The organism is Ezakiella peruensis, assembly GCF_900215725.1.
GTDB lineage: Bacteria > Bacillota > Clostridia > Tissierellales > Peptoniphilaceae > Ezakiella > Ezakiella peruensis.
In genome coordinates this window covers 488,471-546,141 of sequence record NZ_LT962469.1, presented here as the reverse complement: position 1 = coordinate 546,141, position 57,671 = coordinate 488,471, and the positions used below count along the sequence as shown (strand labels likewise).

At 36.2% G+C, this 57,671-nt stretch carries 53 protein-coding genes and 1 other annotated feature (2 of these 54 running past the window's edge); of the genes, 8 read left to right on the top strand and 45 right to left on the bottom strand.

What is annotated here, in order from left to right; translation table 11 throughout:
- A protein-coding gene (trmB, locus tag CUU59_RS02610) for a tRNA (guanosine(46)-N7)-methyltransferase TrmB (protein ID WP_099950461.1) crosses the window boundary here: on the top strand, positions 1-138 show its end. Its footprint begins 483 nt before the window's first position; the window shows 138 of its 621 coding nt (coding positions 484-621); the start codon falls outside the window, past its left edge; the stop codon is at positions 136-138.
- On the opposite strand, the gene ymfI is transcribed toward trmB, so the two are convergent.
- From ymfI to CUU59_RS02585, 5 genes are read right to left on the bottom strand one after another with little or no spacing between them, the layout of a single operon-like run.
- Positions 135-851, bottom strand: a complete 717-nt coding sequence (gene ymfI / locus CUU59_RS02605) for an elongation factor P 5-aminopentanone reductase (protein ID WP_099950460.1) — start codon at positions 849-851, stop codon at positions 135-137. The genes trmB and ymfI overlap by 4 nt on opposite strands.
- Positions 848-1,549 (bottom strand): gamma-glutamyl-gamma-aminobutyrate hydrolase family protein, encoded by a 702-nt coding sequence (locus CUU59_RS02600; RefSeq protein WP_099950459.1) that lies wholly within the window; start codon positions 1,547-1,549, stop codon positions 848-850. The genes ymfI and CUU59_RS02600 overlap by 4 nt, the downstream gene beginning before the upstream one ends.
- Positions 1,524-2,318 carry a prolipoprotein diacylglyceryl transferase gene (locus tag CUU59_RS02595; RefSeq protein WP_099950458.1) on the bottom strand — a complete coding sequence of 265 codons (795 nt, stop codon included), beginning with the start codon at positions 2,316-2,318 and terminating at the stop codon, positions 1,524-1,526. Before CUU59_RS02595 ends, CUU59_RS02600 begins: the two co-directional genes overlap by 26 nt.
- 8 nt (positions 2,319-2,326) lie before the next feature.
- A complete protein-coding gene (locus tag CUU59_RS02590) occupies positions 2,327-2,650 on the bottom strand; it encodes a hypothetical protein (protein WP_099950457.1) in 324 nt (107 codons plus the stop codon).
- A gap of 1 nt (position 2,651) precedes the next feature.
- The gene (locus CUU59_RS02585; protein ID WP_099950456.1) at positions 2,652-3,371 is read right to left on the bottom strand and encodes a copper homeostasis protein CutC; all 720 of its coding nucleotides are present in this window, start codon (positions 3,369-3,371) and stop codon (positions 2,652-2,654) included.
- Between the two features lie 83 nt (positions 3,372-3,454).
- On the opposite strand from CUU59_RS02585, the gene CUU59_RS02580 reads away from it, so the two are divergent.
- From CUU59_RS02580 to CUU59_RS02565, 4 genes are read left to right on the top strand one after another with little or no spacing between them, the layout of a single operon-like run.
- On the top strand, positions 3,455-4,381 hold the full coding sequence (locus CUU59_RS02580; protein WP_099950455.1) for a serine aminopeptidase domain-containing protein: 927 nt from the start codon (positions 3,455-3,457) through the stop codon (positions 4,379-4,381).
- Positions 4,359-4,994, top strand: a complete 636-nt coding sequence (locus CUU59_RS02575) for a phosphatase PAP2 family protein (RefSeq protein ID WP_099950454.1) — start codon at positions 4,359-4,361, stop codon at positions 4,992-4,994. The genes CUU59_RS02580 and CUU59_RS02575 overlap by 23 nt, the downstream gene beginning before the upstream one ends.
- A complete protein-coding gene (locus CUU59_RS02570; protein ID WP_245870537.1) occupies positions 4,972-6,330 on the top strand; it encodes an alanine/glycine:cation symporter family protein in 1,359 nt (452 codons plus the stop codon). The genes CUU59_RS02575 and CUU59_RS02570 overlap by 23 nt, the downstream gene beginning before the upstream one ends.
- An 8-nt stretch (positions 6,331-6,338) precedes the next feature.
- Entirely contained in the window at positions 6,339-7,682 is a 1,344-nt protein-coding gene (locus CUU59_RS02565) for an alanine/glycine:cation symporter family protein (RefSeq protein WP_099950452.1), read from the top strand.
- Between the two features lie 145 nt (positions 7,683-7,827).
- On the opposite strand, the gene CUU59_RS02560 is transcribed toward CUU59_RS02565, so the two are convergent.
- From CUU59_RS02560 to CUU59_RS02540, 5 genes are read right to left on the bottom strand one after another with little or no spacing between them, the layout of a single operon-like run.
- Positions 7,828-8,160: a carboxymuconolactone decarboxylase family protein gene (locus CUU59_RS02560; RefSeq protein WP_099950451.1), complete on the bottom strand. Its 333-nt coding sequence runs from the start codon at positions 8,158-8,160 to the stop codon at positions 7,828-7,830.
- A gap of 10 nt (positions 8,161-8,170) precedes the next feature.
- Positions 8,171-8,638, bottom strand: a complete 468-nt coding sequence (locus CUU59_RS02555; protein ID WP_099950450.1) for a hypothetical protein — start codon at positions 8,636-8,638, stop codon at positions 8,171-8,173.
- Positions 8,617-9,783 carry a cobalamin-independent methionine synthase II family protein gene (locus CUU59_RS02550; protein WP_099950449.1) on the bottom strand — a complete coding sequence of 389 codons (1,167 nt, stop codon included), beginning with the start codon at positions 9,781-9,783 and terminating at the stop codon, positions 8,617-8,619. Before CUU59_RS02550 ends, CUU59_RS02555 begins: the two co-directional genes overlap by 22 nt.
- A complete protein-coding gene (locus tag CUU59_RS02545) occupies positions 9,783-10,583 on the bottom strand; it encodes a phosphate/phosphite/phosphonate ABC transporter substrate-binding protein (RefSeq protein WP_099950448.1) in 801 nt (266 codons plus the stop codon). Before CUU59_RS02545 ends, CUU59_RS02550 begins: the two co-directional genes overlap by 1 nt.
- 9 nt (positions 10,584-10,592) lie before the next feature.
- Positions 10,593-11,717 carry an acyl-CoA dehydrogenase family protein gene (locus tag CUU59_RS02540; RefSeq protein WP_099950447.1) on the bottom strand — a complete coding sequence of 375 codons (1,125 nt, stop codon included), beginning with the start codon at positions 11,715-11,717 and terminating at the stop codon, positions 10,593-10,595.
- A gap of 266 nt (positions 11,718-11,983) precedes the next feature.
- Between CUU59_RS02540 and CUU59_RS02535 the strand changes: the two genes are divergently transcribed.
- Complete coding sequence (locus CUU59_RS02535; RefSeq protein ID WP_099950446.1) at positions 11,984-13,621, top strand: alkaline phosphatase; 1,638 nt, start codon at positions 11,984-11,986, stop codon at positions 13,619-13,621.
- A 93-nt stretch (positions 13,622-13,714) separates the two neighbouring features.
- On the opposite strand, the gene CUU59_RS02530 is transcribed toward CUU59_RS02535, so the two are convergent.
- From CUU59_RS02530 to CUU59_RS02520, 3 genes are read right to left on the bottom strand one after another with little or no spacing between them, the layout of a single operon-like run.
- A complete protein-coding gene (locus CUU59_RS02530) occupies positions 13,715-14,500 on the bottom strand; it encodes an ABC transporter permease (RefSeq protein WP_099950445.1) in 786 nt (261 codons plus the stop codon).
- Positions 14,493-15,131 carry an ABC transporter ATP-binding protein gene (locus tag CUU59_RS02525; RefSeq protein ID WP_099950444.1) on the bottom strand — a complete coding sequence of 213 codons (639 nt, stop codon included), beginning with the start codon at positions 15,129-15,131 and terminating at the stop codon, positions 14,493-14,495. Before CUU59_RS02525 ends, CUU59_RS02530 begins: the two co-directional genes overlap by 8 nt.
- 11 nt (positions 15,132-15,142) lie before the next feature.
- Positions 15,143-15,796: a Crp/Fnr family transcriptional regulator gene (locus tag CUU59_RS02520; protein ID WP_245870536.1), complete on the bottom strand. Its 654-nt coding sequence runs from the start codon at positions 15,794-15,796 to the stop codon at positions 15,143-15,145.
- A gap of 161 nt (positions 15,797-15,957) precedes the next feature.
- Positions 15,958-16,081, top strand: a sequence feature (ribosomal protein L10 leader region).
- An 11-nt stretch (positions 16,082-16,092) separates the two neighbouring features.
- On the opposite strand from CUU59_RS02520, the gene rplJ reads away from it, so the two are divergent.
- Together rplJ and rplL are read left to right on the top strand one after the other, a co-directional pair.
- A complete protein-coding gene (gene rplJ / locus CUU59_RS02515) occupies positions 16,093-16,623 on the top strand; it encodes a 50S ribosomal protein L10 (RefSeq protein WP_099950442.1) in 531 nt (176 codons plus the stop codon).
- Positions 16,624-16,639: 16 nt separating this feature from the next.
- Positions 16,640-17,020 carry a 50S ribosomal protein L7/L12 gene (gene rplL / locus CUU59_RS02510; RefSeq protein ID WP_099950441.1) on the top strand — a complete coding sequence of 127 codons (381 nt, stop codon included), beginning with the start codon at positions 16,640-16,642 and terminating at the stop codon, positions 17,018-17,020.
- A gap of 245 nt (positions 17,021-17,265) precedes the next feature.
- Here rplL and CUU59_RS02505 read toward each other — a convergent pair whose 3' ends face one another.
- The 32 genes from CUU59_RS02505 to gatB all read right to left on the bottom strand — a co-directional run.
- Positions 17,266-18,447, bottom strand: coding sequence for an ISL3 family transposase (locus CUU59_RS02505; RefSeq protein WP_099950440.1), 1,182 nt, complete (start codon positions 18,445-18,447; stop codon positions 17,266-17,268).
- A 408-nt stretch (positions 18,448-18,855) separates the two neighbouring features.
- Positions 18,856-19,896: a M42 family metallopeptidase gene (locus CUU59_RS02500; RefSeq protein ID WP_099950439.1), complete on the bottom strand. Its 1,041-nt coding sequence runs from the start codon at positions 19,894-19,896 to the stop codon at positions 18,856-18,858.
- A 28-nt stretch (positions 19,897-19,924) separates the two neighbouring features.
- Complete coding sequence (locus CUU59_RS02495) at positions 19,925-20,353, bottom strand: type II 3-dehydroquinate dehydratase (protein ID WP_099950438.1); 429 nt, start codon at positions 20,351-20,353, stop codon at positions 19,925-19,927.
- A complete protein-coding gene (locus CUU59_RS02490; RefSeq protein WP_099950437.1) occupies positions 20,350-20,844 on the bottom strand; it encodes a shikimate kinase in 495 nt (164 codons plus the stop codon). Before CUU59_RS02490 ends, CUU59_RS02495 begins: the two co-directional genes overlap by 4 nt.
- The gene (locus CUU59_RS02485) at positions 20,841-21,764 is read right to left on the bottom strand and encodes a chorismate synthase (RefSeq protein ID WP_099950436.1); all 924 of its coding nucleotides are present in this window, start codon (positions 21,762-21,764) and stop codon (positions 20,841-20,843) included. The genes CUU59_RS02490 and CUU59_RS02485 overlap by 4 nt, the downstream gene beginning before the upstream one ends.
- Positions 21,748-22,851, bottom strand: coding sequence for a hypothetical protein (locus tag CUU59_RS02480; RefSeq protein ID WP_146036060.1), 1,104 nt, complete (start codon positions 22,849-22,851; stop codon positions 21,748-21,750). Before CUU59_RS02480 ends, CUU59_RS02485 begins: the two co-directional genes overlap by 17 nt.
- Entirely contained in the window at positions 22,844-23,806 is a 963-nt protein-coding gene (locus tag CUU59_RS02475; RefSeq protein ID WP_099950434.1) for a 3-dehydroquinate synthase, read from the bottom strand. Before CUU59_RS02475 ends, CUU59_RS02480 begins: the two co-directional genes overlap by 8 nt.
- A complete protein-coding gene (gene aroF / locus CUU59_RS02470; RefSeq protein ID WP_169922828.1) occupies positions 23,787-24,500 on the bottom strand; it encodes a 3-deoxy-7-phosphoheptulonate synthase in 714 nt (237 codons plus the stop codon). Before aroF ends, CUU59_RS02475 begins: the two co-directional genes overlap by 20 nt.
- The gene (locus CUU59_RS02465; protein WP_099950432.1) at positions 24,497-25,228 is read right to left on the bottom strand and encodes a shikimate dehydrogenase family protein; all 732 of its coding nucleotides are present in this window, start codon (positions 25,226-25,228) and stop codon (positions 24,497-24,499) included. The genes aroF and CUU59_RS02465 overlap by 4 nt, the downstream gene beginning before the upstream one ends.
- On the bottom strand, positions 25,222-26,160 hold the full coding sequence (locus CUU59_RS02460) for a gluconeogenesis factor YvcK family protein (protein WP_099950431.1): 939 nt from the start codon (positions 26,158-26,160) through the stop codon (positions 25,222-25,224). Before CUU59_RS02460 ends, CUU59_RS02465 begins: the two co-directional genes overlap by 7 nt.
- Positions 26,147-27,007, bottom strand: a complete 861-nt coding sequence (rapZ, locus tag CUU59_RS02455; RefSeq protein WP_099950430.1) for an RNase adapter RapZ — start codon at positions 27,005-27,007, stop codon at positions 26,147-26,149. The genes CUU59_RS02460 and rapZ overlap by 14 nt, the downstream gene beginning before the upstream one ends.
- On the bottom strand, positions 26,997-27,845 hold the full coding sequence (murB, locus tag CUU59_RS02450; protein WP_099950429.1) for a UDP-N-acetylmuramate dehydrogenase: 849 nt from the start codon (positions 27,843-27,845) through the stop codon (positions 26,997-26,999). Before murB ends, rapZ begins: the two co-directional genes overlap by 11 nt.
- A 115-nt stretch (positions 27,846-27,960) precedes the next feature.
- Positions 27,961-28,896: a CPBP family intramembrane glutamic endopeptidase gene (locus tag CUU59_RS02445; protein WP_169922827.1), complete on the bottom strand. Its 936-nt coding sequence runs from the start codon at positions 28,894-28,896 to the stop codon at positions 27,961-27,963.
- A complete protein-coding gene (gene hpt / locus CUU59_RS02440) occupies positions 28,889-29,419 on the bottom strand; it encodes a hypoxanthine phosphoribosyltransferase (RefSeq protein WP_099950427.1) in 531 nt (176 codons plus the stop codon). The genes CUU59_RS02445 and hpt overlap by 8 nt, the downstream gene beginning before the upstream one ends.
- Complete coding sequence (locus CUU59_RS02435; RefSeq protein ID WP_099950426.1) at positions 29,416-32,055, bottom strand: valine--tRNA ligase; 2,640 nt, start codon at positions 32,053-32,055, stop codon at positions 29,416-29,418. Before CUU59_RS02435 ends, hpt begins: the two co-directional genes overlap by 4 nt.
- Positions 32,056-32,459: 404 nt before the next feature.
- Positions 32,460-37,583 (bottom strand): Cna B-type domain-containing protein, encoded by a 5,124-nt coding sequence (locus CUU59_RS02430; RefSeq protein ID WP_099950425.1) that lies wholly within the window; start codon positions 37,581-37,583, stop codon positions 32,460-32,462.
- A gap of 294 nt (positions 37,584-37,877) precedes the next feature.
- Positions 37,878-39,554: a nuclease domain-containing protein gene (locus CUU59_RS02425; RefSeq protein ID WP_099950424.1), complete on the bottom strand. Its 1,677-nt coding sequence runs from the start codon at positions 39,552-39,554 to the stop codon at positions 37,878-37,880.
- A 23-nt stretch (positions 39,555-39,577) separates the two neighbouring features.
- Positions 39,578-42,052: a hypothetical protein gene (locus tag CUU59_RS02420; protein ID WP_099950423.1), complete on the bottom strand. Its 2,475-nt coding sequence runs from the start codon at positions 42,050-42,052 to the stop codon at positions 39,578-39,580.
- 9 nt (positions 42,053-42,061) lie between these two features.
- Entirely contained in the window at positions 42,062-42,829 is a 768-nt protein-coding gene (locus CUU59_RS02415) for a hypothetical protein (RefSeq protein ID WP_099950422.1), read from the bottom strand.
- A gap of 1 nt (position 42,830) precedes the next feature.
- Positions 42,831-43,394, bottom strand: a complete 564-nt coding sequence (locus CUU59_RS02410) for a hypothetical protein (RefSeq protein ID WP_099950421.1) — start codon at positions 43,392-43,394, stop codon at positions 42,831-42,833.
- An 85-nt stretch (positions 43,395-43,479) separates the two neighbouring features.
- Entirely contained in the window at positions 43,480-45,480 is a 2,001-nt protein-coding gene (locus CUU59_RS08300) for an ABC transporter ATP-binding protein (RefSeq protein ID WP_099950420.1), read from the bottom strand.
- A gap of 9 nt (positions 45,481-45,489) precedes the next feature.
- Positions 45,490-46,653, bottom strand: coding sequence for an ABC transporter permease (locus CUU59_RS02400; RefSeq protein WP_099950419.1), 1,164 nt, complete (start codon positions 46,651-46,653; stop codon positions 45,490-45,492).
- Complete coding sequence (locus CUU59_RS02395) at positions 46,653-47,600, bottom strand: ABC transporter permease (RefSeq protein ID WP_099950418.1); 948 nt, start codon at positions 47,598-47,600, stop codon at positions 46,653-46,655. Before CUU59_RS02395 ends, CUU59_RS02400 begins: the two co-directional genes overlap by 1 nt.
- Positions 47,601-47,685: 85 nt before the next feature.
- A complete protein-coding gene (locus CUU59_RS02390; protein WP_099950417.1) occupies positions 47,686-49,695 on the bottom strand; it encodes a peptide ABC transporter substrate-binding protein in 2,010 nt (669 codons plus the stop codon).
- Positions 49,696-49,959: 264 nt separating this feature from the next.
- Complete coding sequence (locus CUU59_RS02385) at positions 49,960-50,739, bottom strand: hypothetical protein (protein ID WP_099950416.1); 780 nt, start codon at positions 50,737-50,739, stop codon at positions 49,960-49,962.
- On the bottom strand, positions 50,739-51,443 hold the full coding sequence (locus tag CUU59_RS02380; protein ID WP_099950415.1) for an ABC transporter ATP-binding protein: 705 nt from the start codon (positions 51,441-51,443) through the stop codon (positions 50,739-50,741). The genes CUU59_RS02385 and CUU59_RS02380 overlap by 1 nt, the downstream gene beginning before the upstream one ends.
- Positions 51,418-51,792, bottom strand: a complete 375-nt coding sequence (locus CUU59_RS02375) for a GntR family transcriptional regulator (protein ID WP_099950414.1) — start codon at positions 51,790-51,792, stop codon at positions 51,418-51,420. The genes CUU59_RS02380 and CUU59_RS02375 overlap by 26 nt, the downstream gene beginning before the upstream one ends.
- Positions 51,792-52,544: a hypothetical protein gene (locus CUU59_RS02370; protein ID WP_099950413.1), complete on the bottom strand. Its 753-nt coding sequence runs from the start codon at positions 52,542-52,544 to the stop codon at positions 51,792-51,794. The genes CUU59_RS02375 and CUU59_RS02370 overlap by 1 nt, the downstream gene beginning before the upstream one ends.
- Positions 52,544-53,431: an ABC transporter ATP-binding protein gene (locus tag CUU59_RS02365; protein ID WP_099950412.1), complete on the bottom strand. Its 888-nt coding sequence runs from the start codon at positions 53,429-53,431 to the stop codon at positions 52,544-52,546. Before CUU59_RS02365 ends, CUU59_RS02370 begins: the two co-directional genes overlap by 1 nt.
- 269 nt (positions 53,432-53,700) lie before the next feature.
- A complete protein-coding gene (rdgB, locus tag CUU59_RS02360; protein ID WP_099950411.1) occupies positions 53,701-54,276 on the bottom strand; it encodes an RdgB/HAM1 family non-canonical purine NTP pyrophosphatase in 576 nt (191 codons plus the stop codon).
- A complete protein-coding gene (locus tag CUU59_RS02355; RefSeq protein WP_099950410.1) occupies positions 54,276-56,396 on the bottom strand; it encodes an N-acetylmuramoyl-L-alanine amidase in 2,121 nt (706 codons plus the stop codon). Before CUU59_RS02355 ends, rdgB begins: the two co-directional genes overlap by 1 nt.
- 126 nt (positions 56,397-56,522) lie before the next feature.
- Positions 56,523-57,671, bottom strand: partial view of an Asp-tRNA(Asn)/Glu-tRNA(Gln) amidotransferase subunit GatB gene (gene gatB, locus CUU59_RS02350; RefSeq protein ID WP_099950409.1) — the 3' portion only. Its footprint extends 270 nt past the window's final position; the window shows 1,149 of its 1,419 coding nt (coding positions 271-1,419); its start codon lies off the right edge, out of view — the gene reads right to left on this strand; its stop codon occupies positions 56,523-56,525.

Genomic DNA, 57,671 nt, shown 5'->3' with positions numbered 1-57,671 from the left:
ATTTTATATATAAAAAAAGTTGGCGGAAATATAATATCGCATAGCGATGATGCTCCACCAACCAAAGTTATCAGTCATTATGAAGAGAGATTTAAAAGTCAAGGTGTTAAGATTAAGGCCATTAATTTTAAATTCTAAATATATCCCCCATCAACTTTTATATTTGCGCCGGTTATATAGCCGGCTTTTTTATTTATCAAAAACAAGACTAAGTCCGCAATATCACTTGGCATGCCAGCCCTCATAAGTGGAATCTGGCAAATAAATTCTTCCCTTTCCTCTGCGGATAGATTGGAATTCATCTTAGTATCTATTAGACCCGGGCAAATTGTATTCACGCGGATATTTGACGGACCCAGTTCCCGTGATAAGGCTTTTGAAAATGCAATTATACCCGCCTTTGTTGCTGAGTATACAGACTCACAACTGGCCCCATCAAGGCCCCACATGGATGAGATATAAATTATAGAGCCGGATTTTTCTTTGACCATTATATCTGCAACTTGTGAGCTAAGGGCAATGGGTGCTTTTAGATTAACATTAATAATTTTATTGATGTCGTCTATGCCCGTTTTATTTATCATTTGAATTTGACTCAAGCCAGCGCAAAAAATTGCCGATTCAAGCCTATAATCTTTTATAAATTCTTTGGCGGCTTCGATTTCCTCGTCAGAATTAAAGTCGCACTTGTATTTTTGAATCCTGTTCTTGCACTCAGCTTCAAGGTCTTCAATACTTGCAAGGTTTTTATTGTACATGGCAAGGACATTAAAGTCGGTTTCCTTTAATATTTGCCTGGTAATTTCAATGCCAATATCGCCGCTTGCTCCAGTTATTAATACATATTTCATGCTATCTCAACCAGGTCTTTAAAAATATTTAAAAACTTTTCTTCGTGGTCAATCATTGATTCAGGATGGAATTGCACGCAGGAAATATATTGATCGCCTGTGTATTCCATGGCCTCTATGACCCCGTCTCTACTGTGGGCAGTGGCTACAAATCCATCTCCAAGATTTTTTACGGCTTGGTGGTGGAATTGATTGACCAAAATTTCATCGCCCAAAATTTTATTTATCTTTGAATTTTTTTCTGTGAAAATTTTCAAGATTCCCCTGGACAAATCTCTTCCCATTGAGTGGCCGGACGCCCCCTTGTATTCAGCCTGTAAGTCTTGATATAAATCTCCGCCTGACAGGGCGTTTATCATTTGCATACCCCGACATATTCCAAGCATTGGAATCTTTTTCTCAAAGGCTTTTTCATACAAATATTTTTCGAAGGCGTCTCTTTCAAAGGATACAAATTCGACTGATTGATGGAAATCTCCTCCATATAAATTTGGATCTATGTCCTCCCCACCGGTAAAAACAATCGCATCAGCTAGTTTTATATATTCATCTATGACAGATTCGTCCTCTGTAGACTGGGCTATTATTGGAAGGCCTCCAGCACGCCTGATGGCCTCGGCATAATCGTTTCTAAGCCTGATATATTTGCCGTGATCATCGGCTATTACCATCCTAGAGGTCAATAGTATTTTTTTCATGTGATTTTTCCTTTCTTAACAAAAAGAATATTCCCGCAACAAAAATCGGAAAGCTCAACCATTGTGAAGTGGAAAGCCCGTTATAGATTCCCCTGATTTCATCTCCGCGGAAAAACTCTAAAATAAATCTGCCAATGCTATACATTGTGAGATACAAGCCAAAGGTCCTACCCCTTTGTCTTTCTTTTTTATTATAGAGTAATAAGGTCATTATAATTATAAAGTTTCCGGCTACTCCAAATAATTGGGTCGGTAAAAGTGGAATGCCGGCTGGGGCAAGTCCGCTTGGAGGAAATACCACAGATATTGGCGACTCACAAGCCATACCATAGCAGCAACCGGCCATGAAACAGCCCACCCTACCAAACATTTGCAGGATTGGCATGCCGATTGCAAAAATGTCGATAGTCTTTAATGGATCTAGATGCTTATACCTTCTTAAAAACAAATACATACCAAGCACTGCACCCATCAATCCACCAATAAATACAAGTCCTCCTTGGAAGGCAATTTGAAATCTTTCTTTGAAGGCCATCGAAGAATCAAAAAGTACTAAAAAACTACTTGGATCTGTAATCCAATACAAAATCTTAGCAAAAACTCCACCCGTAATTAGAGCATACAGGAGAGCTGATAAACCCGTATCAAAATCCAGATCCTTATAAATTCTTTGCTTGTACAAAAATAATATTACAAAACATAAACCAATGGCTATTGATAATCCATAGCCAGGAATTTTAAAACCAAAAACATCAATAAATAATTTCATTCTACCACCTAATTAATATTTCTAATAGTGCATGCTGCGCATGATATGCAAGACACAAGGAAAAAAATACCAATAAAAGTACTTATACCTCCAAGTATTAATGCTATCCTAGCTAACCTACTTTTTTTGTTATATCTTAGAGCCCTTAGCGAAATCGATATACCTAATATACCAAAAAGTATGGCAGTTGGCCCACTTAATTTTGTAACTACATAAAAAATTGATAAACACGATAAAATTAATGAAACAAAGGCAAGGTCGTTCCTAGGGTTGCCTACCAAATCTTCGTCAATAATTTCCTTATCGTCTCCATAATATTCATAATCTGACATTTCATTCTCCTTTCAACTTATTAATTATATCTTTTAAATATTCATAATCTGCAAGAGTATAAACTTCATCGGTCGGATCATTGGCTTTGCCAAAATAGATTCCGCTCTTGCTGGTAGATGGATCAGTATATTCTTTACTCGATGATATATGGACATATTCCAGACCGAGCTCTTTGATTATATCCACTGTATTGTATCTAACACCACCAGAAATTATCTGCGGTCCATCTATGGCTAAAAGTTCTCTTATGATATCTTTACCCTCAATTAAAGAATTTCCACCTTTTGTTAAAATTCTGGTGATTCCAATTCCCTTTAAGGTTTGGGCTGCCGTGACTTTATCTTTGACAACTTCAAAAGCACGGTGAAAAACAACTTCCATATTACCAGCCGCCTTCACAAAGTCTGCTGTAAAATTATAATCGATAGACCCATCAAAATTTAAAGCTCCAAAAACTACTCCATGGACACCCATCTCTTTAAAGGCTTTGACATCATTTAACATAACTTCTCTATCGTATTTTGAATAACAAAAGCCAGCCACCCTTGGCCTGACCATAGCCATTGTTTTTATATTTCTATCGACTAGGGCCTTTGCAAGTCCATAAGATGGCGTAAGTCCGCCCACGCTTGTGAGGCTTACAAGTTCTACTTGGTCTGCTCCTGCATCTATAGCTGTGACTGCAGACTCCAATGAATCCACACAAACTTCTATATTCATCTTATCACATCCTTTTTTGACTGTTATTCTAATTTATATTATAATATACATAGCAAATAAAATAAAGGTAAGAAAGGTATAAAATGAAAAATCTTTTTATTGATGCCAACGATGGCCACAAAATTCCAGTTTATATAAAAGAAGCTCCAAATGAAAAAGCTGTGCTTCAATTGGTTCACGACTCAATTGATAATTCGAGTCGTTATTTTGACATTCAAGAAGAGCTTGCAAGTTTCGGAATAACAACTGTAAATTCTGATACTAGAGGACACAACAAATCCGTTTCTAGCCCTGATGAACTCTTGTATTTTGGAGAGCACAATGGATGGAACAACTGTACTGATGATATCCACGTTGTAAACGAATACATGAAGACTATCAGCGACAAGCCAAGATTTGTTTTGGGTATGGGAATTGGATCTATGCTTGTCAGAACTTTTTTGTTTAAGTACGGCGAAGATATCGATGGGGCAATTTTAATCGGCAGTCTGCCATATGTAAGCAATCTTAAAATGCAATATTTAGAAAAGATTGTGAATTTTTATCTGGGAAAATATGGGTCGCATTATAGGTCTGAAAAGTTATATAACAAAGTCCTTAAACATTTAAACAAAAAATTTAAGGACACTTCTGGTTACTCTTATATCTCTAGTGACCTCCAAGAGCAGGATAATTTTAGAAAAAATCCTTTAAATCTTGGCATCCCAACTATATCTTTGTATAAGGATATTTTAAATGGCATTCGCTTGATGCAAAATGACACTTCAATTCACTATGTGCCTGATGATCTGAAGATTTTATTTATGGCTGGATCTGATGATGCTTTTTGTGGCAGCATCTCAAAGCAAAAATCCCTGGTTAGTTTCTATGCATCTAAGGGAAAGAATGCAAGCCTGGCAATTTTTGACAAGGCTAGACACGATATTTTGCATGACTATTCTAGGCAAGAAGCAATAAAGATTATTCTTGACTTTATAGAGGGTTCAAATGCCTTTTGCCCAGTCGATTAAGGATAAAGAAAATTTCCCCTATGTAAAAAGATTTTATTTGTTTTTTATACTTTTATCTGCGTCAACAACTTATGTTGCGACAAATGTCTTGACCCCTAATGCAATTGATCCAAAGCTTTTTTTGGACGATATGATTCCCCTCATTCCATTTACGGTTATTATCTACCACCTTTGGTATCCGGGCATCATTTATTTGATTTATAAGCTTAGATTTAACAAAGACCTTGACAATATGCTTAAAGACCTGGCCCTTGCAATGAGTATTTGTATTTTTATCTACAAGCTCTTACCATTTTGTGTAAGTGTTAGGCCACAAAACCTGGGGGATGGTTTTTTTAATTGGGCATTAAAGGTAACTTATATGATGGATGCTCCCTCATCCTCAATGCCCTCATCACATGTGCTTTTATCCTGCATCTGCTATCACTATGCAAGCAAAAACGATGAAAAATATTTAGCTTTTTATAACACGCTAATACCTATAGTAACCCTAACTACAAAGCAGCATGTCATTGCAGATGTCTTTGTTGCAATTATTTTCGGATATTTTATTTTATTTAGATTTAAGAAAGATACAAAAGGAGGATTTGATGGAATTTATTATTCAAATTAAAGACTTCCTTTGGGATTATGTAATTATATTTTTATTAGTATTTACTGGAATATTTTTTAGCATCCGCTTAAAATTTCCACAAATTACTAAACTCTCATTGGCGGTTAAAGAAACTTTAGGAAATTTATTTAAAAAARATGACAGCCCTAAAGAAGAAGGAGAAGTCAGCTCTTTCCAAGCCCTATCGACAGCTGTCGCCTCTCAACTTGGCACAGGCTCTGTAGGCGGAGTTGCATCAGCAATTATGACTGGCGGACCAGGTGCAGTCTTTTGGATGTGGATATCAGGACTTCTTGGCATGAGCACTATCTTTGCAGAAGCGATTCTAGCTCAAGTTTTTAGGCAAGAAAAAGATGGCGAAATTTATGGTGGACCCGCCTACTATATCAGCCAAGGTGTAAAAAATAAAAAAATTGCAAAAGTCTTATCAGTTTTATTTGCAATATTTTTAATACTTGCCCTAGGTTTTGCAGGCAATATGGTTCAATCCAATTCAATTGCCCTTTCTATGAATGAAGCCTTTGGAATAAACCCAGCTTACACCGGAATTGTTTTGGCAGTTTTGGTCAGTATGATTGTTATGGGTGGTGTGCAAAGAATTTCTAAAATTGCAGAAATGATTGTTCCTGTAATGGCCAGTATTTTTATTTTATCCGGCCTAGTTATCTTGATTATGTTTAGGCAAAATATTTTACCAGTCTTTAAGGCGATTTTCCAAAGTGCTTTCTCTACCTCAGCTGTATTTGGTGGCGCTGTTGGAATTAGTATTCAAACAGCTATAAAGATGGGCTTATCACGTGGTTTATTTGCCAACGAAGCAGGTATGGGTTCGACTCCACATGCCCATGCAGTTGCCAATGTTGACAAGCCAGCTGACCAAGGACTCTCAGCAATTTTCGGCGTCCTTATCGGAGTTGTTATTTGTACAGTTACAGCTTTTATTATTTTACTAACAGACGCTCATATATTTTCTCACGCAAACGGCCTAGATTCAGTTGCCGTTACACAAAAGGGTTTTGAAATTGCCTTTGGTAAAGCCGGCACAATATTCCTGGCAATAAGCTTGTTCTTCTTTGCCTTCTCTACAATTGTGGGTTGGTATTATTTTGGAGAATCAAATATTGTATACTTATTTGGTAGCAAGGCTGTCTTGGTCTACAGACTTTTAGTAGTAATTGCTGTAATAGTTGGCACAGTTGTTTCCGTTGACTTTGTGTGGATCCTATCAGATACCTTTAATGCTCTGATGGTTATTCCAAATATAATCGGGCTATTATTGCTATCAAAAATTGTTGTTAAAGAAGCCGCTCGCTTGAATGAGCCCATGTTAAAGTAGGAGGAATTATGAATACGATTATAGTAATTAAAGATTTTTTATGGGATTATCTCCTAGTGTTTCTACTTGTATTTTCTGGTCTGTATTTGACAATCAAGCTTGGATTTTTGCAATTTTCAAAAATTGGACGAGCCTTTAAGGAATTAAAAAATTCAAAAGAGTTTACAGATATTCCTGGTTTAGTCAGTCCAAGAGAAGCCCTCTATACTTCCCTTGCCGCCCAAATCGGTACGGGTAATATTGCAGGCGTTGCCGCAGCAATTATGCTCGGCGGACCCGGTGCAGTTTTTTGGATGTGGATTTCAGGATTCTTAGGAATGGCAATTATGTACTCAGAAACTGTGCTCTCTGTTCTCTATAGAGAAAAGAAAGATGACGAATACTTTGGTGGCCCTGCTTATTATCTATCGAGGGGAATAAAAAATAAAAAGTTAGGAAAAATCCTTGCAACTTCATTTGCAATTTTTATTGTAGTCGCCCTGCCCTTTACAGGCAACATGGTCCAATCCAATTCAGTGGCCAGCGTTGTAAGTAGTTCTTTTAATATAGACCCCGTATACACAGGTGCTTTTATAGCGATTTTGTTGTCCTTTATTATTATTGGTGGTGCAAATAGAATTGCAAAGATTGCTGCAAAAGTTGTGCCCTTTATGATTGGAATGTTTGTAATACACGGAGCAGTTATTCTCTTAAAATTTTCGGATAATCTTGGAGAAGTTTTTGCAAGCATTTTTAAAAATGCCTTTACATTAAATGCTGCCATTGGCGGCACAGTAGGCTTTACTTTAAAGCAAGCAGTTAAACACGGACTTGCACGCGGACTTTTTTCCAATGAAGCTGGTATGGGATCAACTCCTCACGCAAATGCAATCGCAGATGTAGATCAAGCTTCAAAGCAAGGTTTAATTTCAATGATTACAGTTTTAATTGACACATTCTTGGTCTGTACTGTATCAGCTCTGATAATCCTAGTAACCAAGTCCAATGAGATGCCAGCTGACAACTATGCAGGAGTTTTGCAAAACGGTTTTGATATTGCTCTTGGCGGATCAGGATCAGTCTTCTATGCAATATCAGTATTCTTCTTTGCTTTCTCGACAATACTGGGCTGGTATTATTACGGAGAGTCGAATGTTATGTATCTATTTGGAAAGGACGCAATTAATTACTACAAGATCTTTGCAATTATTGCAGTTGTTGGCGGAACAATTGTTCAAGTCGAATCAATTTATAATATCAGCGACCTCTTGAACGGCTTTATGGTAATACCAAATATAATAGGTATCTTGCTACTTACAAATGAAGTAGTAAAAAATAAAAAAGAATATACAAACTTAATTAAACACAAATAAAAAGTCAAATCTAAAATATAAACTGGGCAGAAAAGATTTTCTAGCCCAGTTTTTTATTTGTCTTTTATTTTAAAGTCTCTAGCAATAAGCTTAATACAAGGCACAAAAAAATCCTGGGTAAACCCAAGATTTTTTTATCTTTCTATTAGTCTAGTTCGTCAAACATCTTAAGTGCTTTTGCACCGTAAGCTGTGCCAGGTCCGCCATTCATTAGAATGCATGCCTTGATAACATCGACCAATTCTTCTCTTGTGCCGCCAGCTTTTTTGAAGCTTGTAATGTGGGCTAGCATGCAAGGGATGCACTTGATTGTAATTGAGATTCCGATTGAAACCATTTCCTTTTCTTTTAAGGTAATTGTGCTGTCCTTGGCATATTCGCCATGCAAATTCATAAAGCTACCCATCATGTCTGGGCAAGCTTCATATAATTCTTTGCTCATGTCTTGATTGTTTTTAAATTCTTCTTTGTAGTTCATAATCTACCTCCTAAATTATTAATTGTATTTTGCAATCAACCCTCTTGGTTAATTTTAGCAAACTATAAATTGGATTAGCATTTAGCATCTCCATCAATCTATTATTTAGTTCTTCCTCATCGCCATCAGCATAATAGTAGATTTTTATTACTATATCTTCAATTTCAGATAAGTCCTCATAGCCTCTTACATTTAAAACCCTAAGAGGATTTGTGAGTTTATAATCAATCTTACCTTCAATTTCTTCTATAACAATTCCCTGGCTCTTGCACTCACTTACCAGAATTTTCATAACACTTGCAAGCAAGCTTCCACAAAAATAATTCAAAGCCGAAATATTTTCTGCCTCTATATCAAAGCTTATTGCATCACTCACCCTAAAGCTGTTGTTATCTGTGTATACATTAACATTTTTTAGGTCGTTCATGGTTGCTCTTAGAGAAAAATTTGAAAAATCTATTCCTTCCAGCCCTGACATAGTACTCTCCTTGCTTGGTCCATAGCCTTTAATTTTTCAGCAATAATGTCATAAGAATTCATTGGTCTGTTGGCAAAAGTTGCAAAGCCACAGTCCGGATTTAGCATTAGCCTATCAGCTGGAATAAATTCCAAAGCCTGTTCAGCTTTTTTGACTATGGTATCAACAGATTCAATCTCATCAGTTCTGGGATTTACAACACCCATTCCCAAAATAATACTGTCTCTTAATTTTTGAGAATTAAAGAGGGATTTTAAATCACCCGCCCTATCAGTTGAATATTCCAAGAATAATATATCTGCATCGATGTTTTCAAATAGATCAATCAAAGGTGTGTAAGGGCCCGATAATAAAATCGATTCGTCCCTACTCCAGTTGCCCCTGCAAACATGGAGGGCTGCCTTTGACTTTGATCTGTCGACTTTTTTCATTACAGATGAAATCAAGTGCTTGGCAAATTCCAGCTCCTCAGTTGGGTCTTTTCTTTCAGAAAGAGCAGCACACATAAAGGTCCTTGGCCTGCCTTCTGTAAATACAACTTCAGTTAAAACTGGTTCGTCAAATTGAATTATGTCGACTCCAATTTCTTGGATTTCTTTTATTTCATCAGACATAATTTTGATTACATCTTCGCCCAGTTCCTCTTTGGAAGCATAACCTTTTTTGGATAATTCAGGCAACCACATGGACCTGGTCACAAGATATGGACCAGGCAATGTGATTTTAACCTTTTTATCTGTTAATTTTTTTATCCTTCTAAGCTCATCTGCGACCAAAGATTTTCTGCGACTAATCTTGTCAACGCAAATGGCGTTTTTGATAGCGATAGCAGGTACATCCAGAGTATCTAGTATTAATTCAAAAGACTTTTTATCTTCTACATAATCCAAGAGCTCACTCATAGACATCTGCCTAACGCCTTCTAGGCTTTCCGAAATAAAGGATACATAATTATCCCTGTGTAGTTCACCTGAAGTAATATAATCGAGCTTTGCAGCTTCCTGCAAATGAACTACTTCCTTGGTTTTTTCATCTATAATTTGATTGAATTCTTGGTCAGATATAGAATTATTCCTGTGCTTTCTAAGAATTCTTAATAAGGACTCTTCTCTTGGCATGCTGCCAATTAAAGATAATTCGAACATTATTTAAAAAACTCCATGTATTCGCAGGCTTCCGTAATTTGTTTGAATCCTTGTGTCCTACCTGGCTTCCATTCTTTTAGACCTTCCATATCCAAGATTTCTTTGTCTTCTTTTTTGTTATAGTCCATTGAAAGCATAATTTCTTCGAATTTTTTAATTGTTTCATCAGCTACACTTGGGTGTACGTCAAAGATGCAATGGTCAAAGTGTGGTGTTTCACCAATCTTTACAATTTTATTTTCATCAACCTTACCATCTTTTTTCCAAGCTTCCCAGTTTAAATCGAGGGTAAATGATGCATCTACATCTCCATTCATCAAAGCTTGTAGGGCGTCATATTCTCCACCAACGTGGTCTCCGTGTAGGCCAACGCCAATGTCATAACGTTTTTCTGTGTAGTCTTTGCCAAATTCCAAGCCTTCGTGTTTTAGATAATTAATTGGAATAAGTCTTGCTTGAGGTGAGTCAATTGCACCAAAACCGATTGTCTTTCCCTTTAGGTCACTTGGTTTTTCTGCTTCACCTTTTCTAGCAACCATAATTGTCTTTCTACCTTGGTCTGTATCTCTCATCAAAGAGTATTTGAATGAGTTATCAGTTCTTAAAACTGTGTCCAAGTGTGCAAGCGGAGAGTTCCAAGCCATATCAATTTCGCCTGCAACTAAAGCATCTACTTGTAATTTATAATCTTTAAAGAAAACTGGTTCAATTTCCATGCCTCTTTCTTTAAAGAACTTTTCAATTAGATCCCAGATAACTGTTACCTTTGGATCGTAAATAACTGCACCAATTTTTAACATAATTTCTCCTTAGATTAAATCTTGTCCTGTAACTGCCTTACCTAACCATGTGATTAGAACGTCTACTGATGGAGCCATGATTTGTCCTGCATATGAGTCTCTCATGTATCTTTCTAGAGGTCCATTGCCGTTGTAAGCTTTTCCTCCGCCAATTCTCATTGCCCATTTTGCACATTCGATAGCGCCTTCTGATGCATTGATTCTGGCTGATAAGATTTTTGGAAGCGCATCTTCTTCACCATTTGCTGCTGCTCTAGCTGCTTCAAATGTGAAATATTTTGCTGCATGGCTTCTGTTATATAGATTTGCCAAATGAATTTGAACTGTTTCAATGTGAATTAATCCTTGTCCGTTTGGATATACTCTATCGATTGCATGCTTACGAGCTGCTTCGTACATAGCGAGTGAAAGACCTGTGTAAACACTTGCAAGTCCTACAATAAAGAAAGGAGCAACTGTGCCAAAGATTTGGTCAATAGCTGTGCCTGGTTCACCAACCATGTATTTATCTTCTAGTTTTACATTTGTAAGTGTCATTGGGCATGAAACGTTACCCTTCATACCTACGCCATTCCATTCGTTCATGTCAAATGTAACGCCTTCTTTTTTAAGTGGAACTAACCAGTTATCTGTAACGCCTTCTTTTTGTGAAGGAGCACTTATTAAGTAGTAGCTTGCTTGTTCAGCTGAAGTAACCATTGATTTTCTTCCGCTAATAACTGTGTAGCCATCTCTAAATTCTGCTTTTAATTCTGGAATATAGAAGTGAGTACCTGTTCCAAATTCACTGTAAGCTAGCGCGCAAAATTCATTATTGTTTACGATTGCTTCACAAACTTCTTTCTTTAATTCTTCTGAACCGTGATTTAAAACAACCATTAAACAAACGTTATGCATCATGTAGCATAGACCTGCTGAAGCACAGTATTCTGCAAAACCCATGCAAGCTTCTGCGTGTTCTTGCATTGTAAGTCCGTCTCCGCCATATTCCTTTGGAACCATCATCTTTAAAAATCCTTCTTTGCCTAGGGCTTCAAATGTTTCCTTTGGGAACCTAGCGTTCTTGTCAATTTCTGCTGCGTATGGTTCAATATGTTTTAAACCAAATTCTCTTGCTTTTTCGTATATTTTCATAATACACCTCCTACAAATCATTGTATTATATAAGATTTTAAAAATCCAATTAAAAATATCTATACAAAAGGTCTCGTTATAGATTATTTTTATAAGTGCCATATATAGTGGATATTGTCTACTATAATATACTTCTATATACTTCATTTTTTATTAATTCCTATAAGCAGATTTCAAAAAATATTTTACATGGATTTAATTAAAAGGAATTCTTTACTTAACATTTGTACACTAAGATCAAAGCATAAAGATTTTAAGGAGGAAATATGAAAAAAACTTTATCACTTTTATTAGCCTTGGCACTTGTACTTACATCTTTTGTGCCAACATTTGCTGCAGATAACAGCAAAAAAGAAGAACAAGCAGTAATCAAAAATGTAATCATGATGATTCCTGATGGGATGAGCTTTGAAGCTTTTACACTTGCCAGATGGTTCACACCTGATTGGAAATTTGCTTTAGACGAAATCCTAACCGGCTCAGTTAGAACAAATAACTCTGACGTTCCTATGGCTGACTCAGCTCCAGCTGCTACAGCTATGTCAACTGGTTATAAATCAGAAGCTCCCTACATTGGCTGCTACCCACAAACATTTGGTATGGCTGGTGCAAAAAACTATGATCCAGCAAAAGCTGACATGCCAATCGCAACAGTACTTGAAGCTGCAAAATATTCTGGCAGATCAACTGGCCTTGTATCAACATCCAGAGTTAACCACGCTACACCAGCCGCATTTTACTCCCACCATCCAAACAGAAGTGAATACGACACTCTTATTGAACAAGGCGTTTACCAAAACCTTGACGTAGTTTTGGGTGCAGGCACAAATTATCTAACAGCTGAAAAACGTAATGATGGCGAAGATCTAATCTCTGTTCTAAAAGATAAAGGCTATGATTTTATTACAAAACGCGACGAACTTTTAAAGGCAAAAGCCGACAAGCTTTGGGGTTTATTTGCAAAAAAAGACTTGGCTTATGATTTAGAAGCTGATAAAACAGTTGAACCAAGCCTAGAAGAGATGACCAAGAAAGCTATTGAAATTCTTTCAAAGAATGAAAACGGATTCTTCTTAATTGTTGAAGGTTCAGAAATCGACTGGGCTGGACACTCAAACGACCCTGTTAATATGGTTGGCGACATCCTTGCCTATGATAAGGCTGTAAAAGCTGCCCTTGACTTTGCTAAGACAAATAAGGATACTGTTGTTATTTCTGCTGCTGACCACGGCACCGGCGGAATTACAATGGGTAACTACCACACAAGTGGAACTTACACAAAAAATAAACTTGGCTACTACACAGATCTTATTAAAAATGCCAAGGGCGGAGCTTTAAAAGCTTCCAGCGAATTGGATGAAGACCGTACAAATATCAAAGAAGTTGTAAAAAAATACTTTGGTATTACAGACCTAACTGATGAAGAAGTTAAATTTATCAAAGAATATGACAGCGCTGAATCAGGAATTGGTCTTATGATAAGCGAACGTTCAGGTATTGGCTGGACAACTCACGGCCACGTTGGTGGAGACATCGGCCTCTACTGCTACAGTTCAAATCCAAATGTACCTGCGCTTTCAAGAACTATTATGAATAACGAAATTGGTGAATATATTGCAAGAATTATGAACTTTGACTTAGATTCATTAACCGAAGAACTCTTTGTTCCTGCTCGTCCAGCTCTTGAAGCAAAAGGAGCAAAGGTCGAATGGAAAAACGTTTCAAAAGACAAAGAAAAGAAAAATCATGAACTAATTGTTACTAAGGGTTCAAATACCTACCGCTTCCCTGTTAACAAAAATATTGTTTATGTAAATGGTCAAGCAAAAGAATTTGATGGATTGACCTTATTCAATGAAAAGGCTGTATTCCTACCAAAGGCAGCTATCGACCTAGTAAAATAAGACAATCTTTTAATAAAATCTAAGGAAAATTTTTCCAATATAAAATCGACGGACAAAAACCCGTCGATTTTATATTTACATATTTTTTAAAACTTAATCTAATTCTTCCACTCTCAATTGCGCGTCTTTGTTAAACAAGAGTTTCCTTGCCATCTCTAAAAATAAAAATGTAGAGATTACTACGCTGCCAAGAATTCCTAACATAATAGAAATCTGATAAAAAATTGCAGTAAGCGGTGACTCACCTGATATAATTTGTCCGGCCATCATGCCCGGCAAAAATACTATGCCCATGCCTAGCATGGAATTCATTGTTGGAAGTATACTTGCGTTTAAGGCATTTTTAAAGTTTTCATCCACAGCATCATGTGGGCTAGCCCCAAGCATCAGTGCCCCTTCGATATTTACCCTTTGGGACTTTATTTCCTTGGCAAGGGAATTGATTGCGAGAGTCAGTGCAGTCATGGTATTACCTATAAACATTCCCCCAAGTGTAATCATATATTGGGGATTATACCAAGGTTTTAATTTGATAACTATTAAAATAAAATAAATTAAGCAAAGCAAACTTCCAGTGACCATTGATAGAGCAATTATTTGTGTAAAATGCCAGGACTTTATCCCACTTCTCTTTCTTATATTGTAAATTGCAAATATCTCCATCACTAATAAAATCATTACTGTATAAATTGCCTTAGGATTATCAAAGACCATCTGGAGCACATAAGCTGTTAATAGGAGTTGCAAGGTCATCCTAAAGCCAGAGATAAAAATCATTTTTTCTTTTTTAATTCCAGTTAATTTAGAAATGACTACGGCAATTATTACATAAGCATAGGCTATGAGGACTGAGTAAATATTTATGCTTTCACTATTCACCTTTAATCACCCTTCCTTCATCTATCACCACAATATTATCAGAAATGTTTTTTGCAATCTCGTCTGAGTGGGTTACCATAATTATTGTTTGGTCTTTTTCTTTGGCAAGCTGCGATATTTTTTCTATTGTGTTGTTGGCTAGCTCACTATCAAGGGCTGAGCTTGGCTCATCCAGTAAATACACATCTGGCTCCATGGCAATTACCCTGGCTATAGCTATCCTTTGCTTTTCCCCACCAGAAAAATCACTGGGATCATCTTCCAAATCTTTATCAAGTTCTACATAGTCCAAGAGCTCTCTTAATTTTTTATCATCTGCCAATTCTTTTTTAGCAAACTTTAGGCCCTGATTTAAATTATCTCGCACATTGCCAGGAAAAATTATCGGCTGCTGGCCAAGCATTACAACTTTTCTTCGAAGTTTTACCGGGTCCATGGCTTTTATATTTTCTCCATTATAATAAACATCACCACTCGTAGGCGTTATCATCTTGTTTAAAGCTAGCATCAAAGTTGTTTTACCACTGCCGCTTTTGCCAACAATCGACGCTATTCCATTATAAAAAGTAAGACTCGGTATGTCTAATATATCCTTAAATTTTAAATCCTTTATTTCAAAAACTTTTTCCATAAAAATTACTTTTATATTGTAAGTTCCAATAAGCCGTCTAAGTTTAATATTTCTATACCACCTCTTGGCAAGAGTTTAATTAAACCTATATCTTGGAAGTAGGCTAATTTTCTGGTCAGGGTTTCCCTTGCAAGCCCCGTAAATGACCCCATTTCAGTTCGAGTAAGATTTGGATTGACAATCCAGTTGCCCTTAATAGACCTGGACCCATGAGTTTTTATTAAATCAATAATGCCCTTGGCAACTTTCATATCCCCATTTATAACTGAGAGCCTGTCAATCAAATCTTCTGATTTGCGAATTCTAGAATAAGATTCAACCAACATGGCCTTTAAAAAATTATTATCATTCATCAAATGCTCATCAAATGCAGCTTTATTTATAGTTAAAACTGTTGTTTCAATCAAGGCTATGCCATTATAAACATAGTGGTCACTAGTTAAAAGATTGAGCCCTCCAACAAAGTCTCCATTTTTATAAATATACAAAATCTGCTCTCTGCCGTCGGAGAGATTCATGGTTATCTTCATAGCCCCAGTCTTGATTACATACATAACACTAGCTGGGTCATCAGACTTAAAAATATAATCACCCTTATGATACCTTTTTAAACTCACTTCATTGCTAATGGCATCTCTTGCTTCATTAGATATTTCATTAAACAATGGAATATTCTCAAAAATTTTATTAATAATAGCCCCTCCCCTCGTATTTATTCCAATAAATTAATTATATCATTAGGCCAAAATTCATTCAACTCCAAAAAAATATTTAAAATAAATTTTTTGTAAAAAGCCTTGACAAAGTCAGGGGCATATGATATTATAATTGATGTTAAGAATCGCCGAAGAAAGCAGGTAGCGTTTACGTGTAAATCCCGCCGAGGTTATTTATCAATGTTTATTTGATTTTTAGACCTCGTTTTTTCGAGGTCTTTTCTAATATATAAAGGAGGTGTCGCATGAAAGAGGCAGTACTAAGAGAAAAACAATCAATTGTTTCTGAAATCAAAGATCGTATTGAAAGAGCAGACTCAATGGTTCTTGTAGACTACCGTGGACTAAACGTTCAAGAAGTTACAGAGTTAAGAGATAACTACCGTAAAGAAGGCGTTGAATACAAAGTTTATAAAAACACATTGATGGCACGCGCTTTTAACGAACTTGGATATGAAGAGTTCACACAATTCTTAGCAGGCCCTAATGGAATTGCTTTCTCCTATGAAGATGTTGTAGGTGCAGCAAAAGTTTCAGCAGAATTTGCAAAGAAAAATGAAAAACTTGAATTAAAAGCTGGCATCGTCGATGGAAAGATTGTCGACATTAACGAGATTAAGGCTCTGGCAGAGCTACCACCAAAGGATGTTCTGTTAGCTCAAGCATTAGCTGGTTTAAACAGCCCAATTCAAGGATTTGCAAACGTATTACAAGGGACTATTCGTTCCCTCGTCTATGCTCTTGACGCAGTAAGAGCTAAACAAGAAGAAAATTAATTTGGAGGTATTTAAAATGAGTGAAAAAGTTACACAACTAATTGAAGAAGTAAAAGGTTTAACAGTTCTAGAACTAAGTGATCTAGTAAAAGCTTTAGAAGAAGAATTCGGAGTATCAGCAGCAGCTCCAATGGCAGTTGCAGCAGCTCCAGCAGCAGGCGGCGCAGCTCCAGCAGCAGAAGAAAAATCAGAATTCAACGTAGTTCTTAAAGAAGCTGGTGCAGAAAAAATCAAAGTTATCAAAGCAGTTAGAGAAGCTACAGGTCTTGGCTTAAAAGATGCTAAAGAAATGGTAGACGGCGCACCTAAGACAATCAAAGAAAACGTTGCAAAAGACGAAGCTGAAGAACTAAAGAAAAAATTAGAAGAAGCAGGAGCAGTTGTAGAACTAGCTTAAGATCTTTAAAATTTTTAACTCCCCTTGTGGGAGTTATTTTTTTTATGTAAATTTATCCAATAAAAAAAGGCCGGATCTTAAATTTTCGGCTCTTTGTCAATAGTTGTGGTATAAAAACTCATATAAATGAGTAAACACTAAACTCAACACGCATTTTAACTAATGCTTGTTTAAATTAAATAAAATTGCTTGTTTCACTTGATTTAAGGCATGGCAAACAAATCCTATCCTCTTAATGGGATCTTTTATCCCATTAAGAGGATTTTTCTTCTAAAGTTCTCAAAGTTTGGCATGGTACATGTGATTCTTTTTATTTGCTTTATCTTGTTATGTTTTCCCTCTAGGTATCCATTTGTGTATGCATGATCAAAGCTATTTGCTATTTCTTCTTTCCAGTTAATAAAGGCTCTTATTGCTTGTGTCCAATAGGGGTCTTTATCTTCTTTTGCAAGTGCTATCCAGTTTTCTATTCTGTATAGAGCTTCTTCTTTGCTCATAGATTTCATTACATAGTTGTAGAATCTTTCTTTTAATTTGTATGCCTTCCTTATTCTTTCATTTCTTTTTAGCATATTAGCTATTCTTATGGATTCTTCTTCTGTAACTTTGTCTGGGCTTTTTTGTAATAGTTTTCGGCTGTTGTAGAAGTATTTTCCTTCTTCCATTGTCATTTGTTTTCTTTCGCTTTTTCTTATGTTTTCAAATGCCCATGTTATTTGTCTTACATAATGGTATTTGTCTATTACATGGGTGCTTTCTTTAAAGTGGGTTTTCTTTATGTTTCTCCAGGTTTGACTCATGTCACTTACTAATATTTTTACTCTTTCTTTTTCTTTTAAGGGTATAGTTTTAAAGTATTTATTTAGATCGTCTAGTTTTCTGTTAGGTAGGATGTCTATTAGTTTTTTTCTTTCTGGGTCTGCTATTGATGTTTGGTATTTTTCTTTTCCACTGTCTCCTTTGAATTCATCTATTGCTAAGACTTTTCCTAGTTCTTTCCTAGATGGTTTTACTTGATTTAGTACTCTTAGGATGGTGTTTGGTCCTACTTTGTATTCTTCGGATATTTGTTTTAGGGTTTTCATTTTGCTGTATTCATGTACGAGTTTAAACATTAGTCTTGTTGTCATCCTTGAGTGTTTCTGTGTGAATTCTGGTTCTTTTTGGTATGTTTTCTTACATTTAGGGCAGATGTACCTTATTACTTTTAGTTTGATTATTGTTTGTTTTCCAGCAATTGGTATTTCTTTTATTCTTCTTTCTCTGTAGTCTAGGATGTGGGTCTTACAGTTGCAGTTTCTGCATTTTCTAATTCCTTTTTGTTTTAGTTGTGTTTGTATGATGATTTTTTCATCATAGGTTTTTACTGTGGTTTTTCTGTTGTCTACTTTTAATTCTAAGAGTTTTGTGATAAAATTGTCTTGCACTAATCTCAGCTCCTTTCATGTTGTGCAATTTTATTTTAAAGGATTTCTGAGTTTAGTGCAATTTTTTTACATATTTTTCTCCAACTAAAAAAGCTGTGGTACTTTATTCCCACAACTTTTAGTATAGAGCCAAANGTTGTGTTTGTATGATGATTTTTTCATCATAGGTTTTTACTGTGGTTTTTCTGTTGTCTACTTTTAATTCTAAGAGTTTTGTGATAAAATTGTCTTGCACTAATCTCAGCTCCTTTCATGTTGTGCAATTTTATTTTAAAGGATTTCTGAGTTTAGTGCAATTTTTTTACATATTTTTCTCCAACTAAAAAAGCTGTGGTACTTTATTCCCACAACTTTTAGTATAGAGCCAAATTTTCTTTAAGTTCTCCGGTCTTTAAAATTTATCTTATTTTATTTATCTGCTAGTACATAAGCGATAGCTAAATCTGTTGTAGCTTTAATGCCGTCCTTGTGTGTGCGTTCAAATGAGTGTGAAGCATCAACCCCTGGTCCAATGAGCCCTGCTCTTACATTTACACCAGCTCTTTGAGCTGCAGATGCATCTGAACCATAGAATGGATAAATGTCTAGTACATATGGGATATCATTTTCTTTTGCAAGTTTAATAAACTTTCTCTTTAAGCCTAGGTCATAAGGTCCTGTGCTGTCCTTAACACAAATGGTAACCTTGTGTTCGTCGGATGTTTGTCCTTGACCTGGAGCTGCCATATCAACAGCAATAAATTCTGAAACTTCTTCAGGAATTCCTGCGCTTGAACCATGGCCAACTTCTTCATAGTTAGAAATGAAGAGATAAGTTGTGCGTGGTGGAACAATATTGTTTTCCTTTAGGTATTTGGCAATTCCAACCAAGGAAATTACGCAAGCCTTGTCGTCTAAGTGTCTGCTCTTTAAGTATCCAGAATCAAATAATTTTGTGCCTGTATTATAATAAACAAAATCGCCAACTTGAATGCCTAGATCTTCTAGGTCTTTTTTATTTCTTGCGACTTCATCAATTCTAATTTCAAGATTTTCATCATTTCTTTCGATGTTTTGAGTCTTGGCTCCGTGAACGTGTGAGCTTGCAGCTGTAGTCATAATTGTGCCTGGAATTCTCTTGCCATCTTCTGTAGCAACTTCAACTTCAAGTCCTTCAACTGTTGCCCAAGCATAGCCGCCTAACATAGACATCTTTAGTCTGCCGTTTGGTTTTAATTCCTTAACCATAGCGCCAAGAGTATCAACGTGTGAGCTTAATAAAATTGCGTCATCCTTGTTCTTGCCTTCGATCTTAGCAAGCAAAGCTCCTTTTCTGGTGTATTCCACATGGCAATATTTTTCTAATTCTGATTTTACTAAATCAACTGCTGCCTTTGTGTCACCTGTTGGTGATGGAGTTTCCAATAGTTTTACCCCAAAATCAATTAAATAATCTAAATCGTATTTCATAATTACCTCCTCTGTTCTCTTACCCATTTTATAAAGAAAAATAATCACAAATAGCTTTTACTGCTAAATAATATGACTTTTCTCCCATACCCATAATTATTGTGTCTGCCCCACCGCTCGTAACCATTTGCTGTCGGAAGTCTTCCCTCTTATAGACATTGGTCATGTGGACTTCAACTTTGAACTTGTCTTCCTTGGCCCTTAAGGCATCATAAATGGCTAGGCTGTAGTGAGTATAAGCCCCTGCATTGATTATAAGCGCATCATAATCTTTTTCCATAATTGCATCTATAATTTCCCCTTCGCTATTAGTTGCCAGCATTTCTATTTGAACATGATCAGAAATTTGATTCATAGACTCATAGATTTCATCAATGGTATTTGAACCGTAAATATCCTTTTCCCTTTGGCCCAAATATTTTAAATTTGCTCCTAATATAAATAATACTTTTTTCATATTGACTCCTCTTTTAATTTTTTTATTATTTCATTCACAGTATCAGTAGCTGTGGCCTCACTTACAATAAAGTCTGCCGCTGACAAATATTTTTCCCGCCTTTTATCAGATAGGTTCTTTAGTATTTCATAAGGCTCGTCTTTTAAAAGCGGCCGCGTAGTCTCGTCAAGGTCTTTCAAGATATCCTCAACCGACCTGTCTAAAAATATTATATAATGGTCTTTGAGCAAGTCTAAATTACAAGCCCTTTCTACTATTCCCCCACCACTTGCAAGAATTATATTTTCTTTGTCGAGTAAAGTCTTCAAGGTCTCTGTTTCAATATTCCTAAAATATTCCTCGCCGTTTTTAAAGATTTCATTTATAGTCTTGCCCTGGGATTTTTCTATTTCAAAATCTGAATCAAAAAATTCCCTATTAACTTTTTCTGAAAGCATTTTCCCAACAGTGGTCTTGCCACTGCCAGAGAGTCCAATTAAAACAATATTCATCTGGCCCTCATCAAGAGATCTAACAAGGCGATTTGGACTGCGCTTTCAAGGACAACCCCAACCCTATTTGCAATTTGCTTATCGTGCCTGCCCGAAGCTTTTATGATCGTTTGATTAAAGTCTTTATCAAGCGTTTCCACATCTATATTTACAGTTGGAATGGGTTTTAAAAATACATTTATTATAAGTGGCATACCATTTGTTATGCCCCCTTGGATTCCGCCATCGTGGTTGAACTTAGTCTTAACTTTTTGATCTTCCATATAAAATTCATCCAGAACTTCAACCGATGACATCTTGTAAGTATCGAGGATATTTCCGAAGTTAATCCCCTTCACAGACGGCACGGAGAATAAAATATGACTGACTACAGATTCAACCGAATCAAAAAATGGCTGGCCCAAACCTGGATCTATTTTCTCAGCAAGGATTTTTATATGAGAACCGGTATTGCCCTCCGCAAAAATTATTTTAGAAGAAATATCAAAGTCGTGGATTTGCCTTGCGATCTCACCTGCAACCACCAAGGCCACAGTCATTCTGCCTGAAAAAATTCCGCCGCCAGTCTCATAGGCTTGGCCCTGGTATTTAATAAACTTAGAATAATCTGCATGGCCAGGTCTGAAGGCATCCTTGATGTCGCTATAATCAGTTTTCTTTACATCTGAATTTTTTATTAATATGGCAAGCGGAGCCTCAGTTGTGTGGTCATTTTCATAACCCGAAACAAGCACAAGCTCATCTCCTTCCCTGCGTGAGGTCTCTTCATCACTCGCCGGCCTTCTTCTGCCCAGGCTCGTCTTAATTTGGTCAAAATCTATATGGGTGCCTGCCTTTATTCCGTCGATTAAAATGCCGACATAGTCCTCGTGCGATGCCCCAAAAATTGTAATTCTAAAATCCCTACCGTAAGTAAACATCAAAATACCTCTTAAAATAATTATAAATATTATAATCTGACTTTTTTAAAGACTCCAAGCCCTTTATCTTTAAATCCGAATCATGATATATTTTCAAAAATAAAATCATATGGCAGATCCTATGGTCGGTCACCTTTATAGAACCGCTTATATTTTTCTTGTCTCGACTTCCCCTTATATAAATTTCGTCCCTGCCGTTGGTCCCGCAGTCCACATGGAAAAATTTTAAAACTCTTAAAATTTCCCTTAGCCTATTTGACTCCTTATGTTTTAAATTTTCAAGGCCAGAGATTGTAAAAACTCCATCCACAGTAGACAAGTAAGCTGCAAGCATGGGCGCTAAATCAATTGAGTTTTTCAAATTATATCTAGGCTGCAAATTATTTACATAGTCTATAAAAACTCTATCCTTTTGACACCTTGCCACAGCCGGTCCTATTTTTCCTATAAAACCCTTTTTGTATAAGGCATAAAAAAGCGAATAGTTGGACATATCTACGGGAACATAAACTTTTGCCGGCTTTGATTTAAAAATATCAATGGCATCCTTGGTAATTTCTATATACTGGGAAGATTTATCCGCCTGGTAGCTTACATCAATTTTTTTCTGACCTGCCATTAACATAGCTGATACAAATTGGCTGGATTCCTCAGTCGAAATTAAGTAGGATTTTAGGCCCAATTTGCCTCTTATCCTAATCTTTTGATTAACTATATCAAAAGACCCGCCCTCGTCCTCTATGAGGCTTTTAAAGACCTTTAAAGGCCTGTTTGCTAGACGCCCCTTAGTAATAAAAGTAATTTCTTTATTTTCTTGGGCCACTAACATTAACGTAATCAAAAATCTCAAGGTCGATCCAGATTCGCCCACATAAATTTGGTCCCTAAAAACCCTATCTGATTTTTTTAAATATAAATCTCCTCCAATAATCTTGTAGGAATCATAGAGAGCATTTAAAGTTGCAAAAACATCATCAGAGGGGGTGAAGTTTTTAATGACTATATCCATATTATTTATCCAGGACAAGATAATAAACCTATGTAAATAGGACTTTGAATAGCCTGGTATATATTCCAGTTTATTCAAAATAAATACTCCTTTGAAAATCTTTTTTGTTAAGAGTTAATATGCTTCCGCAGCCGATTTTCCTTATGCAAGGAATATTGATCTTATCCCCAGAAGATTTTTTATCGTCTTTAATGGTAAGCTTGGTTTTTTTATATTTTTCGACCAAAATTTTAAAATCTTCTCCATATAACTTATAAAAAATTCTCAAAAAATCCTTGTTAGTATCATAGCCCAAAGCTTGGTGCTCAATTACAAGGCCCAGAGCCACTGCCTTGCCGTGGGCTATCTTATAATCTTCATAGGCCTCTATGGCGTGACCAACTGTGTGGCCAGCATTTAATAGCTGCCTCAAGCCCTTATCACGAAAATCATCTTTTACTATAGATTGCTTTTTCTGCGGGCAATAAGTAGCTGCGAGATGAGTAAATTCATCTCTATTTTTCATCTCATAATCTATTAAGGCTTCCATTTCATTAAAAATGTTGTCGTCAAATAAAGCGGCAAGCTTTACGGCTTCCACCACTCCATTTTTATAATTATCCAGACTCTCAGTCTTGGTAAATCTTTCATCAATAATAACATTCTTGGCTTCATTAAAAATGCCCACAAAGTTTTTGGCGTGATTAAAATTGATGGCAGTCTTACCGCCCATGCAGGCATCCACCATAGATAAAAGCGTGGTGGGAATTATATCGTGGCTAATACCCCGCATATAAATGCCGGCAGCAAAACCCACTGCATCTGATAAACTGCCGCCACCAACCACTCCTATATGCGATGACCTGTCCAGGCCTCGACTTTGCATCTGGCCAATCAGCGTTTCAATAAAATCAAAAGTCTTGCAAGCTTCCCCAGCTTGGACAAAATATGCGTACTCTGGAAATAATCCTCTATATAAGTCTCTTAAAACTTCGTCTGCTACAAGGAAATCGTATTCAATTTTGTCTATTGATTTATAAATTATATTTTCCATCCAGCTCCCTTAATAATTTTTCAAAAGTCTTAATATCCAAGGCCTGGTCTTTATCTGTCAAAGCCTCTTCTGGATTTTCGTGGACTTCTATTATCAGCCCATCGGCCCCTGCAGCCATTGCCGCTTTGGCAGCACCTGGCACAAGGTCTCGCCTGCCCATCGAATGCGAAGGGTCAGCTAGGACTTCAAAGTCAGTCATCTCTTTTAAATAAATAATAGCTCCAATATCCAAAACATTTCTGGTTATATTATCAAAAGACCTAATGCCCCTCTCACAAAGGGTCACGTTTTGGTTACCAGCCCTTGTAATGTACTCAGACGCCTTGATCCACTCTTCTATATAAGAAGCAAAGCCCCTCTTTAGAATAATATTCTTGTCAGTTCGACCCAGCTCTCTTAACAAATCAAAGTTCTGCATATTTCTAGCACCAACTTGCATGGAGTCAACATAATCATATAGCTTTTCAATTTGTTCAGCATTCATAACTTCGCTTACAATTTTAAAGCCCATATTTTTTAATTCTTTTAAAATTTCTATACCATCGTATCCTATTCCCTGAAAACTATTTGGATCAGTCCGCGGCTTAAAAAGCATGGCCCTGATTTCGCTCACGCCCAGAGCCTTTAATTTGATCGCCAAACTAATGGCTTGATCATAGTTTTCAATTGAACAAGAACCTGCAATAATTCTCAACTTATCTCTCCTAAAAATATTTTATAACTCATCTTGGCTTGGAGTTCAAGCATTTCAAATCCGTTTTTAATTTCAAGGCCAAACTTTTCCATACAAGATAAAAACATGGTCTTTTCTGGTGTATAGATCAAATCAACGGCCGTTTTTTGCGATGCGAACGGTTTTTCCATCAGAGTTTTTTCTTCGTTAAAACCAACGCTTGTCGCATTTATAACATTTATAAAATCTTGGCCATGTAAATTATCTATAAATTTTAAATCAGCTTTTATCTTTAGCAAATCATCATTGTTAAAGTCTCTGGCGTAGATAGTCAGGTCCCTATCCTTAAAGGCCCTGATAACAGCCCGGGCAGCTCCACCCCGTCCTAAAATTAAAATACTTCCTTCTTTTAAAACGGGATTGATACTTTCAAAGGCCCCATAGATATCCGTGTTGTAACCATAAAGCACTCCATCTTTATTGTATACAGTGTTTACAGCTGCCACAGCCTTGGCGTCATCGCTTATATAATCTAAATATTTTATAATATTATTTTTGTAAGGGGCCGTGACATTAAAACCATTATATTTTCCAGACTTAACTTCATCAACAAAAGCTGACAAGTCTCCTCTATCTAAGTCTCTTAACTCATAAGACAAGTCGACCCCATCTCTTTTTGCAAATGATTCATATAGTACTGGCGACCTGGAATTTTTTATATTTTTCCCTATAAGGCAAAATTTTAGCATAGCTTTAAAATCTCTCCAGCAATTTTTTCTGAAGCTGACCTTATATAGGCTTCTTTTACAGAAATAAAGTCTCCTGTAATTAGCCTGTCTCCATAAAAATCGTAGTCGTCTTTGTCAGGGACAACTGGAATTGATCCCTCGTCCTTGTACTTGGCCAATACCTCTTTTTCTGGTAATACATCATTGGCAAATATAAAATCCAAATCCCTGCCCAAATATCTTTCAATTTCATCGATATGGTCCCTGAGCGTGTAATTATAAGTTTCTTCAGGCTGGGTCATGACATTTGATACATAGGCAATTTTTTTATCCTTCAAAAGATCTCTCACATCGTCTACCAGCAAATTGCAAATAACAGATGTATACAAGGACCCTGGACCTAAAGTTACAATGTCGGCCTCCCTGATGGCCTCTCTGGCATCAAGAGATATATTGCAAGGCTGATTTAAATAAATTTCATTTATCTTGGCTTTTCTTTTTAAAGAAAAAATTGCAATCTCACTTTCACCGTAAATCGTATCTCCATTTGATAAATTAGCGACTAAATCCATTGGGTCAAGGCTAACTGGATAGACATTGCCCTTGATGTTTAATGCCTTGCTTAAAAAATAAATCGCCTGTTCAAAAGAACCAAACTCTTCGGTCATTCCTGCTATCATTAAGTTTCCCAGCGACTGACCATTCAAGCCCCCTTTCTTAAACCTATAAGACAAGAGTTTAGACAAGGAGTCAGGTGCATTTGACAAAGCCAGGAGGCAGTTTCTAATATCACCTGGCGGCAGCATATTTAAATCGGCACGCAAAATTCCACTTCCGCCACCATTATCGCCAACGGTTACAATGGCAGAAACGTCAAATTTATCCTTGAGTCCTGAAATTAAAATGCTAAGTCCAGTCCCACCACCAATGGCAACCAATTTATTTACTTTCATCTTCCAAATCCCTGTTAATCATAGTAATACTTATCTTATCTTCTTTTTCAAACATTTCCTTTAGGCGTCTGGCAACGCTTACAGACCTTTGCCTACCACCTGTGCAACCAAAGGCTACCAGAAGTTGCTCCTTACCCTCGCGTTCGTAAAGTGGTATTAAAAATTTAATTAAATCATAAAGTTTATTTATAAATTCATCTACTTCCGGTTGACTCAAAACAAAAGTGTAAACTTCATCTTTATAGCCGGACTTGGTTTTTAATTCCGGCACATAATATGGATTTTCAATAAATCTTACATCGAAAACCAAATCAGCATCCATAACAATCCCGTGCTTGAAACCAAAGGTTGTAAAGACCACATTGAGTCCATCGGTTTCTTCCAGCATAGAGTGAATGGCTCGTTTGAGTTCGCCCAAACTCAAATTAGAAGTCTCAATAGGAAGAGAAATATCTTGAATCTTATCCATAATCTTGCGTTCATTGGAAATTCCGTCTAAAATACTTCCCTTCATAGCAAGAGGATGTGGTCTCCGTCTTTCCTTGAATCTTCTTATCAGTGCCTCATCAGATGCATTTAAAAACAAAACCTTGGCCCCGTATTCGTCCTTCAAATTTTTTATAATCGAAAAGAGCTCGTTGGTAAAAATCCTATTCCTAAGGTCAATAGCCAAAGCCACTTTTTCAACTTGAGGTGTCTTTTGCATTAATTCAAAAGTCTCTTTGATTAATGGTATTGGCAAGTTATCTATGCACAAGTAGCCGTCGTCTTCCAACACATTTAATGTGGCAGTTTTGCCTGCTCCACTCATACCAGTTACAATTATAATATCCATTTTATCTTTCAATTATCCTTAACTCCGTTTCTAATTCTACACCGTATTCGTCTCTAACCTTGTCCCTAATAAGTTCAATCAGCTCTATAACATCATCAAAAGTCGCCTGATCATAGTTAATTATAAAACCAGCATGCTTTGGCGATACCATTGCTCCGCCAATCCTTGTTCCCTTTAAATTTAAATCGTCAATAAGCTTTGAAGCATAATAACCCTTTGGCCTTTTAAAAACAGATCCGCATGAAGGATACTCAAGTGGCTGTTTGGAGTTTCTTCTCTCGTGCAGGTCATCAACCGTGGATTTAATCTCTTCTCTATTGCCCTTAACAGCCTTATAATAAGCACCCAATATAATATCGCCATTGTCTTGAAAAACGGAATGCCTGGAGTCAAATTCGCAAATCTCATTTGGAACTTCAACAATCTCTCCATTTCTATAAACGACAACAGAATGAATTATATCCTTCATTTCTCCGCCGTAAGCTCCAGCGTTCATGAAAACTCCGCCGCCAATAGAACCCGGTATACCCTCCATAAATTCAAAGCCTGTCAGGGCATTTTCAATAGCAAAATCACTTAGCTGACCCATAGTGGCTCCAGCTTGAGCGTAGACCAAATCATTCTTTAATTCAATATTTGAAAAATTTTCCCTTAAGAGAATTATCGCCCGGTCAAATTTTTTATCTGTAATTAAAATATTGCTCATCTGGCCTATTATCAGCGGATTTTTTTCTGTATTTAAAATTTCTTTTATATCCTCGTTGGACTCTGGCAAATAAATTGCCCTGCAAGGTCCGCCAATCTTCATTGTAGAAAATTCTTTTATATCATAATCTTTTAAAACTTTCATTTGTCCTCCAAAATATTTTCGTTCATCGATATATCTATACCCCTATTTTATTATATTTGATGCAAATTGTCCACATCAAAAAACCTTTGACAAAAAGTCAAAGGCTTTAATTCATTTAAAACTTTTTCATAACTATTACAAATGCACTTGCAAGCATTATAAATCCAAAAATAAACATGATCAATGTGAATAATCTTTCTCTTTTTTCTGGCTTTATAACCAAAGTGGTCTTTTCCCTATAATCTGGGAAAGATTTTAATAACTTGTAAACCATATAAGCGAGAAGTGCAATTACAATTAGACCAAATGCAGCGACGATCACTTTTGAATCACCCAGCATGGCCTCGACATTTGCCATATCAGGATCACCCGCAGCGTCCAAATCCAAGTTGCCAGCCTTGTTGGCAATATAACCGATAACCATGGCTATGGAGTTGTTGGTTGTATGGCCAATGATGCTCGGCAAGAGCGAGTCTGACCTATATCTCAAATATCCAAATGTCAGACCCATCAAAAATGGTCCAACAATATTTATAGGATTGTAGTGGAAGATTGCAAAAAGAGTTGCCGTTATAAAAATCCTCGCTACTGGCTTGTACCTATCAAAGGCCTTAAATAAAAATCCTCTAAAGACCAACTCTTCAAAAACTCCTGGTAAGACCGCAAACATTATTACGCTTACCAAAAACATTGGAAAAGTTTCTGGTAGAGGCACACCCAAATCGGATGGCAGGGTCATAAATTTTGATAGACCTGTCAAATACAAACCATTTATAAATACAATAACTGGATAAGATAAAAGCGATATAAAAAACGCCTTCCATAAAGTCCCCTCGTAGGGCATCCTAAGAGCCAAAGTCTCTCTGACATAATATTTTTTAAAAACGCAGACCAGATAAGTCACTAGGCCTAATATTATTGCCTCTGTAAAAAATATTCCAAAGTAAATATTTAAAAGCTGAGTAAGTCCACCCAGGGTTAAAAATAAAACCGTTAAGCCCATAAACATGAGTGATCCAGCAACAGCTGTTGGCATACTTTTTTTATTCATCTTCTCCCTCTTCCAAAAATTCAAATATATAAGGCACATTTCTGTAATTGTTTTCATAGTCCAAGCCATAGCCAACAATAAAAACGTCGTCCACTTCAAAGCCTACAAAATCACTGTTGACATCTTGTGTTCTTCTGGATGGCTTGTCAAGCATAGTGGCAATCTTTAATGACTTTGGATTTCTAATTCCTATATAATCCTTGATAAATTTTAAGGTATTGCCCGAGTCAATAATATCGTCGACTATCAAAACATTTTTGCCTGTTACATTAGACCTCAAATCGCTAAACACTTTTACATCTCCAGATGAAACCTTCTTGTGCCCATAGGAAGCAGTGGTAATAAAATCCACTTCTACGAGCATGTCCAGCCTCTTGATTAGGTCGGCTGCGAACATAAAGCCCCCTCTTAATAGAGGAATTACAATAATCGGCTCTCCCTTGTAAAAATCATTTATTTCCTCTGCCAGCTTGTCCAAACGCTTATCAATTTCATCTTGTGTAATCAAAACTTTTTTAATCATAAAGCCCTCTTAATTTCTTCCAGAGAATCCTTGGCTGATTGAAGCAAGGACTCATAGTCGCTTAGCTTTTCCTTTTCTTTATTTACAACTGCCTCTGGAGCCTTGTCTACAAAGCCCTTGTTGGCAAGTTTTTTATTTAATCTTTCGATTTCTGATTCGTAGTTTTCGATTTTCTTTTCCAAGCTGATAATTTCTTTTTCATAGTCAATCAATTCTTTTAAAGGCATATACATGTCAAATTCAGGGATTGACATAAAGAGATAATCGCTTGGATTTAGCTTTTCTGTAGTAGAAGTAATCTCTGTAACGCCGATTAATGGCATAATCATATCTTTATTTGCAATAACATCTGCAATCAAGGCATTGTCTCCAGCCAAAATCAATTCTGATTTCCTGCTTGGATCGATGTTTCTGGATGCCTTTGCATTTCTAACTTCTCTGATAATGTCCTTGATCTTTTCAATTACAAAAACGCTGTTCTTTGGATTTTTGATTTCCAAGACCTCTGGCCAAGCTTGAACCATAATATAGCCTTCTGAGTTTGGCAGAGATTGGTAAATTTCTTCAGTGATAAAAGGCATAAATGGATGCAGGAGCTTCAAGCTATTTTCGAGTACATATAGTAGTACTGACTTTGTAACAGCCTTCCTGTCTTCGTCATCACCATATAAATCGCTCTTTGAAAATTCAATATAATAATCGCAAAGGTCTTCCCAAATAAATGAGTAAATTCGTTCAGCTGCAAGACCCACTTCATATTTGGATAAGTTCTTGTCAACGGTCCTAATTGCATCATTGAGTTTTTCCAAAATCCAAATGTCCTTGTCGGTGAGTTTATCTTGGTCAAAATCAGTTGATTTGTGGTCGCCAATATTCATAAGGAGGAAGCGACTTGCATTCCATACCTTGTTGGCAAAGTTTCTTGCATTTTCAACTTTTTTCTCGTCAAATCTCATATCGTTTCCAGGTGAATTACCTGTAACCATATTAAATCTCAAGGCGTCAGCCCCATACTTTTCAATAATTTCAAGTGGGTCAATACCGTTGTCAAGAGACTTACTCATCTTCCTTCCTTGGATATCACGAACGAGTCCAGTAATCAAAACATCTTTAAATGGTATTTGGTCTAAGAAATATTTAGATGTAAAGGTCATCCTGATAACCCAGAATAAAATAATATCAAAGCCAGTGATCATGAGATCCGTTGGGAAGAATTTTTTAAAGTCTTCAGAATTTTCATCCGGCCAACCCAGGGTTGCAAATGGCCACAGGGCTGATGAGAACCAGGTGTCCAAAGTGTCTGGATCTTGGTGGATATTTGTAGAACCACATTTTTCACATTTTTCTACTGAGCTTTCGCTAACATAAATGTGGCCGCAGTCCTCGCAGTAATATGCAGGAATTTGATGGCCCCACCAAAGCTGACGTGAAATACACCAGTCATTTAAATTTGACAGCCAGTTCCTATAAATCTTTCCATATCTTTCAGGATAAAAATTTGGTTGGCCAGCGTCAAAGGCTTCAAGAGTGTCTTGAGCCAAGTCTTTCATCTTAACAAACCATTGCTTACTAATCAGTGGCTCAATAACAGTTTTACACCTGCTGCAATGGCCAACTGCATTTTCGTGTTTCTTTTCGCTGACCAAAAGCCCTTGAGCTTTTAAGTCTGCGATAATATTCTTCCTTGCTTCATACCTATCCATACCTGCGTATTTCAAAGCATTTTCATTCATCTTGGCATCTTCATCAATAACTACAAATTGGCCAAGATTGTGGCGTTCACCAACCATAAAGTCATTAGGGTCGTGAGAAGGTGTAATCTTTACAACACCTGTACCAAATTCCATATCAACATAATCATCAGCGATTATAGGAATTTCCTTTTCAACAAGTGGTAGTATGACATTTTTGCCAACCACATCCTTGTATCTATCATCGTTTGGATTAACAGCAACAGCCAAGTCGCCAAGCAAAGTTTCAGGACGAGTTGTAGCAATGACTACACTCCCATCTCCATCAGCAAAATTATATCTGATTTCCCAAATCTTGCTGTCGGTATCAACGTGGTCAACCTCAGCATCAGAAATAGCAGTCTTACAATCTGGGCACCAGTTAATAATCCTGTCACCCTTGTAGATAAGACCGTCATCATACATGCGTTTAAAAGCTGTAAAAACAGCGTGACTCATATTGTTATCCAGAGTAAATTTAAGCCTATCCCAATCGCAAGAAAAACCCATGGACTTGAGCTGGTTAATAATATTGCCCCCATGCTCATGGGTCCAGTCCCAAGCTTCTTCCAAGAAGCCGTCGCGGCCAAGCTCTTCCTTGGACTTGCCTTCGCGTCTAATCTTGTTTACAACACGAGACTCAGTTGCAATACTTGCGTGATCAGTTCCTGGCAGCCAAAGAGCTGCATAACCTTGCATCCTCTTTAGCCTAATATAAATATCTTGTAAGGTATACATTGAATGCCCCAAATGCAAATTACCAGTAACATTTGGCGGTGGCATCATAATAGTGTATGGCTTACCATCTTTATTAACAGAGGGAGAAAACAAATTATTGTCTACCCACTCATTATAAATTCTTTCTTCAAAATCATGCGGATTATATTTACTATCTAATTCTTTCATACAACACTTCCCCATTAAATATTGGCATAAGCCTGATTTATATATAATTATACACAAAGAGCCCCTAAATGTAAAGCAAAGAGTGGCCAGCAAAGCCATCATAAAATACACTTGTTTACTTAATAAAAATAACTTGTAATGAAACTGTAATCATAAAAGCCCACTAATTAACCATTCTGTAACTTGTATTGGCAAAGGCATGCTATAATAAAATCATCCTATTGTTTTGTTTTTGAAAAATCCGCAGATGTTAGCGGATTTTTTTATGCCCAAAATTAAATAGCAAATCATTACATAAAAAATGACCCTAATGGACAGCCCATCCATTAATGGTCATTTCTTTTTAGCAAATTAGTTTTTTATTTAAAACATTCGCACACTTTTTGTTTTAAATAAATCAAATTTTATTTGCTATATTTTTTTCTCTTCAATACTACCAAAGCTATTAGGAAAATTAAGCTCAAGTAGATTGATTTAGCGTCTGTCTTTACTCCTGTCTTTGGAATAATATTTTCTCCGCCACCTTCGTCTTCAGCTTCCTCTGGTTCCTCAGGTTCTTCTGGTTCTGGTTCATCGGACTCTTCTGGTTCTTCAGGTTCTTCTGGTGGGATTTCTTTATTTGTAATTGTAAATCCCTTGTCCATGTTTCCTGCATAGGAGACTTCAAATTCCCTATCGCCTAGTTTGTAGATTCCATTTGCATCTCCAACTTCTCTTACTGTGTAAACGTATCTGTTGCCAAGGTGATCATATTCATCAAGGTCATAGAAGGTCGCAGTCCATCCATTCGCTTCACTTAATGTCATATATCTGCCTGTAGCTTCTCCGTTTACATAGAGTTCGACTTGAATTGAAGCTGTTTCACCAAGAGCTTCCCAAACCTTGCTTACTCTTACGTAAGTCTTTCTTGGTTCATCTGGTGGTACTTCTGTGTTTTTAATATTAACAGAGAATATTTCTGTTAAGCTTACATCTTTCGCATAACGAATGATATATCTACCGTCTTTTTGTCTTTCAACTTTGATAAAGGTGCTTAAATTAGCTTGATTAAATTCTTTCTTTTTATCTTCTTCCGAAAGTTCAAAGACTTCATAACGATAATTCCCTTCTGCTAAAATCCTTTTAAGTTCATCGGTCACATAGTTAAGGGTTATTTCTTTTCCATCCTTATCCTGGCCGATTACTTTTAATCCAGCTTTTTCTGTCTTAATGTCACTATTAAAACCTGGAACTTCCACTTCCTTAATGGTATATCCATGCTTACGAAGGGTTCCCTTTAAGTTTTCTATGGTCTCTTGCCAGTTACCTTCCTTGGTAAGTTTGATTTCCTTAACCTCACCTTCTTCGTTAGTAACAATTACCGTAATTTCTTCAGGAATTTTATTTGATCCACCAAACCATTCCTTCAAAAATTCAATCTTGTGATCTGGACCATAATGGTTTTCTGTCTTAATTTGCCAATCTACGTCAGCTTTTAAAGGTTTAACCATAGTTGTCGGGTCATAGCGTTGGTAGGTTTCATTATATTCATTACTATATGCAATAAATAGCTCTGCATAAGGTACACCTTTAATGACTAAGCGAGGCAAATAAAGAGCGTAGGCTCCATTTTCATCTTTTCTTAGATAGAAATTGTACTCATCACGTCCCGTTTCATTAGTGATGACATCATAGTATTTAACGGGAATACCTTGACCGTAAGTTTCAACTTCCACAGCGTCAAATGCAAAATTCTTATCAAGTTCTGCGTAAGGAGCACCGGTTATCGGATTTTCTCTAATTGTAAAGTGAAATACGCCTTCTTGAATTTTCTTTCCATCCAAATATAGATTCAATTTGACGTCTCGATAAGTTCCATCTGCATTCTTATAGTTTTCACTTGGAAAATGTCTGTTTGTAAGAGTATATTGATTTTCCTCCATACCTTCTTCGTGGTATTCATTGGCATACCCGATACGAACAATAAACTTCTCTTTCTTGTTGATAAATTCTGGCGCAAAAATATCGGAATTTTCTTCAAGCGTGTATTTTCCTGCTGCCAAAGCCTTAGGATTCAATTGCTTAAAAGTACCCTTCCATTTACCTTTAGCTGTAAGCGTGAGCTTTTTATAGATAGGTTTGCCATCCTTGTCGTAATCTTCAATAACACGCTTGCCATCTAAGAGCAAGTAGAAGTCCATAGATTCAGGTTGGTCTATCTCTTCAATATTCGTCCAAGACTTTTCGACATCTAATTGTCCCCAATTGGAGTTCGTGAGGGTAAAGCTGTGAGCATTATTTCCCTTTATCTCATAATCTTCCGTTCCTTCGATTTGTTTAACCCAAAAGCCATCACCATAATAGTCATCAATCCACAAGTAAGGTACTTCCACAGTCAATGTGCCGTCTTCATTTTCCGTAAGGACAATGGCATAACCTTTGTCTTCATTATGATAGCCAACCATACCGTCCCAACCATATTCAAGGTATTCAGTAAATACACGATCTTTTCCGTAGTATTTCGTTTCGGAGATTTTCTTGAGTAAGATCGGATGAGCGAAAGTCGTCTTACCTGTTCCTGGTGTATTATCATCTTCGTGGATTGTACTTTGGCCAATACGGGTCAATACTTGTTTCTCCGGATCATAGAGATAGAAGTATAGGTCCTTATCTTTTCTCACAAATTCGTCGTCATAATCATCATTATATTCTCTGGTGATTTCAATGACACCGGCTTGTACCGTTTTATCTTCTATCGGTTTTTCCTCACTTACTTCTACATAATAACCAGTACCTTGTTCTACTACCAAATACTTATAGCCTCTTGCAGCTAGTTCATCCGCAGTGAAAGGTAGACCCTTGTCCATATTAAAAGCATTTTCCGGTAAACCGATATCTGTGAAACTTTTAATACCAAGTAATTCTAAGACTTTTTCTTTATTTGCACCATTATATTTATTAGCACCAAAACGAGCACGCCATCCATCTTCTTCACGAATTAAAACTTCTCCATATTTGAAAAGCTTATTGTCTTTACCATAATTCGCTTTAACATAGTCCCCATCCTTGTCTATTGGAACGATAAATAAATCTACCCAAACCGTTGTTGGAGCATGGTATTTATCAACGCTTTCATCCCATTTTTTATTGAATTCGATTTGATAATCACCTTTATCTTCAGTGATTAAGTTTGCGTTGGATCCTAAACCAGCACCGTTACGAGCCTTATTACCTAAAACGAAAGTTTCAGAATTTTCCCATGCTTCTTTAATAAGAGCGTCATTGTAGATTGCCTTGAGATAAGTGTAGGTGGTATGGTAGGAAAGATGTCCAGGAATAGTTTCGCCGTATTCTCTGCCACGACCATCCTCTACATATTTTATAATATTATTTCCTTCAGTTACTGGGGAAATATGAGAGTAAAATTCGCCTCCAAGACGCTTTCCGTTTAATTCAAAGTTCCAAGCTTTCTTAACGAAAGTAATATCCTGGCCATAGCTGCCTGCATTGTTATTGTATACATAGACACTGTGACCATCGCCAATATGGACATATCCAGTAGGACAATTCCAAATGCCCCCACCATTGCTGCCGCCTACATAACCATCAGTATAACCTTCTGCCTTGTTCTCTGTAATGAGAATATGCTCAAGTTTTTGCGTAATTGGTGGGAAGGAAACATAGATGCCACCACCATGGTTTGAAGAATGATTGTCTAAAATCATTGTTTTTCCAAATGTGACATCATTGGAATCGACAAAGACACCGCCACCATTTGCATCACTTTTGTTTTTATAAATCAAACCGCCGTCAATTTTTGCTTCTGCCTTGTTTTCCTTAATGAATTTGTCGTAGTCGGTTTGAACATAAGCACTCTCCTTGTTATATATGTTGACAGGATCATTAACATAGCGAGAAGAGATAGCAATTCCGCCACCTACATCCTCAGAATAGTTTCCAGCAATAATACCATCGGTAATGGTGATTTTTGATGCTGGAAAGCCAGCTAATCCAGCACCCATTTGGTAAGCTGTTTTAGTTTCATTCTTGGCAATAATACCACCATTGATTTCAATAACAGCAGGATTACCTTTAGATCCCCAAAGGTCTCCAGCAAACACACCACCTGTCATACCGCCTGTATTGTTATCAATCAAACCGTTTTTCATGATAAAGGTCCCACCTGGGCGTACATAAACAGCCCCGGCTGCATATGGATGAGAAGATTCAGCATCAATTTGTTCATAGGAGGTATTTTTAGAAATTCTACCGCCTTCCATAGTAAAGCTTCCGCCATCATTAACACGTACTGGACCTGTATAGCCATGTTTATTGTATGAATTCATAATGACAGCATTCTTCATTATTAGTTCGCCATTAACATCGATAACAGAACCACTATTAGATAATTTTGTCTGTGCCATGTCTCCATTACCGTCAATATAAACAGCTTTATCATCTGTACCGAGCGTGAGTTTACCTAGTACTTTAAACAAAGTATCATCTGTAAATCCATCAGCTCTTTTTATAATGATATCTTGACTTTCAGAAGGAAGTGGATTTTTTTCTAAATCAGCTTTATCTAAAGCATCTTCTCCACGTCTCCTGCCTTCTTCGATGATCTCTCTTTGTTTAGATTCACCTTGGCCAGCATAATCAGCTGGTTTTTCAACTGGAACCCAAGCATCTTCTTTTCGATTATTTTCAGCTGTTAAAGTAATATCCTGCTCTTCTCCAATTGTCAAAGCTTCTGTAATTGTAAAGCTCTCAGTAATCACAATGGTTGTTGGTGTGTTGCCAGCTTTTGTAATTGCATCTTTTAACTCTTTAAAAGTTTTTACTTTAACAGGATTGCCTAGTCCGCCTTGACCTTGCCCTAAAGCTAGTGGGTTTTCGGCGAGTTCTAAAACTTCAAGGACTTCACCTTCTTCTAAGACAGTTTCTCCTTCAGTCTCTTCTTCAGTTTTTTCTGCTTCTTTAGCTTCTTCTGAATCTTCGACTTTTTCCCCACCTTCAGCTTCAGTTTCTGTTTCACCTTCAACTTCTGATTTTTCTTCGCCTTCACTATCGGTTTTTTCTTCAACTTCAGTTTCGGCTTGTTCTTCACCTTCAGTCTCTACTTCACCTTCTGGTTTTTCTTCGGTTTTTTCTTCAGCTTTTTCTTCGTCTTTTGTAATTTCTTCTTCTTTGCTTTCTTGATCAACAGGTTCTTTTGCATCAGAAACTGTTTGTTGATCTTCTGATTCTTCTACTGATTTTTCTTCAGTTTTATCTTCTACTTGAGGTCTTTCCTCTTCAACTGTTTCTTTAGTATCTTCTACTTGTTCAGTTTCTTTTACTTCTTCAACAGTTTCTTCTACTTTTTCTACATCTTGAGGTGTTTCCTCTGGTTCTTCCTTTGTCTCTTCTGTTTCTGATGCTGATCCGCTTAAAGTTGTTTCCTCCACGATTGTTCCTTCATCTGTTGTTTCTGCATATAGGTCTACTTTACCAAATGCTAGTATAGTAAAAAGCAAAGTTAAAAAAATTATTATAACTCTTTTTTTCACTATTTTCACCTCCTTTCATTCATATATTTATAATATAAATATTTTTATAATTTTTTAATATCTATATTTATTTAATTATACTTATTTTATTGAGTAAAATCAAGGTATATTACACAATTTGTCCTATGTGTGGTACACTTAACTAACTACATATTGTGTTATTTCTACCCCCCCCCCGCATTTTTTAGCATATATAGTATTCGTATATTTTTTTATATTTTTAATATTTATATTGCGATTTTTCACGCACAAAAAAACTTAGCATTTATTTTAATGCTAAGTTTAATATGAGTTTTATTTTACTTCTTCCGCTAATTTTTCAATTAATCTAAAGAAAGCCATATTCCTTGAATTATCTGGACTATATTTAAATATTCCAAAATCACTATAAAAATCTTCTATCAATCCATCGTCTAGATTTTCATAAAACCAAATATCCGCTTTATTTTCATCAACACGTCCCTGTAGGACATAAACCATCTGGTCTCGCTTGCCGTCAGTTTTTCTGATTTGATTGTAGTATTTTGAGATGACCTGGTCCATGTGTCCACGCAGGATTGTGTTTCTGGATTGGTATTTGGCGTCAAGTATCAGATACTTGGTGGTTTTGCCTTGGAATTTTAAGATAAAATCTGGTGAATAATAATTTCCTGTTTTGTTGAAATTAGTAAAATTATCGTCACCGCCGCTTGTCCTAAGTAGTTCAATTTCATTTAAGGATTGATTCCTATATATCAGGGGTTGAAAGTACAAAGAGAGTTTAACCCCGTCCCTTTCTCTGTAAAATGTATTGAAGAGTGTATCTTCATTTTGAAAGACATTATTGACAGTTGGATAATAGAACTGCTTGTCCTTGGTCTCGGCCTTTATATAGCCCATGTCTTTTAGGCAGTTTAATAATCTTGCCAAGCAATAATATTCGTAGAGTTTGTCAAGGGAATCTATATTAAAATAAAATTCGTGGTATCTGAGATTTACCTTGCGAGCATGAACCCATCTGTTCATATATGCCCAGAAAACTGGATTTATATAATCGCTCATATTGGAAATGAGTTTGAATTTGCCCTTGGACTTAAAGCGATTCCTAAGCAAGATGTTTTGCATAATCTCAATGTTTTTAACCAGCCTTCTGAGTTCGACATAAACCCGGTCTATCCTTAGCTTGTAAGTGATAACTATGGGTGCACTATAGCCCTCTGGCAAAGACCTCTTAATGGAGGTGTATTTTTTCTCCATATCTTTTGTTATTTCCAGGATTTTTTTGTAGAGTTTTTTGCTGGCTCCTGTAAGTTCATTTAAAAACTCCATTATCTCCAAGCGTTCTTTTTCAACCTTTGGCCCGCGAGTCAAATTTGATCCCAGAAAGTCGCTGTTGAGAATCCTCCGCCTGGATGAGATTATTTGCTCATTTGCAGAAAAATCCCTTTCGTACATGGCCTTGTGCTTGTTGTAGGTTTTAATAATATTTGAAACGAGGTTGTTGTAAAGACCCAGTGTTATTGTGTCTTCCTCGTAACTCGTATCAATCTGCCGACTGAGACCGTGTTCACCAGAAATGTAATAAATCATATCGTCTACATTTTTCTGGTCATCATTGGTCTTGGTGGTTACCAGTACCTTGTCACTGGAATAAAAATCTTCACTTTCATCATCATAGATTAAATGAATCCTGAGCCTGACACTATCGATCATCATCAAAAATGGATATGATCTGTCTTTTTCATTAGACCCCTTGTAGACAACTTTGAAATCGTATCTGTCATTAGATTTTTCAATTAATTCTAGGCTGCCAATTTCCTCTTCGTCAATATAAAATTCGCCTGATACGATTTCCTTGGCTGAATATATTACAAAGTTGATTGAATAGTAGCCGTTTTCAAATACTACTCCGTTGGTGTACCTATCCCTGCCAAAGCCGTTATTTAGATTGATGGAGTTTTCAGTGTTTGTGTTATAGCATTTAAGCTGCAAATAACTGTTGATACTACCACCCCCTAGAAGCTTACAGATATATCTTCAATAAAGTTATCATACATATCCTTGTAGGCTACAAGGCATTCTTCTAGTCTTGGCATTTCTTTTACCTCTTGCAAGAGTCCATCAATAAGTCTCTTATTGATGCTGGTAGAAATTCTGGATGGGAGCATAAATTGTAATACTGCCATTTCAAGTGCCAGGTATTTGAATTCATTTATATTTGTTTTGAGTAGAGGGGTGATTGAAGAAATAAACTGCCTAGTCCTCATTATAGTTCTGGGGCTAAGAGGTGAGCCATATCTCCTCAATACATTAGAAATATTAGCTAGCTTGTTTTCTACATCTGGACTAATATTATCATGCTTGGCTTGTAAGCCTAGTATATCTGAAAGTTTAACAACGCCCTTGGGACTCATATCATCCATGTCTTTTTGATAGAAGTTTTTGCTCTCATACTTTGCTTCGACTGTTGCCGTCTTGTCATAAAAACGAGAAGTTAGTTCCAAGCTGGTATGGTCTTTTTGCAAGGTTGTAAAAAACCGCATATTATCTTTTAATTGAATTTCCTTGCCACCACCTAGATTTAAATAATCTTTGGATCCTATCTCGTGTTCTAAAAAGCTGGCCATATAGTGTTCTGGCATTGATAAGTTTGCGTTATCAAAGAGCACAATATGTGGCAGGTTTCCATCGCAAGTCTTGTCCATCATATCTAATAATCTCTTGTTGTTAGCGGTGAGCTCTCCAGAAACAGGATTGTAAAAACCAATTAGGTCTCTGGAACTCCTGATATCTGGATCGATATTTACTTTTATAAATAAACCGCTTTCTTCGCTTAAACCCAAAGCTCTGGCAAAGATGCTAACCATTGAGGTCTTGCCTGATCCAGTCTTGCCATTGATATTGGTTATATAGGACATGCCAAAGAGGACCAAGAGGTTGGCAACCATATTTCTCGAAATATTATAGTTATATTCAAAATTCATCATGTAGTAAACATAATTTACCAGGTCTTCTTTTGAATTAAAGCTGGCCAATTCAAATTCTTTCTTATCAGTGGAATCAAAGTTTTTGAGGCCTTTTAAAGTGGACATAAAATCATCCATACCATCTTTTCTCAAATCCTTAGCGATTACTCGACCAATATTTTTGTACTCGTCTACAGAATCTTTTAGCTCGGTCAAAACTTCGCCTTGGATTGTCTTTAATTTTTCAAGTTCTGTCTTGTTTTCTTGAATTGTTTCTTCCAAACAATTTTTTTCAGCGGCCAGGTCATTTACATAACCCATGAGCCTGAGTTCTTCGTGCCTTTCTTCCAATTCTTTTTCTATAGACGCGATTTGTTCATTAAGTTCTTTGGCCAATTCTTCGTTCTCTTTGATCAAAAATTCTCTGGAATCTTTAGCATCTATACTTAGCTTATTTACCTCATCTTGTAAGGCGTCTTTTTCTCTTTCTAGCTGAGATATTTTTTCTCTAACTTCAATAAAAATAGTTAGTCTGTCTTCAATTTCTTCAAAATTATTGTCCAAAATTAGCCTGATTACATAGTCCTTTAGCTTGTCATCCTTGAGCAAGAATGTAGCTATTTTAAACAGGAAATCAGTCCCCATTTCAGATTGCTTAATAATATTGCGGAAACGCTCAACCCTGTCCTGGCTAGCATTTGGATAAGTAACATTGTTTATAGATGTTAATAGGGCTTTCTTAAGTGCATTTACATCAGCGCTGTTGATATTTTCTTCGCGTTCAAAAACACTTAAGACAGTTTCTATTAGCATCTCATCTGAGATAAAATCTTGGACTTTGAGTTTGTCCTTATTTTCATCCAAAAAGTTTTTACAAGTTAAAAATACGCCGTTTTCAGCCCTGTCTCCAACCTTGAAAACAAACTTGTTTAAAATAAATTCCTCATCTATAAATAAATTGTAATCGTATTCACCAACAGCAGCCAGTTCAACCGTATTATCATTTACAAAATAAGTAAAAGGACCACAAATTCCATCCCTAGCCTTTATAAAAATTTGATCTGTATAAATTTTTTCTAAAACATAATCAAGTTTTCTATTTTCTATAATTGTTTCTAAAGAATCTTCGCTATTAATAACCTGTATAAAATTATCGTTTTTAAATCTTTCTAACCAAACTTCACTTGAATCATCCCCATAAGATGGATTAAATTTCATCCTATAAAAATTGTTTTGTTGATTGGTGTCAACTTCTGGTTCAAAATTAATCCTAATTGAAACCAAATGTGTTAGTTTGTCAACAATTTCTTCGGCTGAAAATCCTCCTTGTATGCGGACTTCAAAACTTCCAAGTTGGGGAAAATCCTCTGGATTAACTGGTAAGACTTCCCCATCACTTAAAATAAAACGCGGATAAACATAGCAAACCCTATTAATGCTATTTGAATATTCTCCGTGGGAATAATTTTCGTTGTAATAAATCCAACCTAAAAGTTCCTTTCCAACATAATCACAAATGCTCATAAAAATCACCTATCCTAAAATTTTGTTTCTTAAAATAAATATAATAATTGTAAAAATTGGCAAAAATAAAAGCCAATAGCTGTTTGTTCTCTTTCTGTCAAAGTCTTCGTCATAAAAATATACAAATAAATTTGCAAGAACCGAAGATCCCTGAGGGAACATGCTAATGGCACCAAAAATAGCCTGACTTGACCTTACTGGATCAAAATAGGCTAGAGAAATAATATAAATAGAAAGTGAAATTGCATAATTCACTCCTAAAAATATTGAAATAAAGAGAAGGCTAAATGTTAATAGCAGCCTATAGGCCCAAGCCTTACCATTCCTTTTTACCATCGTCCAAGCGTAAAAAAACGGAATCGATAATAGGACCATAAATACTTCAGAAAATTCTCCGAAGTAAAATTGCTTAAAGTTAAAATAATGGTAAAAGCCTTCAGCAAAAATAATGACAAAAAGAACTGGCCACAGATTAAGCTTGCCATTGTAGATGCATAAAAATATGCAAAATATTGCCATAGGTATGCAAATTCTGCCAATAAATTCACATATTAGTGAAAATTTTTGACTACCTATAAACTTGATGAAACCCGAGTAAGTAAAACCAGGTTCAGCTAACATTCTCTCTTCTGCAAGGCTCCTGTAAATTGTAGCATCATGTACAAAATACCTAGCAAATATATAAACAAAACTCAATGCAAAAAATGTCCAAAAAATATTTTGATAAGAGAAAAACTTTTTTGGAGCTTCCTTTGGCTTATACATATTATAATTCATACTAGTCATCCTTACTATTATCTTTGATGATGTCTCTCAAAACTTTATGTCTATTATAAAGCTCTGAATTAACAACATCTTTCTTGTGGTTTTTAACCATTTCATCATCTATTGATTTTTCAAGGTATTTGGCCCCGCCAATAAAGGCTAGCATTAGCAAATGAGTATATGAAGTTTTAATAGAAGGCTCAGATAAGGCTCCGGTAAGTTCAACAAAAAAGTTAACATTTAAAATATTATTATAACCGATGACCATTATAGCTATTGATCCTACATATAAAGCGGATGCAAGTATAATCTTGAATATATTTCCCCCAACTCTAGGGCTAACTAGTAATTTAAATACACTAACAAAGGCATAGGCCCCTAAAAAAAATAAATAAACAATCAAAAAGTTAAATAAACGTCCATACATTTTGATCCTACGAACCGCTTCTGCATTAAGCTCATTAGAAGATAATTGTCTAACATTATCCACTCTAACGACCTCCATATAAATAGCAACTATACAAAAAATAATAAATAATGCAATCCATAGGACTTTAAAAAATTTCTTAAATTTCATAATATCTCCAATATAACAAGTTTAGCTTGTGTTTTTTAAAAATTAAGGGGAGAGGCTAAGCCCACTCCCCTTTTTTATATAAATTTTATTTTAAATTCTTTCTCATTTCAGCAATTTCAGCTTCATTTGCTAGAACAAAGTGTCCTGGCTTAATTTCAGTCCATGATGGCTTATCAACTTCATAGTTGTGCATTGATGGATCATAAACTAAGTGGTGTCTGCCCTTTTCAATTCTAGGATCAGGAATTGGAATAGCTGATAGAAGAGCTTGTGTATATGGGTGAAGTGGGTTTCTATATAATTCTTCACTTTCTGCAAGTTCAACTAGCTTACCATAGTACATAACACCAATTCTGTCTGAGAAGTACTTAACAACTGACAAGTCGTGAGCGATAAATAGAATTGTTAGTCCTAGTTTACGCTTAATTGAGTTCAATAGGTTAAGAACTTGAGCTTGAATTGAAACGTCAAGTGCAGAAACTGGTTCGTCAGCAATAACGAAGTCAGGATTTGTAATCAGAGCTCTAGCAACACCAATTCTTTGTCTTTGTCCACCTGAGAATTCGTGTGGATATCTGTTGGCGTGTTCTGCTGTAAGTCCAACAGTTTCGAGCATTTGATATACAAGTTCGTTCATTTCATGTTCTGAAGAAGTTAAGTTGTTAATTCTTAAACCTTCACCAATGATTTCCTTAACGGTCATTCTTGGGTTAATAGAAGCAATTGGGTCTTGGAATATCATAGACATTGATTGGTTAACTTCACGTTTATCTTTTTTGTTTAGTTTACCAGATATATCCTTGCCTTTATATATAATTTGACCATCTGTCGGTTGATAAAGTTTGATAATGGTCCTACCTGTTGTAGTCTTACCACAGCCAGATTCACCAACTAGACCAAAGCTTTCGCCCTTATAAATATCAAAGCTAACATCATCTATAGCCTTAACAATCATCTTGTTCTTACCGCGACCTGATTTGAAGTATTGTTTCAAGTTTCTAACACTTAAAATAGGTTCTTCTTCTGAAGTTGCAACGTGTTTACTTACGCTTTCATAAGCATCGCTTCTTACCTTGTCCCTAAATGTTTCAAAGTCAATTTGTGGAGCTTCAGGGTGTAGTAACCAAGTTGATGCCCAGTGATCATCATTAACAGTAAACATTGGTGGTTGTTGTTCAAGGTCAATCTTCATTGCGAATTGGTTTCTAGGTGCAAAAGCATCTCCTACTGGAGGATAAAGCATATTTGGTGGTGCACCTGGAATTGTATAAAGTTCATGATTTGAGTCTGTTTCTAGGTCAGGCATAGCTGATAATAGAGCCATTGTATATGGATGTCTTGGTTTTTCAAAGATATCATATACAGTACCGTATTCTACAACCTTACCTGCATACATAACAGCAACTTTGTCTGCTAGGTTAGCAACAACACCAAGGTCGTGAGTAATAAAGATTACACCGATATTTCTTTCTTTTTGTATATCTTGAATTAATTCAAGAATCTTAGCTTGAACTGTAACGTCCAGAGCTGTTGTAGGTTCGTCACAAATTAGAAGTTCAGGGTCACAAGCAAGAGCTGTTGCGATAACAATTCTTTGTCTCATACCACCTGAGAATTGGAATGGGAATTGTGTATATCTAACTTCTGGGTTTGAAATACCAACTGCATCCAATAATTTAATAGCTTTTTGTTTAGCTTCTTCTTTAGATGTGCCGTGTTTAATTCTAGCTGCTTCGGTAATTTGTTTACCTATTCTCATAACAGGGTCAAGAGATGAGAGTGGGTCTTGGAAGATCATAGCGATTTCGTCACCACGGATTTCACTCATTTCTTTTTCTGTGATCTTTAATAGGTCTTTACCCTTATATATGATTTCTCCACTTTCAACGTTAGCGTTTTTAGCAAGTATTCTCATTATAGCTCTAGCAGTAACACTCTTACCACTTCCACTTTCACCAACGATAGCAAGAGTTTCACCGTTGTCAACATCAAAGTTAACTCCTCTTACAGCGTGAACTTTTCCTGAATAGGTATTAAATGTTACATATAAATCTTTTACTTCAAGTAATTTTGTTGTATCTGTCATTTTATCCTCCTATTCAATACCACGTAATGTTGGGTCAAATGCGTCTCTCAAACCATTACCCATCAAGTTAAATGCGATCATCATAACTGAGATAACAATTGAAGGGAAAACAGTTAAGTGTGGATGTTCAAGTAGAACCTTTTGACCATCTGCTAACAATACACCGATTGAAGATTCTGGAGCTTGAATACCTAGACCGATATAAGCTAGGAATGATTCACTGAATATTGCTCCTGGAATTTCAAGGGCGGCCATTGTGATAATGATACCAATAGCGTTTGGTAGAATGTGTCTAAAAATAAGTGTTCTATCGCTTGCACCAAGAGTTCTGGATGCAAGTACATATTCCATTTCCTTGTACTTTAAGAATTGTGCACGAATCATACGGCTCATGCCAATCCAACCTGTCATACACATAGCAAGAGCTAGCGGAACAATACCAGGTCCATAGTAGAATACAAAGAGAATAACAATAACTAGATAAGGAACACCGCCAAGTATTTCAATAATACGTTGCATGATAAGGTCTGTCCATCCGCCATAGTAACCGGAAACAGCACCGTATACGATACCTACAAAAATATTTACAGCCATAGCGATAAGAGAGATTAGGAATGAAACTCTAAGACCTCTCCATAGCCTTGTCCATAAGTCACGTCCTAAATAGTCAGAACCGAACCAGTAATAAACTGAAGTTGGCTTTGGTTCTAGATTTGGATTTTCAATTTCTACTTGTTTATATTGGTCATACTTTATTGTAGACATTGGAACACCCATAATTTCACGAGTGCTTACTGTGCTAACATAAGAATCCTTGTATTTTTCTTCAATAGAAGTTTCTCTAACTTCCTTCTTTTTTATACCAGAGAAGAAGTCAGAATTTGCCCAAGAAATTCTTGGAGTCATATTGGTCATCTTAACATTTTGTTCGTCGTATGTGAACTTACCAAGTGATGGACCAATGATAGCCATAACAGCTAAGATCGCTATAATAATAAAACTTACTAGAGCAGCCTTGTTCTTTCTAAAGCGGATCATAGCGTCCTTGAAGAAACCAATAGCTTCACCCTTTATAGCTTCGTCATGAATTTTTTCATCAAAGTGAACATATTCAAATTTTTCTTTTGGAATATCTAAACTTGGGTCAAGATTTACATTTTTAATATCAGCCATTAATCTCTACCTCCTAGTCTAATTCTTGGGTCAATAATACCATAGCTTAAGTCAACGATTAAAATTGTAATCAAGCTAAGTAATGAGAACCAGAACAATACTCCGATTGCAAGTGGGAAGTCGTGAGCGTTAATAGCGTCAACCATAACATTACCCATACCTGGAATTGAGAAGATCTTTTCAATAACAAGTGATCCACCCATGATTTGGATAAACATTGGGATAATGATGTTTGCAAGTGGAATAAATGAGTTCCTTAAAGCGTGTCTTGTTGTAGCTTGTACTTGGCTTAAACCTTTTGATTTTGCAAGCAACATGTATTCTGAGTTTAGAGCCTCAGTGAGCTCGGCTCTTGTATAACGTGCAACACCAGCAATTGAACCGAATGATAGCGCCAAGATAGGTAAAATCATTGAGTGGAATTTAGTCCATGTTAGGTTCTTTTCAGGTGTAGTAATTATAGGGAACCAACCAAGTTTAAATGCTAAGAAATATTGCATAAGTGTAGCGAATATAAAACTTGGAACTGAAATAAATAATATTATGAAAAATGAAATAACTTGGTCAGCAAGTTTGTTTTTTCGTATAGCTGCCCATATACCTAATAACATGGCTATAGGCATTGTAAAAATAAGTGAAAAAATATTAAGTTGCATTGAAACCGGAATCTTGGTTGCAAGAACTTCATTTACGGGAACTTTTGGATTAATAACTAGTGAAATTCCAAAGTCACCTCTTAAAAAATCTTTTAAAAAATATCCATATTGAGTCATCAAAGGTTCATTCAAGTGATATTTATCTTCCATGGCTCTCTTAACTTCTGCCGGCAATTTATTATCTTGAATAAAGCTTCCTGGCATAGAGTGCATAACGAAAAAACTTAGTGATATGATGAAAAACAAGGTTATCGCCATAAGTACTAGTCTTCTTGCGGTATATCTAATCACGCTCTTCTCTCCTTTCTCGTATATATTTGAAGAAAGGGGAATCTCTCCCCTTTCTTAATCAAATATAATAATTTTTAACTATATATTAGTTAGCTGGTAGTGGATCAAGTGGTGCTTGGAATGAAGCAAATCCAACGCCTGGGACCCATTGTCTGGTTAATAGGTGAATTCTGTCTGAGTATAGAACTGCAGATCTTGATTGATAAATTGGAATTACTGGAAGTGCATCTAATAGCATTTTTTCCATTTCAACTAGAGCTTCAATTCTTTCTTGAGTCTTGAAGATTAAGTCGCCCTTAACAGTTCTTCTGTATAGTTCGTCGAATTCGTCTGAATAGAATTGGTCTGTCTTGATACCGAAGTCTTGTGTATAAACTTCCATTGAGCCCCATGGGTTAAATAGACCGCCGACCCATGAACCAAATCCTAGGTCGTAGTCGCCATGTTCCATCTTGTCATAAACGTTGTTCCAAGGAACTGCACGTAGTTGGATGTCAAGTCTGTCTGGTCCGAATAGTGATTCATATTCTTTTTCTAGGAATTCAGCCATCTTCTTCATGTTGTCTGAGTTTTCAAAGTACATCATTTCAGCAACCATTTGCTTGTTGCCAAATGCTTCGTATGCTTTATCAAAGTATTCAACAGCCTTTTCTGGATCGTATCCATTATTAGGAGCTTCAATTGCCTTAGCTTCTGGAGTGTCTCTGTAGAGTTCACCCTTTAGAGCGTCAGCTGTTTTGATTGTAGCAACAATTGTTGTCATTGGGATACCAATCTTGTAAATGTCATTAACGATTGATTCACGGTTCATACCGTAGAACATAGCTCTTCTGAAGTTGATATCAGTTAAGAATTCTTTGCCTGGTACGTCTGATGTCATATTGATGTTCATCATCCAAACAGCTTCTCTTTCGTTAAATACTAAACGTGGGTCTTCTTCGTATTTGGTGTAGTTGTCGCCAGCTAGAGCAGCTGAGTCTGTTTCACCATTTTCGAATAATTGAAGGTTTGTGTTAGCATCTTCAACAACTCTTGATTCGATAACATCTGCTGTCCAGTATTCTGGAAGTGGATATTTATCATTTCTGTGGTATTCATAATATTGGTCTCTTGTCCATTCTGTCATAACATAAGGACCAGTAAAGTCAAGCATTTCAAGGCTTGTACCATAAGTTGTTTCTGTTTTGTCTTCGTTCATACCTTTTTCATAGAGTTCTTCTCTAACTGGTGAAATAGGTCCGTTTGTGAAGGCTAGCCAGAAGTCAACTTCTGGAACAGCATATGCTAGGTCAACTTCGATTGTTAGTGGATCTGGGAACTTGAGTCCAACTTCTTCCCATTTAGCTCCACCTTCAGCTAAATCTTCTTCGTTAACTTCAACATAGTTAGCTTGAAGCTTGTCGTTTCTTTCGTCGTATTCAGCTTGTTTCTTATCTTTTTCTTCACCATCTGCCATAGCATCGATTTCTTTTTTGAGTTCTTCTAGAGCAGCTTCTTCTTCTTTTTGTTTTTGAAGCTTAATGTTGTCTTCTGCAGTACCCAACCAATATTTCTTAGCGTTAACTACTTCTATATCACCATAGAAGGCAGTGCCTCTGTGGTTCTTTAGCTTTGGATCAAGTAGCATCTTCCAAGAATATTCAAATGTGCTTGAATCGATAGGTGTTCCGTCTGGCCATTGTATATTATCTTTTAATTTGAATGTCCAGTGTAAACCATCTTCTGAGTGAGTTGGCATTTCTGCTGCTAGTTCTGGAACGAATTTAAATGTGTCGTTTTCTTCATCATAGTAAACGCCAATAAGTCCAGCTAGTGTAAAGAAGAAAATGTCTGATTCAGCTGATGTTTGGTAAACGTGTTGGTTTAGAGTAGCGATCTTTGATCCTGAAACTCTTCTAACAAGTTCACCTGAGTTATCATCTGGTTCAGTGTCTTCTTTTTCGTCTTTTTTGTCATCTGTCTTTTCGTCTGTCTTTGATGTGTCTTCTGTGGCAGGTTTTGTGTCTTCTGCTGGCGTATCTTTTTTGCCGCAAGCTACCATGAATGACATAACCATCATTGCTGCTATTAGGATAGCTAATAGTCTTTTGTTCATAAAATCCTCCTTTGTTTTGTGGTTTTACCAATAATTCATATCTCTTAGATATGATGTATATATAATAACACATTGTAATTATTTTGTAAAGGGTATTTTGTGCGAAAATCGTATGTTCTTTACTGTTTTGTTAACTATTTATGGATAAGTGTTGGAATTATGCCTTTTCCCAAAAAATATTTTTTTCGAATTTATTTAAAAAATTTGATTTATATATAAAAAACGAGTCGTTTTTTATACGACTCGCTTCATTTATTAGGATATCTAGATATTAATCTTTTTGTCCAGTATATATGTTGTACCTGTTACAAATAAGGCTCCACAAATAATATCAAAGATTACTACCTTCCACATATTATAATCATAATAGACTCCAAAGATATTTACTACTGGCCTAATAGGTCTGAGGATGTATGGGCTGGCTAAGAAGGATCTTAAATAATTTACTGCTATTAATAGTAAGATAAAAATTGGAATCCACAATAGACCTAGCTTTTTGTTATTAAAAGTTACCTTGCTTAAGGAAATTGCAAAATAACAAATGCTCATTGTAAAAGTTGCTTCAAGTCCAGCCAGAAAAATATCCCTAATAATATCTGAAAAACCAGATAAAGTTTCCATCAAAACTGCCGCACTTTGTGTTGAATCAAAGGTTAGATAAGATAAGGCCATGTTGTAATAAAATCCCACAAGCATTGACAGCATACTCCATATAAAGACGATAAAGAGTTTACTTAAAATCATTTTATACATGCTTTGGGGAACCGAGAAGGTCAAATATCCCCTGTCCTCGTTTAGCTCATTTGAAAACATTCTTACGCTGTAAATTATAAAGCCTATTACTACTGATACTATAACGAGAGCGCTGGCAATTGTTATTATTCCTTTTAGTGCAACAGGCATATCAATACCAGAAGCTTTAAGAGTATTGCTTTGTTGGAAGAAAAATATTTGAATAAATGTCGATCCTATTATGCCTCCTAAGATAAAGCCCAAGAGGGTTTTATAACTGCCCTTAAAATCGTATTTTAAAAATTTAACCATTATATTTGCCCCCTATAAATTTCTTTAAATGTTTCTTCTATGCTCATGCCTCTTTCATTTCTAATTTCCTCGGCATTGCCTGATAAAATTGTGGCTCCATCACTAATGAATACACATCTGTCAAAAATATTTTCTATATCTCTGACGAGTTGGGTTGTGATGATAATAGTCTTTTTATCGTATGCCCTATCTATGATAGAATCCAAAATCATATCTCTGGCAAGCGGGTCAACGCCACCAATGGGTTCGTCAAGTACGTAGAGTTTGGCTTCGCGTGAGAAGCAAAGGGCCACATTTAATTTTTCTTGCATGCCCTTGGATAAGCTTGATATCTTTTGATTTATATCCAGGTTCATAACCTCCATCATCTTTACAAAGCTCTGCTCGTTAAAATCTGGAAAGAAGTCCCTGTAAAAATCTCTAGCGTTACTTATCTTCATCCACTTATATAGGAAGTTTCTATCTGGTAAATATGAAACCATGCCCTTAGTTTTTATGCCGGGTTCTTCACCACAAATTGTAATTTCCCCTGATGTTTTCTTGTGCATACCTGCTACAATCTTTAAAAAAGTGGTTTTGCCGCTACCATTTGGTCCAAGAACTCCAAGGACCTCACCTTTTTGTAATTCCAATGTCAAATTGTCCAAGGCGGTCTTTGATCCATATTTTTTTGTAAGATTAGTCGTTCTTAGAATTGTCGTCATCTGTCTTCTCCTTAACTAGTTCAATTAATCTTTGCTTGCTTATGCCAAGCATTTCAAACTCTCTTATAATATCTGAAACCCTAGACCCTATATACTTGTCCACAGTTTCATCTATCATTTCTTTATCTTCTACTATATATGTCCCCATGCCCCGCCTGGTCTCCAGAATTCCTTGGGCTTCAAGGTCTGTAAGCGACTTACTTACCGTATTTGCATTTATTTTAAAGTCCTTTGCCAGATCTTTAATCGAAGGAATCTTGTCTCCAGGCTTATAATCGCCAAGGATTATTTTTTTTATTATAGCGTCTTGGACTTGAACATAGATAGGAATTCTATCTGTAAAATCCATTAATATCTCTTCCTTTTTTTGCTAATTAAACTTATTGCATTAAATACAATAAAGTTTATTACGAGCATGGCTATAAAATACTTCCAGTTCATTTCAAATCCATCGTTTTCAAAATATCTTGATAGATTAAAGAAATTATTCATCGGCGTTAAATTATAAACATGCTTGCAAAGCTTACCCAAAAATGTATCGTATTCCATAAAGGCAGACATTATTTGTGGTATTAATAGATATAGTAAAAAGGATAGCATACTTGCAACACCAGATTTGCCAGATACATTATAAATCATATAAGTCCCACAATTCATTGCAAAAACTGCAAGGGTTATGCAAAATACAGCTAGGAGCATATCATTTAAATCCATGTGGGGATTTACTGGGTCAGCCTTAAATAATAGTGATGATAAGTAGACTAGAATAGTTAAGCCTACAGCCTTAACTATTCTAGAAAGAGTTGCTACAGCCAGGTCTCCCCATATAATATTTGATCTATTATAGCCTTTTTGAACATAATTTTTTTCTTCGAAATCTTTTTTAAAGCTTGCTCCCATAATTAATATTGATATAAAGACAGCCATTTGACTTAGCATTTGTGCAATACCAAAATAAAAATTATCCCTATATGGAACATCGTCAAAAGATTTCATAGAAATTACTGTCAAACCTATAGCTAATATTCCAAGCACCCACATTATCCAATTGTTAGAAGTTTTTCTGGTCCTGTAGACCTCTGCTTTTATATAATCAAACATTACTTTTCCTCCAATCTTTCAAGATAATATTCTTCCAAAGACTCTTTCTTGCGGGCAAACTCGATGATTTCGATTTGGTTTTCAGTCATGAGTTTTAAAAGCCTAGAAGTTTTTATATCACTTTCTATAATAAGGCCTTTATCCTCTTTAAAAGAAATATTTTCTTTTTTCAAAATTTCCTTGGCCTTTTCATTATTATCTGTTGATAGGCTTGTGACATATTTTGTCATTTGATTTTTTGCTGAGTGATTTTCTATAACGTCAATAACTTGGCCCTTTTCTATAATGGCAATATTGTCGCATAGGTTTTCAACTTCACTCAAGATATGAGAGCTAATTATAATAGTCTTGCCTTGGTCGTAAACCAAACTCTTAAATAAGTTTCTCATCTCTACAATGCCCTCTGGGTCGATGCCGTTTATTGGCTCATCCAAAACGAGTAAATCTGGATCACCAATCAAGGCTAAGGCGATTCCCAAGCGTTGCTTCATACCAAGTGAATAATTTTTATATTTTTTATCCTTGGCTTCGGATAATTTTAAGAGTTGCAAGAGCTTAAGGACTTCGGCTGAATCGTTAATGCCAAAGGCCTTAGAAAAATACATAAGATTTTGATAACCCGTTAAGTTTTTGAAAAATCCAGGTTCTTCAATCAAGGCTCCTGTCCTTCTCCTGCCATCAGCAAGATTATCAGTCTCAAACATTTTAATTTCTCCGTTTGAACCTGGCAGTAAACCCAGCAAGCACTTCATAAGAGTTGTCTTGCCAGCTCCATTCTTTCCTACTAAACCATAAATTTGATTGCTCTTAACATCGATCGATACATCTTTGACCGCGTAAAAGTCTTTAAACTTCATGGTTAAATTTTTTGTATTAATTATATCCATCAAGATCCTCCTTTCATGTCGTCCCTAGTGAACTAGTTACATAGTACACCATATTTATATGTTTGTCAATAGGTTTTTTATAAATTTATGTAAAAATATTTTTAAATTTTAAAAATAATTATGCACCTTTATTTCTTGTATGTACAAAGTCAATCAAAATATCTCCTTCAAGCTTGCAGGCTTCTTAATTTGTATTCGACTTACAGATTTTCATTGCAATTAAAAACCACGGCCTCCATCATATCACTACTGGATGTCGTGGTTAAATTTTATTTTTTATCTTTTAAATATTCTTTTAATTGCTCCAGTGCCCTCCGCCTGTGAGAAATTTTATTCTTTTCTCCTGCAGACATCTGAGCAAAGGTCTTGGTCTCTCCATCAGGTAAAAAATATGGATCATAGCCGAAGCCTCCGTCGCCCCTTGGCTCGTCTATTATCTGTCCCTTGCAAATTCCAGTAAAATAAGATGCCTTGCCATCTTCTTCAATCAAACAAATAGTCGACCTAAATTCAGCCGTCCTATCCTTGCCTTGAAGGTTTTTTATCAAGAGATCATTGTTATTTTTATCATTGCAAGGCTCGCCTGCATATCTGGCAGAGTGAACTCCAGGATCTCCAGCTAGAGCTTGACAAAAAAGACCAGAGTCATCAGCAAGAACCATGCAATCGTACAAGGCCTTTATGTCATTTGCCTTTATAAAAGCGTTGGCCTCAAGAGTATGGCCATCTTCGACTGGTGACTCATGGTCTGGGTGAGCTTCCTTGTAAGAAATTACTTGCCAATCGCTTAATATTTCTTTTATTTCTTGAATCTTGTGGGCATTTCCACTTGCTACTACTATCATTATCTAAACTCCGTCAAATAAACTTCTATAGCCGACACAAGTCCGTCGACAACTCTTTCTAAAAAGGCTGGATCTTTTAAAAGTGCCAGATCTCTTTCGTTAGTTAAAAATGCCATTTCAAGTAAAACAGCCGAGACATTTGACTTGCCCACAACGACAATCTCTGGCCTATTTTTGATGCCGCGAGAATTAAGTCCTGTGGCCTTGGCTACTTCATCATTAAATATCTGCGCAATCCTGGCCTGACCTTTTTCCTTGTTAGGATTTTTATCTTCAGATGCGTATAAAACTTCCATGCCATTAGGCTTAGCGTAATCAGATGCATTGGCGTGAATGGATACAAATATATCTGGCATCAATTCGTTGGCCATCTTGGCCCTATCGTGAATACCAATGTATGAATCCACTGTGTCGTTTGTCTTTTTAACAACATAGCCTAAATCCAGGAGTCTTTTTTCCAAAGATCTTTGTACTGGTAAGATGCAATCTTTTTCCCAATATGTCTTTGCAAAATTGCTGGCGCCCGGATCAGTTCCTCCATGGCCGGGGTCAATCAAAATCAAATAGTCTGAGTTTTTACCCGTCTTTACCCTGGTAATCTTAATAGAGCTGCCGTCTTGGTCAAGCGAACTTTCCACTTGAACATTACGAACCAAGTTAATGGTAATAATATTATTTTCAACAACTAAGTCTCTAACAAGAGAGTCGTTGTATTTTACAATTCCATCTGGAATATCCCTATCGATCCTTGCTGTTATCTTGTTGGCCACTTCATCATAGGTAAAATCAATCGGCTTATCATAATTCTTTATGGTAATAAACCTCTGTGTGCCGCTGTTTCTAAACTTAAAATAATTATAGAGAGATTCTACTGGATAAACATAGAGGTCATCGCCTACAGTTTCTATTTTTAAGTCTGGATACTTAATTCCATCTTCTATATCAAAGACCACACGCAAAATCTTGTCATTTGGATCATAGTTTTTGTCAGGGACAAACTGACTCATCCTAACGCTAGATATAAATCCAATAGCTTCTTGAAACTCTACGTAATTTGTACCCTCAAGTTCAGAGTCAAGGAAGTCCAGTGCAACTCTCTTTGGATTTTCAAATTCAAACTTTCTATACTGCTGCTTTCCCATGCCCTTTAAAACATAGGCCCTATTGCCATTGTGATCAGCAACTTGTAAGCCTTTAAACAAATGAGCATCGATTACAGCCAAAGTTTTATTTCCATCCTCCATATAAAGATTAATCCCATCTTGGGCTTTTACAAATTCAATTTCTATGCCATCTGGCTTTTGACTAATATTATATGATGGCGAATTTTTTAGAGCAGACCTAAAACTACCTAAAAATCTATAATCAGCTTGGGCGTTTGGGATAAATATAATTTTAGAGCCGTTGTTAGAAATAACCTTGTAGTCCATCTTGCCATCAAAATTAAAATACATCTTCGGAGTGGATTCTTCTTCGCCACTGGTCTGAACATTAATGAGATTTACCCAAGCATTGTTAGCGGGCTTAGTATTATCCTCATTTTTATTATCTTCATTTAAATTGTCTTTTGGATTAACCTTATTGTCATCCACTTCAGGCTTTTCGTCCTCTGCAAGAAGGTCTGGATTTTTCACAGCATTGCCTTGACCAATCTTTACAGTCATGGTCGCTTGGTCCCAGTCAATTTTTTGACCCATATATTCAGCAATAAATCTGACCGGCACATAAGTAAAACCATCTGTGTACCCTGGCAAGCGAACAATAGACGCCTTAACCCCATCAGGAGTATTGATTAGGCCAGCGCCCAAATTAACTTGGGCCTTGCCAACAGGAAACCACATCTTTTTATCCGCTCCCCTGATCTCAACTGTAAAAGTATTTTGGAGCCATATAACCTTGTAGCCCAGACTTTCACTTACAAATCTAACAGGCACATAGGTCCTTTCATTGACAACAAAAACAGGCAAATTATTGTTGGCAGCTTGGCCATTTATACTAATGTTTACATTTAATACTTCCCTATCTTGTCCATCTATATTTAACTTTGCCGCATCGATTTGCATGCATAAAGAAAATGTTAAAATTAAAAATATAAAATACTTAAAAAATTTCCTAATCATAGTGCCTCCATGTATTAAATTTTACATTATTCTAAGTTAAATTGCAAATTAAGTTCATATTACAGGGATAATTTAATTTTTTGTAAATAAAAACCATGCAAGAAAATTTCCTTACATGGTTATATGCTATTTCATTTCATTTAATTTATCTAAAATCATCTTGTTAACCAGAACTGGATCAGCCTTACCCCTGGAGGCCTTCATAACCTGACCTACCAAGAAGCCCAGGGCCCTGTCCTTGCCATTGTGATAGTCTGTAATTGACTCTGGATTTGCTTCCATAACGTCTGCAACCCACTTTTCAATAGCACCATCATCGCTAACTTGGAGAAGGTTGTCCCTCTTGATGATTTCTTCTGAACTGGTCCCATCTTCAAACATTTCTCTGAAAACTTTTTTTGCAGAGTTGTTGTTGATTTTATTTTCTTTTACCAATTTTAATAGATTTACAAAGTCAGCTTTTTCAAACTTCAAGTCATCAATTGTGGTTTCCAAATCATTGATTCTTCTTAAGAATTCGTTCATAATCCAATTTACAACAAGCTTTACATCGCCCACTTCTTTGGAAATGGATTCAAAATATTCTGACAAGTTTTTATCATTTGAAATTATGCCAGCGTCGTAATCGCTTAAGTCATAGGACTTGATTAATCTTTCCTTGCGTTCAGATTTTAATTCTGGTAAATTATCTTTGATGTTTTTTATAAGCTCTTCTTCAACAGGTAAAATTGGAATGTCGCCATCAAACTGGAACCTGTAGTCGTTGGATTCAGATTTTACACGCATGACAACAGTCTCTTGCTTTTCTTCGTCCCAACGCCTAGTTTCTCTGATGCCCTTTTCGCCCTTGGCAAGCAAATCCTTGTGGCGATTGAATTCGTAGTTCATGGCCATCTCAACGCCGCTAGTTGAGCCTATATTTTTTACCTCTGTTATAGCGGTTTTAAAATCGCCATCGACAATATTAAAGTTGCAGTCAACACGCATAGACCCTTCTTCCATCTTGCAGTCTGAAACGCCGAGCTCTGTTAATATATCTCTGAGTTCTTCTATGAAGGCTCTGGCTTCCTTACCACTTTCGATTTCTGGTTTGGTAACAATTTCTATTAGTGGAAGGCCTGCCCTGTTGTAGTCCATAAGTGTAATGTCTCCCATGTGATTGGCCTTGCCAGTGTCCTCTTCTATATGAGCCCTTTCCAGGTGTATGCGTTTTTTATTGCCATCGACCTCGATTTCTACATAGCCGCCAGCACAAATCGGCGTATCCTCTTGGGA

Coding starts and splice junctions, on each gene's coding strand:
- ymfI (WP_099950460.1), bottom strand. CDS start 851: ATGAAATATGTATTAATAACTGGAGCAAGCGGCGATATTGGCATTGAA.
- CUU59_RS02600 (WP_099950459.1), bottom strand. CDS start 1,549: ATGAAAAAAATACTATTGACCTCTAGGATGGTAATAGCCGATGATCAC.
- CUU59_RS02595 (WP_099950458.1), bottom strand. CDS start 2,318: ATGAAATTATTTATTGATGTTTTTGGTTTTAAAATTCCTGGCTATGGA.
- CUU59_RS02590 (WP_099950457.1), bottom strand. CDS start 2,650: ATGTCAGATTATGAATATTATGGAGACGATAAGGAAATTATTGACGAA.
- CUU59_RS02585 (WP_099950456.1), bottom strand. CDS start 3,371: ATGAATATAGAAGTTTGTGTGGATTCATTGGAGTCTGCAGTCACAGCT.
- CUU59_RS02580 (WP_099950455.1), top strand. CDS start 3,455: ATGAAAAATCTTTTTATTGATGCCAACGATGGCCACAAAATTCCAGTT.
- CUU59_RS02575 (WP_099950454.1), top strand. CDS start 4,359: ATGCCTTTTGCCCAGTCGATTAAGGATAAAGAAAATTTCCCCTATGTA.
- CUU59_RS02565 (WP_099950452.1), top strand. CDS start 6,339: ATGAATACGATTATAGTAATTAAAGATTTTTTATGGGATTATCTCCTA.
- CUU59_RS02560 (WP_099950451.1), bottom strand. CDS start 8,160: ATGAACTACAAAGAAGAATTTAAAAACAATCAAGACATGAGCAAAGAA.
- CUU59_RS02555 (WP_099950450.1), bottom strand. CDS start 8,638: ATGTCAGGGCTGGAAGGAATAGATTTTTCAAATTTTTCTCTAAGAGCA.
- CUU59_RS02550 (WP_099950449.1), bottom strand. CDS start 9,783: ATGTTCGAATTATCTTTAATTGGCAGCATGCCAAGAGAAGAGTCCTTA.
- CUU59_RS02545 (WP_099950448.1), bottom strand. CDS start 10,583: ATGTTAAAAATTGGTGCAGTTATTTACGATCCAAAGGTAACAGTTATC.
- CUU59_RS02540 (WP_099950447.1), bottom strand. CDS start 11,717: ATGAAAATATACGAAAAAGCAAGAGAATTTGGTTTAAAACATATTGAA.
- CUU59_RS02535 (WP_099950446.1), top strand. CDS start 11,984: ATGAAAAAAACTTTATCACTTTTATTAGCCTTGGCACTTGTACTTACA.
- CUU59_RS02525 (WP_099950444.1), bottom strand. CDS start 15,131: ATGGAAAAAGTTTTTGAAATAAAGGATTTAAAATTTAAGGATATATTA.
- rplJ (WP_099950442.1), top strand. CDS start 16,093: ATGAAAGAGGCAGTACTAAGAGAAAAACAATCAATTGTTTCTGAAATC.
- rplL (WP_099950441.1), top strand. CDS start 16,640: ATGAGTGAAAAAGTTACACAACTAATTGAAGAAGTAAAAGGTTTAACA.
- CUU59_RS02500 (WP_099950439.1), bottom strand. CDS start 19,896: ATGAAATACGATTTAGATTATTTAATTGATTTTGGGGTAAAACTATTG.
- CUU59_RS02495 (WP_099950438.1), bottom strand. CDS start 20,353: ATGAAAAAAGTATTATTTATATTAGGAGCAAATTTAAAATATTTGGGC.
- CUU59_RS02490 (WP_099950437.1), bottom strand. CDS start 20,844: ATGAATATTGTTTTAATTGGACTCTCTGGCAGTGGCAAGACCACTGTT.
- CUU59_RS02485 (WP_099950436.1), bottom strand. CDS start 21,764: ATGTTTACTTACGGTAGGGATTTTAGAATTACAATTTTTGGGGCATCG.
- CUU59_RS02475 (WP_099950434.1), bottom strand. CDS start 23,806: ATGGAAAATATAATTTATAAATCAATAGACAAAATTGAATACGATTTC.
- CUU59_RS02465 (WP_099950432.1), bottom strand. CDS start 25,228: ATGCTAAAATTTTGCCTTATAGGGAAAAATATAAAAAATTCCAGGTCG.
- CUU59_RS02460 (WP_099950431.1), bottom strand. CDS start 26,160: ATGAAAGTAAATAAATTGGTTGCCATTGGTGGTGGGACTGGACTTAGC.
- murB (WP_099950429.1), bottom strand. CDS start 27,845: ATGAAAGTTTTAAAAGATTATGATATAAAAGAATTTTCTACAATGAAG.
- CUU59_RS02445 (WP_169922827.1), bottom strand. CDS start 28,896: ATGAATAAAAAAAGTATGCCAACAGCTGTTGCTGGATCACTCATGTTT.
- hpt (WP_099950427.1), bottom strand. CDS start 29,419: ATGATTAAAAAAGTTTTGATTACACAAGATGAAATTGATAAGCGTTTG.
- CUU59_RS02435 (WP_099950426.1), bottom strand. CDS start 32,055: ATGAAAGAATTAGATAGTAAATATAATCCGCATGATTTTGAAGAAAGA.
- CUU59_RS02420 (WP_099950423.1), bottom strand. CDS start 42,052: ATGAGCATTTGTGATTATGTTGGAAAGGAACTTTTAGGTTGGATTTAT.
- CUU59_RS02415 (WP_099950422.1), bottom strand. CDS start 42,829: ATGAATTATAATATGTATAAGCCAAAGGAAGCTCCAAAAAAGTTTTTC.
- CUU59_RS02410 (WP_099950421.1), bottom strand. CDS start 43,394: ATGAAATTTAAGAAATTTTTTAAAGTCCTATGGATTGCATTATTTATT.
- CUU59_RS08300 (WP_099950420.1), bottom strand. CDS start 45,480: ATGACAGATACAACAAAATTACTTGAAGTAAAAGATTTATATGTAACA.
- CUU59_RS02400 (WP_099950419.1), bottom strand. CDS start 46,653: ATGGCTGATATTAAAAATGTAAATCTTGACCCAAGTTTAGATATTCCA.
- CUU59_RS02390 (WP_099950417.1), bottom strand. CDS start 49,695: ATGAACAAAAGACTATTAGCTATCCTAATAGCAGCAATGATGGTTATG.
- CUU59_RS02385 (WP_099950416.1), bottom strand. CDS start 50,739: ATGGTTAAATTTTTAAAATACGATTTTAAGGGCAGTTATAAAACCCTC.
- CUU59_RS02380 (WP_099950415.1), bottom strand. CDS start 51,443: ATGACGACAATTCTAAGAACGACTAATCTTACAAAAAAATATGGATCA.
- CUU59_RS02375 (WP_099950414.1), bottom strand. CDS start 51,792: ATGGATTTTACAGATAGAATTCCTATCTATGTTCAAGTCCAAGACGCT.
- CUU59_RS02370 (WP_099950413.1), bottom strand. CDS start 52,544: ATGTTTGATTATATAAAAGCAGAGGTCTACAGGACCAGAAAAACTTCT.
- CUU59_RS02365 (WP_099950412.1), bottom strand. CDS start 53,431: ATGGATATAATTAATACAAAAAATTTAACCATGAAGTTTAAAGACTTT.
- rdgB (WP_099950411.1), bottom strand. CDS start 54,276: ATGATAGTAGTAGCAAGTGGAAATGCCCACAAGATTCAAGAAATAAAA.
- CUU59_RS02355 (WP_099950410.1), bottom strand. CDS start 56,396: ATGATTAGGAAATTTTTTAAGTATTTTATATTTTTAATTTTAACATTT.